This window comes from Clostridia bacterium, assembly GCA_017410375.1.
GTDB lineage: Bacteria > Bacillota > Clostridia > RGIG6154 > RGIG6154 > RGIG6154.
Map to the genome: position 1 here is coordinate 57,672 of JAFQQW010000024.1, position 57,671 is coordinate 115,342.

53 protein-coding genes (2 of these 53 cut by a window edge) are annotated in these 57,671 nt (G+C 41.3%); 14 read left to right on the forward strand and 39 right to left on the reverse strand.

The window, feature by feature from the left end:
- From IJE10_03940 to IJE10_03950, 3 genes are all read right to left on the reverse strand, one after another.
- On the reverse strand, positions 1–756 hold the 5' portion of the coding sequence (locus tag IJE10_03940) for an electron transfer flavoprotein subunit alpha/FixB family protein (GenBank protein MBQ2967258.1). 441 nt of this gene lie to the left of the window's left edge; the window shows 756 of its 1,197 coding nt (coding positions 1–756); its start codon is at positions 754–756; the stop codon falls past the left edge of the window.
- A gap of 12 nt (positions 757–768) precedes the next feature.
- Entirely contained in the window at positions 769–1,557 is a 789-nt protein-coding gene (locus IJE10_03945) for an electron transfer flavoprotein subunit beta/FixA family protein (GenBank protein MBQ2967259.1), read from the reverse strand.
- Between the two features lie 109 nt (positions 1,558–1,666).
- Positions 1,667–4,870, reverse strand: coding sequence for a family 16 glycosylhydrolase (locus tag IJE10_03950; GenBank protein ID MBQ2967260.1), 3,204 nt, complete (start codon positions 4,868–4,870; stop codon positions 1,667–1,669).
- A 188-nt stretch (positions 4,871–5,058) separates the two neighbouring features.
- Between IJE10_03950 and IJE10_03955 the strand changes: the two genes are divergently transcribed.
- The gene (locus IJE10_03955) at positions 5,059–5,919 is read left to right on the forward strand and encodes a helix-turn-helix domain-containing protein (GenBank protein ID MBQ2967261.1); all 861 of its coding nucleotides are present in this window, start codon (positions 5,059–5,061) and stop codon (positions 5,917–5,919) included.
- A gap of 15 nt (positions 5,920–5,934) precedes the next feature.
- Here IJE10_03955 and IJE10_03960 read toward each other — a convergent pair whose 3' ends face one another.
- Positions 5,935–6,741, reverse strand: coding sequence for a sugar phosphate isomerase/epimerase (locus tag IJE10_03960; GenBank protein MBQ2967262.1), 807 nt, complete (start codon positions 6,739–6,741; stop codon positions 5,935–5,937).
- A gap of 309 nt (positions 6,742–7,050) precedes the next feature.
- The gene (locus tag IJE10_03965) at positions 7,051–7,821 is read right to left on the reverse strand and encodes an AraC family transcriptional regulator (GenBank protein MBQ2967263.1); all 771 of its coding nucleotides are present in this window, start codon (positions 7,819–7,821) and stop codon (positions 7,051–7,053) included.
- A 96-nt stretch (positions 7,822–7,917) separates the two neighbouring features.
- On the opposite strand from IJE10_03965, the gene IJE10_03970 reads away from it, so the two are divergent.
- Together IJE10_03970 and IJE10_03975 are read left to right on the forward strand one after the other, a co-directional pair.
- Positions 7,918–8,763, forward strand: coding sequence for a glycyl-radical enzyme activating protein (locus IJE10_03970; protein ID MBQ2967264.1), 846 nt, complete (start codon positions 7,918–7,920; stop codon positions 8,761–8,763).
- A gap of 13 nt (positions 8,764–8,776) precedes the next feature.
- A complete protein-coding gene (locus IJE10_03975) occupies positions 8,777–10,753 on the forward strand; it encodes a pyruvate formate-lyase (protein MBQ2967265.1) in 1,977 nt (658 codons plus the stop codon).
- A 103-nt stretch (positions 10,754–10,856) separates the two neighbouring features.
- Here the strand turns inward: IJE10_03975 and IJE10_03980 are convergent, their stop codons facing one another.
- Positions 10,857–11,711: an AraC family transcriptional regulator gene (locus IJE10_03980; GenBank protein MBQ2967266.1), complete on the reverse strand. Its 855-nt coding sequence runs from the start codon at positions 11,709–11,711 to the stop codon at positions 10,857–10,859.
- Between the two features lie 289 nt (positions 11,712–12,000).
- Here IJE10_03980 and IJE10_03985 point away from each other — a divergent pair, with 289 nt between their 5' ends.
- Positions 12,001–13,803 (forward strand): hypothetical protein, encoded by a 1,803-nt coding sequence (locus IJE10_03985; protein ID MBQ2967267.1) that lies wholly within the window; start codon positions 12,001–12,003, stop codon positions 13,801–13,803.
- Between the two features lie 297 nt (positions 13,804–14,100).
- On the opposite strand, the gene spoVT is transcribed toward IJE10_03985, so the two are convergent.
- The 11 genes from spoVT to IJE10_04040 all read right to left on the reverse strand — a co-directional run bounded on the left by spoVT (position 14,101) and on the right by IJE10_04040 (position 26,203).
- Positions 14,101–14,640, reverse strand: a complete 540-nt coding sequence (gene spoVT, locus IJE10_03990) for a stage V sporulation protein T (GenBank protein ID MBQ2967268.1) — start codon at positions 14,638–14,640, stop codon at positions 14,101–14,103.
- Positions 14,641–14,737: 97 nt separating this feature from the next.
- Positions 14,738–15,679, reverse strand: coding sequence for a nucleoside hydrolase (locus IJE10_03995; protein MBQ2967269.1), 942 nt, complete (start codon positions 15,677–15,679; stop codon positions 14,738–14,740).
- A gap of 10 nt (positions 15,680–15,689) precedes the next feature.
- Positions 15,690–17,423, reverse strand: coding sequence for an ABC transporter ATP-binding protein (locus IJE10_04000; GenBank protein ID MBQ2967270.1), 1,734 nt, complete (start codon positions 17,421–17,423; stop codon positions 15,690–15,692).
- A 20-nt stretch (positions 17,424–17,443) separates the two neighbouring features.
- A complete protein-coding gene (locus IJE10_04005) occupies positions 17,444–18,151 on the reverse strand; it encodes a histidine phosphatase family protein (GenBank protein MBQ2967271.1) in 708 nt (235 codons plus the stop codon).
- Positions 18,148–19,173, reverse strand: coding sequence for a beta-lactamase family protein (locus IJE10_04010; GenBank protein MBQ2967272.1), 1,026 nt, complete (start codon positions 19,171–19,173; stop codon positions 18,148–18,150). Before IJE10_04010 ends, IJE10_04005 begins: the two co-directional genes overlap by 4 nt.
- 47 nt (positions 19,174–19,220) lie before the next feature.
- A complete protein-coding gene (locus IJE10_04015) occupies positions 19,221–20,657 on the reverse strand; it encodes an MBL fold metallo-hydrolase (protein ID MBQ2967273.1) in 1,437 nt (478 codons plus the stop codon).
- A 72-nt stretch (positions 20,658–20,729) separates the two neighbouring features.
- Positions 20,730–22,664 (reverse strand): alginate lyase family protein, encoded by a 1,935-nt coding sequence (locus IJE10_04020; protein ID MBQ2967274.1) that lies wholly within the window; start codon positions 22,662–22,664, stop codon positions 20,730–20,732.
- Positions 22,665–22,795: 131 nt separating this feature from the next.
- The gene (locus IJE10_04025; protein MBQ2967275.1) at positions 22,796–23,209 is read right to left on the reverse strand and encodes a hypothetical protein; all 414 of its coding nucleotides are present in this window, start codon (positions 23,207–23,209) and stop codon (positions 22,796–22,798) included.
- A gap of 212 nt (positions 23,210–23,421) precedes the next feature.
- Complete coding sequence (locus IJE10_04030) at positions 23,422–24,063, reverse strand: histidine phosphatase family protein (GenBank protein MBQ2967276.1); 642 nt, start codon at positions 24,061–24,063, stop codon at positions 23,422–23,424.
- Positions 24,064–24,186: 123 nt separating this feature from the next.
- Complete coding sequence (locus IJE10_04035) at positions 24,187–25,152, reverse strand: bifunctional 4-hydroxy-2-oxoglutarate aldolase/2-dehydro-3-deoxy-phosphogluconate aldolase (protein MBQ2967277.1); 966 nt, start codon at positions 25,150–25,152, stop codon at positions 24,187–24,189.
- A gap of 19 nt (positions 25,153–25,171) precedes the next feature.
- Positions 25,172–26,203 carry a sugar kinase gene (locus IJE10_04040; protein MBQ2967278.1) on the reverse strand — a complete coding sequence of 344 codons (1,032 nt, stop codon included), beginning with the start codon at positions 26,201–26,203 and terminating at the stop codon, positions 25,172–25,174.
- A gap of 136 nt (positions 26,204–26,339) precedes the next feature.
- On the opposite strand from IJE10_04040, the gene IJE10_04045 reads away from it, so the two are divergent.
- Positions 26,340–27,212 carry a helix-turn-helix domain-containing protein gene (locus IJE10_04045; protein MBQ2967279.1) on the forward strand — a complete coding sequence of 291 codons (873 nt, stop codon included), beginning with the start codon at positions 26,340–26,342 and terminating at the stop codon, positions 27,210–27,212.
- Positions 27,213–27,234: 22 nt separating this feature from the next.
- Here the strand turns inward: IJE10_04045 and IJE10_04050 are convergent, their stop codons facing one another.
- Positions 27,235–28,032, reverse strand: coding sequence for a helix-turn-helix transcriptional regulator (locus tag IJE10_04050; GenBank protein MBQ2967280.1), 798 nt, complete (start codon positions 28,030–28,032; stop codon positions 27,235–27,237).
- A gap of 136 nt (positions 28,033–28,168) precedes the next feature.
- On the opposite strand from IJE10_04050, the gene IJE10_04055 reads away from it, so the two are divergent.
- The 6 genes from IJE10_04055 to IJE10_04080 all read left to right on the forward strand — a co-directional run bounded on the left by IJE10_04055 (position 28,169) and on the right by IJE10_04080 (position 33,809).
- Positions 28,169–28,540 carry a hypothetical protein gene (locus IJE10_04055; GenBank protein MBQ2967281.1) on the forward strand — a complete coding sequence of 124 codons (372 nt, stop codon included), beginning with the start codon at positions 28,169–28,171 and terminating at the stop codon, positions 28,538–28,540.
- A 12-nt stretch (positions 28,541–28,552) separates the two neighbouring features.
- Positions 28,553–29,593 carry a phosphotriesterase-related protein gene (locus tag IJE10_04060; protein MBQ2967282.1) on the forward strand — a complete coding sequence of 347 codons (1,041 nt, stop codon included), beginning with the start codon at positions 28,553–28,555 and terminating at the stop codon, positions 29,591–29,593.
- Between the two features lie 3 nt (positions 29,594–29,596).
- Positions 29,597–30,784, forward strand: a complete 1,188-nt coding sequence (locus IJE10_04065; GenBank protein ID MBQ2967283.1) for an aminopeptidase P family protein — start codon at positions 29,597–29,599, stop codon at positions 30,782–30,784.
- Positions 30,785–30,901: 117 nt separating this feature from the next.
- The gene (scfA, locus tag IJE10_04070) at positions 30,902–31,045 is read left to right on the forward strand and encodes a six-cysteine ranthipeptide SCIFF (GenBank protein ID MBQ2967284.1); all 144 of its coding nucleotides are present in this window, start codon (positions 30,902–30,904) and stop codon (positions 31,043–31,045) included.
- Positions 31,046–31,110: 65 nt separating this feature from the next.
- Positions 31,111–32,484 carry a thioether cross-link-forming SCIFF peptide maturase gene (gene scfB, locus IJE10_04075; GenBank protein MBQ2967285.1) on the forward strand — a complete coding sequence of 458 codons (1,374 nt, stop codon included), beginning with the start codon at positions 31,111–31,113 and terminating at the stop codon, positions 32,482–32,484.
- Positions 32,481–33,809, forward strand: coding sequence for an amino acid decarboxylase (locus tag IJE10_04080; GenBank protein MBQ2967286.1), 1,329 nt, complete (start codon positions 32,481–32,483; stop codon positions 33,807–33,809). Before scfB ends, IJE10_04080 begins: the two co-directional genes overlap by 4 nt.
- A 34-nt stretch (positions 33,810–33,843) precedes the next feature.
- Here IJE10_04080 and IJE10_04085 read toward each other — a convergent pair whose 3' ends face one another.
- Both IJE10_04085 and maf read right to left on the reverse strand, forming a co-directional pair.
- Positions 33,844–34,392 carry a hypothetical protein gene (locus IJE10_04085; GenBank protein ID MBQ2967287.1) on the reverse strand — a complete coding sequence of 183 codons (549 nt, stop codon included), beginning with the start codon at positions 34,390–34,392 and terminating at the stop codon, positions 33,844–33,846.
- The gene (gene maf, locus IJE10_04090) at positions 34,389–34,958 is read right to left on the reverse strand and encodes a septum formation protein Maf (protein MBQ2967288.1); all 570 of its coding nucleotides are present in this window, start codon (positions 34,956–34,958) and stop codon (positions 34,389–34,391) included. The genes IJE10_04085 and maf overlap by 4 nt, the downstream gene beginning before the upstream one ends.
- Before the next feature lie 252 nt (positions 34,959–35,210).
- Between maf and IJE10_04095 the strand changes: the two genes are divergently transcribed.
- Positions 35,211–37,805, forward strand: coding sequence for a calcium-translocating P-type ATPase, PMCA-type (locus IJE10_04095; GenBank protein MBQ2967289.1), 2,595 nt, complete (start codon positions 35,211–35,213; stop codon positions 37,803–37,805).
- Between the two features lie 185 nt (positions 37,806–37,990).
- Here the strand turns inward: IJE10_04095 and IJE10_04100 are convergent, their stop codons facing one another.
- The 9 genes from IJE10_04100 to IJE10_04140 are packed head-to-tail and all read right to left on the reverse strand — an operon-like array spanning position 37,991 to position 45,295.
- On the reverse strand, positions 37,991–38,875 hold the full coding sequence (locus IJE10_04100) for a radical SAM protein (protein ID MBQ2967290.1): 885 nt from the start codon (positions 38,873–38,875) through the stop codon (positions 37,991–37,993).
- Positions 38,868–39,647, reverse strand: coding sequence for a glutamate racemase (gene murI, locus IJE10_04105; GenBank protein MBQ2967291.1), 780 nt, complete (start codon positions 39,645–39,647; stop codon positions 38,868–38,870). Before murI ends, IJE10_04100 begins: the two co-directional genes overlap by 8 nt.
- A complete protein-coding gene (locus tag IJE10_04110) occupies positions 39,634–39,852 on the reverse strand; it encodes a DUF3006 domain-containing protein (GenBank protein ID MBQ2967292.1) in 219 nt (72 codons plus the stop codon). The genes murI and IJE10_04110 overlap by 14 nt, the downstream gene beginning before the upstream one ends.
- Position 39,853: 1 nt before the next feature.
- A complete protein-coding gene (locus tag IJE10_04115) occupies positions 39,854–40,705 on the reverse strand; it encodes an MBL fold metallo-hydrolase (GenBank protein ID MBQ2967293.1) in 852 nt (283 codons plus the stop codon).
- A 46-nt stretch (positions 40,706–40,751) separates the two neighbouring features.
- Positions 40,752–41,570, reverse strand: a complete 819-nt coding sequence (locus IJE10_04120; protein ID MBQ2967294.1) for a hypothetical protein — start codon at positions 41,568–41,570, stop codon at positions 40,752–40,754.
- 15 nt (positions 41,571–41,585) lie between these two features.
- The gene (gene alr, locus IJE10_04125) at positions 41,586–42,779 is read right to left on the reverse strand and encodes an alanine racemase (protein MBQ2967295.1); all 1,194 of its coding nucleotides are present in this window, start codon (positions 42,777–42,779) and stop codon (positions 41,586–41,588) included.
- Between the two features lie 20 nt (positions 42,780–42,799).
- A complete protein-coding gene (locus IJE10_04130; GenBank protein MBQ2967296.1) occupies positions 42,800–43,834 on the reverse strand; it encodes a glycosyltransferase in 1,035 nt (344 codons plus the stop codon).
- A complete protein-coding gene (locus IJE10_04135; protein MBQ2967297.1) occupies positions 43,831–44,598 on the reverse strand; it encodes a glycosyltransferase family 2 protein in 768 nt (255 codons plus the stop codon). The genes IJE10_04130 and IJE10_04135 overlap by 4 nt, the downstream gene beginning before the upstream one ends.
- A 1-nt stretch (position 44,599) precedes the next feature.
- Positions 44,600–45,295, reverse strand: a complete 696-nt coding sequence (locus IJE10_04140; GenBank protein MBQ2967298.1) for a sugar transferase — start codon at positions 45,293–45,295, stop codon at positions 44,600–44,602.
- A 201-nt stretch (positions 45,296–45,496) separates the two neighbouring features.
- On the opposite strand from IJE10_04140, the gene IJE10_04145 reads away from it, so the two are divergent.
- Complete coding sequence (locus IJE10_04145; protein ID MBQ2967299.1) at positions 45,497–47,584, forward strand: hypothetical protein; 2,088 nt, start codon at positions 45,497–45,499, stop codon at positions 47,582–47,584.
- Between the two features lie 29 nt (positions 47,585–47,613).
- Here IJE10_04145 and IJE10_04150 read toward each other — a convergent pair whose 3' ends face one another.
- The 6 genes from IJE10_04150 to IJE10_04175 form a co-directional block, all read right to left on the reverse strand.
- On the reverse strand, positions 47,614–47,949 hold the full coding sequence (locus IJE10_04150) for a YolD-like family protein (protein MBQ2967300.1): 336 nt from the start codon (positions 47,947–47,949) through the stop codon (positions 47,614–47,616).
- Between the two features lie 10 nt (positions 47,950–47,959).
- Positions 47,960–49,231: a DNA repair protein gene (locus IJE10_04155; GenBank protein MBQ2967301.1), complete on the reverse strand. Its 1,272-nt coding sequence runs from the start codon at positions 49,229–49,231 to the stop codon at positions 47,960–47,962.
- Positions 49,232–49,284: 53 nt separating this feature from the next.
- The gene (gene rnhA / locus IJE10_04160) at positions 49,285–49,755 is read right to left on the reverse strand and encodes a ribonuclease HI (protein MBQ2967302.1); all 471 of its coding nucleotides are present in this window, start codon (positions 49,753–49,755) and stop codon (positions 49,285–49,287) included.
- A gap of 24 nt (positions 49,756–49,779) precedes the next feature.
- On the reverse strand, positions 49,780–50,445 hold the full coding sequence (locus IJE10_04165; protein MBQ2967303.1) for an HAD family phosphatase: 666 nt from the start codon (positions 50,443–50,445) through the stop codon (positions 49,780–49,782).
- Positions 50,446–50,513: 68 nt separating this feature from the next.
- On the reverse strand, positions 50,514–51,197 hold the full coding sequence (gene sigK, locus IJE10_04170) for an RNA polymerase sporulation sigma factor SigK (GenBank protein ID MBQ2967304.1): 684 nt from the start codon (positions 51,195–51,197) through the stop codon (positions 50,514–50,516).
- Between the two features lie 72 nt (positions 51,198–51,269).
- Positions 51,270–52,535, reverse strand: coding sequence for an FAD-dependent oxidoreductase (locus IJE10_04175; GenBank protein ID MBQ2967305.1), 1,266 nt, complete (start codon positions 52,533–52,535; stop codon positions 51,270–51,272).
- A gap of 122 nt (positions 52,536–52,657) precedes the next feature.
- Between IJE10_04175 and IJE10_04180 the strand changes: the two genes are divergently transcribed.
- Positions 52,658–53,527, forward strand: a complete 870-nt coding sequence (locus IJE10_04180) for a helix-turn-helix transcriptional regulator (GenBank protein ID MBQ2967306.1) — start codon at positions 52,658–52,660, stop codon at positions 53,525–53,527.
- Between the two features lie 12 nt (positions 53,528–53,539).
- Here IJE10_04180 and IJE10_04185 read toward each other — a convergent pair whose 3' ends face one another.
- The 4 genes from IJE10_04185 to IJE10_04200 form a co-directional block, all read right to left on the reverse strand.
- A complete protein-coding gene (locus tag IJE10_04185) occupies positions 53,540–54,805 on the reverse strand; it encodes a D-alanyl-D-alanine carboxypeptidase (protein ID MBQ2967307.1) in 1,266 nt (421 codons plus the stop codon).
- 66 nt (positions 54,806–54,871) lie between these two features.
- Positions 54,872–55,381 carry a YgjV family protein gene (locus tag IJE10_04190; GenBank protein ID MBQ2967308.1) on the reverse strand — a complete coding sequence of 170 codons (510 nt, stop codon included), beginning with the start codon at positions 55,379–55,381 and terminating at the stop codon, positions 54,872–54,874.
- Complete coding sequence (locus IJE10_04195; protein MBQ2967309.1) at positions 55,382–57,247, reverse strand: alpha-galactosidase; 1,866 nt, start codon at positions 57,245–57,247, stop codon at positions 55,382–55,384. It lies immediately after the preceding gene.
- A 141-nt stretch (positions 57,248–57,388) separates the two neighbouring features.
- Positions 57,389–57,671 carry the 3' portion of a hypothetical protein gene (locus tag IJE10_04200; protein MBQ2967310.1) on the reverse strand. 3,179 nt of this gene lie beyond the right edge of the window, so 283 of the gene's 3,462 nt are visible here — the last part of the coding sequence; its start codon lies off the right edge, out of view; it ends in the stop codon at positions 57,389–57,391.

The window sequence follows — 57,671 nt, forward strand, 5'->3', positions numbered from 1 at the left end:
GGATGCAATTTCCATTTTAACAATTTCACCCGTTGCGTTTTGTGACGGTTCAGGCTCGGAAAATACTTTATAACGGGCTGTACAGAACTGCGGTCTTGTGTCAGGCGAAATAATTTGCGCCATGATGTTACCGCCAAACGCCGGGCGGATTTGTACAAGATCGGTATTTTCTTTCATTTCAAGCACGGTGCAGTCGGCAGTAAGACCTGCTCTGCATCTTGCGGCTACTCTTGGCGCTAGCTGTCTGCCTAAATTGGTTGCACCCACAAGCACCGAGGACGGTTTGATTTTTTCAATAAAATCACAAAAAGCCGCAGTGTACGGTTCAATTTTAAAATCTTCAAAAGCCGGGTTGTCATAAACAAACACCTTGTCTACACCGTAGTGTAAAAGCTTTTGAATACTGTTTCCTAAATTGTTGCCGATTACAAGTGCATACACCGGATGCCCCGTAACAGTCGCAAGTTCTTTCGCTTTTCCGCAAAGCTCGTATGTAACGCGGTGAATCTTATCTCCGCAATGGTCTACATAAACCAAAATACCGCGCCATAAGGATTTGTCTACCGAAGCTTTTACTTCTTCAACATATTCAATAACGCCGTTTCCTTTTTTAACACACATTTTGCACATTTTGCATGCAGAGGAAATGTCTAATTTTCCATCTGTATAGGAAATCGCCGAGAAGGGACATAACGCGCAAAGTGCTTGTGCGTTTTCTCCGGTAACCATATTTTGATTGATAATCAGTTTTCCCATTTTTCTCGCCTCCTATATCAGCTTTCGTCCGCGAATCAGTGAAAACAGCGCCTCGGTCTGTTCTTCTGCTGAGCCGGTAAACGCACATTTTTCCGTATTTTTCTCAGGTGGGAAAATACGTTCTACCTGGGTTGCAGAACCAGAAAGTCCGTAGTTGTCCGGATTTTTGTCTTCAAAATCGTCAAAAGAAATAAATCGAACCATATCATCGGTTACGGTTTGCTTTACTTTATAGGACGGCAGGCGCGGCGAATTGATATCGCCGTCAACAGACAGCAGGCAAGGCATTTGAACGGCCATCTGCACATTTTTCTCGTCCAGCGATGCGGATAAGGTGATTTCATTGTTTTCAATTTTTTCAATAGACAACACATTTGCAACATTCGGAATGTGCAAAAATTCAGCTACTTCTGCACCAACCTGTGCGGTATCACCGTCGGTGGTCTGCTTGCCGCAAAGAATCAAATCAAACTTTCCAGCCTTACGGATTCCCTGCGAAATGGTGTATGCTGTAGCAAGTACATCTGCGCCTGCAAATTTGCGGTCGCTCAAAACCGTACCACACTTAGCACCCATGCAAATGGATTCTACAATCACAGTCTTTGCCTGTGGCGGTCCCATGGTAATGGTTTCCACCGTTCCGCCATATTTTTGTGTGAGTGTTAATGCAAGCTCAATTGCATATAAATCATACGGATTCATTTTGCTTTGTACACCGTCTCTTTTCAAAACGCCGGTCACCGGATCAACCTCAACATTCGATGAGCCGGGCACCTGCTTGATGCATACCAGAATATTCATTTTACCCCTCCTGTTTGTTTTGCCTATCTTTCTAATTTACAGTATACCACAACTGAAAAATAAAAACAATACAAAAACGCGACAAAATTGCCGCGTTTTTTTGTATATTTTATTGTCTATCGAACTTTTCGATTTGTTTAAACATTGCTTCATCCGAAGCATAAGCTTTATCACCGATGATTACAAATCTGTCGGGCACCCAGGTTACAACCTTACCCAAGCCCTCGGAAATGGCACGGACAGGTACTAAAGTTCTGTCATTTTCCACATATGCCGGTGCGTCCAATTGTACTTCGTTGCCGTTTACATACATCTTGTCACTGTTGACCTTCAACACCACCTTGTTTCCGCTTAATTCAATCACAATTTCTTCGGTAGCATCAATATAGGAAACCGTTGCACCTAAGGATTCTGCGATAAACCGAACAGGCACCATGGTTCTGTCATTTACGGTTTTGGGGCGTACATCCGGGTTGTTTGCATCCACCGAAAGCTTTTCGCCGAAAGTCCATACATAGCGGTCATTCAGTTCTAAAATGAGCACCTCCTCGATGTTTAACATATCCACAGACGAAATTGCCGCCGCAGAAGCACGAAGCAGACCGCCATACTCTTTGTCAATGGTAACTGTAACCTTGTCGCCTGCTTTCAAAGCTTCTTCGCCTAAAATCATCCAGCCTGCATCTCCGGTTGTTAAATCTATGCCGGTTTCGCCCTTCTTTTCGCCGTTTACACTATAATATACATGGCAGTTTTTGCCGGTATTATCGTGTATCAGTTTAAAGAAGCGGATATGATATGTGCCGTCTGCAGGCACCTCAATTTCAAAGGATGCAGATGCCGGACCGTCTTCCTCATAGGAATAACAGGTTTTACTGTTCAGATAGCCCGCAAGAGAGCTGTTATTCCATTTTCCCTCAGATGTAAAGCCTGCGTCGTGAATGGTCTGCACATACATTTCACCCAAGGATACATTTTTGAATTTGGTGGTATACGGAATATGTTTTTCCACCACTTCGCCACTTGTTGCATAGAAGCTCGGGTTATCCATCAGCATCCACTGTCCTGCTTTTGCGTCCGAAATAATTTCAATTTTTACATGATTGTCTTTTACCACAACGCCGGGCAGTTCAATTTTGGTCATCTTGTCTGTCTGCGGAATAGCCACTTCCATAGTCCTGTCTCCGTCAAAGCCGGAGATTACCACTTTGGATTCGTTCTGATCGCCGGAGGACATTACATATGCCTCAAAGTTATATGTAGCATTGGGAATATGATAAAGTCTCTGATAGGTGGTTACCTTGTAGTCCTCTTCGGAACGATGTGCCAGTACATGGTTGCCGCCTACCGCATATTCGTCATTTCTTTCCAGTAAGCTTGCATCGATACTTCCGGTTTCGCCCCAGGCAAGGGGTGTTTGCAAAGCAACCGGAGTTGTACCGAATTCGGGATTCTGATTGTACTCAAATTCACTTGCGCCAAGCAGGTTAATATCCTTTAAAGGCATTGCATAGTAACGCACATAATCAAAGGAATTCACTTGAGGTAACAATGCTTTGTCCGCCTTTGTATCACCGGTTTCCCAGGCAAGGGATGTAATCCACAGGAACTGCTGCGCATAATGAAGCTGTGCTTCTTCACCGTCTTTACTCCATACCAGTTCGCCATCTACATAAAAATTCAGGCGATTAGGCAACCATTCAAAAGCATAGATATGCTCTACACTTGTATCAAAGCCTTCCATAATCTGATTATAAAAGCCCAGCTTTGCACCGATTGGACAGTAGTAGTTACATGCCACATACGGACGGTCGGAGTTGAATTCAAAATCAATTTCCTGGGTATGAATTTTACGGAAATCCTTTGTGTATTCACTCGCACTTCCACCATGTAACCAGAATGCAGAGTGTACACCGCCGGTCACATTCATCATACTTCCTTTAAATTCATAGTAGCCGTAACCAAACAGTTTATTGGAAATGATACCACCACCGGTTATGGTTTCGGTACCGTTTATATTTTTATATTCAATATCATGATACATTCTGCCGTCATGGGTATAAACGTTTGCCGCTAAATTCTTGCCCCCACTCTTTTCATCCAGACGGTAATGCCAGATGTCCTGGTCAATGGGTGCATCAAATTCGTCTGCAAACAAAAGGGTGTACTTGTCATTGGGTGCACCGGCTATCTGCTTTAAGCTATCCTCCCTTGCACCATCTGCCACATACGGCTTAACAGGTGTTCTCGGGTCTACCGGAACATCCTCAGTTTTCACAACCTCCTGCACCTCGCCTGCAGCTTTCTCGGTAGGTACGATTTTAATGGCGCTACCGCGGACAATACCGACATTATTGGTAAGAATAACCGATTCATTGCCATCACCTTTAAAATCATAAACACCCATCAGACTCCAGCCTGCTTCTGTGTTTGTGCCATATCTCTGCTTTAAGGTTAAAGCATCTGTTTTACCATTGTGTTTTACCGTAAGGTCGATGTTGCTTATATTTTTAGTATGTGCCATTACCCAGAAATACACTTCGTAATTGCCTTCCTTAACAGAAGGTACTTTAAAGGTCATGGTTTTGCCTTCCCCTTCGGAATATATGTGACCATTACCGTCATAACCCGGAACTGCACTGGATTTTTTCCATTCACCGGTAGTTTCGGTATACGGGATAACCGTTTCATTTGCAAAGATTTCTGTTGTAAGACCTTCCGAAAGCGCAGGTTTTGTCTCTTCGATTACAGGGGGTTCGATTTTTTCATCTTCCTTTTCAGGTGCTGCCGGTACATCGCTTACCGCATCATTGGTGGGCACAAGCTTAATGGCACCTGCACGCATAATCCCGCCGGGATGGGTTGTAGATGCCTTTTCAGCGCCGGACCCTGCAAAATCAAACACACCGCAGTCTACCCAGCCGGGTCCTGCCGTTTCACCTTCGGCAAGCTTTGCACTCAATTCTACTGCAGACACTTTTCCGTTGTGACTGATGTCTACCGTGAATTTTTTACACTCTTTCACATGTGGCATAAGCCAGTAGAATACACGATAGTTACCTGCTTTAATATCTTGAATCAAATAAGTCGCGGTATCCCCTTTGTTGCCGGAATAAATATGCTGTCCGCCATCATAATTTTTTACCGCGCCGGATTCCTTCCACTCGCCTGTGGTTTCACTGACCGGAATAATAATTTCTCCCGATACTGTTTCAACAGAATAAGCATATTCTGTTGCAGCCGATGCCGCAAGCACCGAAACACTTCCGCACAGCATGCAAAACACAAGAAGTAAGCATATTGTTTTTTTCATCGTTTTATCCTCCATTTGCTGTTCTTGGTTATATTGTAACACAAACAACCAAAAAACGTATAGGATAATTTATTTTAAAAATTGTAAAATGTGGCACTTTAGCAAATTTGTGCAATAATTATATTGACAGTTTTTTTCAAGCATGCTAAACTTAACTTAAGGAAAACACTTATAAAGGAGCGATAATTTTGGAAAGTATTCAAGCCATTAAAAGCTACTGTGATTATTTAAAAACCAAAGCAAACTTGTCCATTACAGTTCACTTTTTCCACTCGGACAGACAAGCAAAAGCTGTCCTTGCCCCTTTACCTATACCGCAAGTACATTTCAATCCTTATTGTACCTATTTAAAACAAGCCTGTGGTTTACACGCAAAGTGTCTGAAATGTCAGGAAAAAGCCTTAAAAAAATGTGCGGAGCATGGTGCTTTTTCCGGAGTGTGTCACGCAGGCATATTTGAGTATGTGTACCCAATAAAATACAACGGGAAGCATGTTGCAATATTAAGTGTGGGCGAATACAGAGCAATAAATTTCGATACATATCTGAAAAAGATATGTAAAGAAAACAAGCTGAACACAAAAGAGCTTTCCGAGTACAGTACCACTTTAAAAACAGAAATTCCTCCCAAAGAAGAGATTGACACTTTAATCATCCCGTTGCTTTCCATGATCAAACTGGTTACAGCCGTAACCACCGAAAGCATACCAGCCGTAAAGCAGAACTCTTTCGCCTCCGTTTTATCCTACTGCAACCGCTTTTACACAAAAAAAATCACCACAGAAATTTTAAGCAAAAAATATTTTTACAGTCGCTCATATATCGCGCGGACATTTAAAAAAGAAACCGGCATGAGTCTGCCGGAATACATCAATCATCTGCGTATTGAAAATGCCAAACAGCTTTTAAAGTCCACCAAAACGGACATTGCACAAATCGGTGCCTCTGTAGGCTTTTACGACCCTGCTTATTTTACCAGATGCTTTACAAAAGTGGTGGGTATGACACCCAAAGAATGGCGAAAACAAAACAAAAGCAACTCGTTATAAGTTGCTTTTTGTTTTTTATAATGCTTTGGAATATTTTACGCTTTCATCTACAGAACCTAAAATATCTTCTTCAAGACCTTCATATTCTACAGAAAGATAACCGTCATAATTGCTGTCCTTTAAAATCTTTGCAATAGCAGGCAAATCCACCTGACCTTTGCCGATTACGGTACCCTTAAAATGCTTACCTGCAATGGAATCAAACTGCATGTGCTCTGCGACTTCCACAACATCTTTTAAGTGCACCAGACCGATTCTACCTTTTAAATTTCCGATTGCATCCACGGGATTTTCGTCAACCAGGAAGAAATTGCCGGTGTCTGCGTTTGAGAGCATGCACGGGGAATTTACAGCATCCAAGATTGCCTGCACCTGATAGGATTTACCTGCCGCAAGACCGTGATTTTCAAGGCTCATAGCAATGCCGTTTGCTTCCGCATAAGGTGCAAGAGATTTAAAAGCACCGATTGCCTGTGCCATCAGTTCCTCCATGGTGTGATTCGGATTATCATAACCGATAAACACGCGCACTGATTTTGCACCGAAATAATTTGCCGCATCGATGCCGAATTTTACCAGCGCAATTTCATCATCAAGCTGCTCTTTTTCACAGAAGAAGTTGTTGGAAACCGAAAAAGAAGAAACTTTAAGTCCCAATTGCTTCAGCTTGTTTCTGACCTGCGGAAAATTCATACCAAAGCAGTCTAAAAGCTCTACCGCATCCGCTCCCGCTTCCTTTATTTTTTCGATAGCTTCCACAACAGTCATTTTTCCTGCAAACAAATATTTCTGGTATGACCATAAACTTACACTTGTTTTCATCTTTTTTCTCCTTACATAATAATAGAATTTATCTTTATTTTAAACTGATACAACAAAAATGTATATATAAATTCGGACACCATTTCTTTAAATTTGGATAATTTGCTGCATGCTGATTCAGACTGTTTCTTTTTTTGCTTTCCTGTTTAAAGCAAGGGAAATTCCGGGTTCTTTTCCTTGACACTTTTCTTCAGAAATGATAAAATATAATATGTTTTAATTCATATTCATCTGCAAACGGAATCATCTTCGCTATTCCGACTGAAAAAGCCTATAAAATATAAAAAATAAGAGTGTCATAAGACACTCTTATTTTTTTATTTCTCTTCGGTATTCAAGCGGTGTCATACCGCTTAAAGCTTTAAATACGCGGTTAAAATTGCGTACGCTTCCAAATCCGCAAAGACCTGCGATGCATGTTATATCCTCTTTCTCCTCCTGAAGCATACGACACGCCTTTTCGTGCCGGAACAGATGAATAAAATTTTTGAAATGCATGGCAAAATTCCGATGAAACAAAGCAGAAAAATAATGATACTCATAACCAAGCTCTCTTGCCAGCCCTTTTAAGGTGATATCGTGCTCCAAATGTTCAGACACATACGAAACAACCTCTTCCACAAAAGAGCTTTTTATATGCTCTGCGTCCAGATCTGCTCTTTGCACACATTGACTGCACACAAGATTTAAGCACGCAATCAGCGCATATCTTTCAGGCTCGCCTTCAAAAAAAAGAGCCGTTTTAAGAAATTCCTCCACATGCTTCTCGCAGGTAAACTGCAGATAGCGGTTTTGTCCGTTCTTTGCCTTAAAATACTCCACATAATCCTCCGAAAATACACCCACCCAGGTTTTGTTGCCTGTTCTTGTCGTCAATGCATGTACAGTATAGGGCGGAATTAAAATCAGCTCCCCTTTTTGCAACACGGTCCGTCTTTCATTCACCGCAACTTCCGTCTGTCCCTCCAGGGTATAAATCAGCTCGAAATTTCCGTGAAAATGGCTTTCCCAAACAATTGAGTCATATATAAAAGCATTATAATTAAAATTCCCTTGTGAATTATGTGTCTGATGTAACATGCGCGCATCTCCAATCTTAACTTCTGTCTATAATTGTATAATATCTTTCTTGCGTTGTCAATCATTTTTTGATATAAAAAAGATAGGAGGGATGCTATGAACGGCACAGTGTTTTCCATTGAAGAATTCTCGGTCTACGACGGACCGGGCATACGCACTTCTGTTTTTTTGAAAGGTTGTCCGCTTACATGCAGTTGGTGCCACAATCCTGAGGGACAAAAAGCGCAACCCGAAATTGTACGGAGTCCGAACGGCTGCACAGAATGCGGAAACTGCCTTCGCTTTGGGAAAATCGAAAACAATCAAATTGTTTACACAGAAGAAAGCATCCAAAACTGTCCCATGCATCTACTTCGTGTATGCGGAGAGATTTATGACAGCGGCGCGCTTTGTCAAAAGCTTTTAAAAAACGAGCGTATCTTAAAAAATGGCGGAGGCATCACTTTCTCGGGTGGCGAACCCTTTGCACAGAAGGATTTTTTATTTGAATGTCTTTCTCTCTTAAAAGGCAAGCTGCATACTGCAATACAAACTTCCGGCTACTGTAGTACGGATACTTTTCAAAAAGCCCTTTTGCTTGCCGATTACTTTTTGTTTGATTTGAAAATTGCAGACGAAAACGAGCATATTCGCCACACAGGCGTAAGTAACAAAAAAATATTACCAAATTTCAAATTGCTTTGTCAAAGCGGAAAGGATTTTGTAGTACGCATTCCGCTTATTCCAACCGTAACCGACACAGAAGAAAACATCACACGGCTTTGTAAGCTTATGCAAGAAAACGGTGTTTCCTATGCCGAGCTTCTGCCCTATAACAAAATGGCGGGCGGTAAATACAAAATGGTGGGTCGTGACTACCGCCCTACCTTTGACGAAACGGTTGACGTTTCTGTCCGGACCGAAATTTTCGAACAGTATCATATAAAAGTAAAAGTTTTGTAAAGGAGAACTATATATGACACCTAAAATTCAAGCAATGCTTAACGCTTTAAAGAGCGGTGCCTACAAGCAAAATCGCACCATTATAAAAAAAGAACTACCGGAAGAAAAAACAGCGACACAGGCAATAGAAAACCTGCGCTTCGCCGTATCGGTTGAAACCCCATATATAGATGCGATTGATGACTTTGGCTTTAACCGCGGATGTAACCTGTTGATGAACTATGTAGAAGGAAATATCATCGCAGACTACGCACGCATTTTAGAAGGCGGTTTTGATGCAGAAATTGCGCAAATCAAGAAAAGCATGTCTGAAACAAACGACCCCCAAAAAATCGAATTCGGCAATGCAATGCTTGCGTTTACCGACATTGTGTTTTCTGTATGCGAAAAACACAGACTTTTGGCACAAGAAAAAGGCAATGCCCGTCTTGCAGATGCACTGACCCGCATTCCGCGCCAGGGTGCAAAATGCTTTTACGAAGCATTGCTCATGATGAAAATCTCCATTTTCTTCTGGCGTTTAAGTGGTGGAACGCATCAGGCATTGGGACGTTTTGACCAATATATGTTCCCCTATTTCAAAATGGACAAAGAAAAAGGCGTTTCGGACGAAGAGTTGTTTGAACTTTTAGAATCGTTCTTCATTTCCATAAACAAGGACACCGACCTGTATGCCGGTGTACAACAGGGTGACAACGGTCAGAGCATGGTGCTGGGTGGTTTTGATAAAGACGGGAACAGCATGTATAATGCCCTTTCTAGGATGTGTATGCAGGCTTCCTTAGAGTTAAATTTAATTGACCCGAAAATCAATCTGCGTGTTGGTAAAAACACACCTGACGATTTGTATATTTTTGGTACAAAGCTTACAAAGCAAGGCTTAGGATTCCCACAGTATTGCAACGATGACGTGGTAGTACCGGGTCTGATTGCTTTAGGCTATGCCCCCGAGGACGCTTTGAATTACGGTGTTGCGGCTTGCTGGGAATACATTGTTTCGGGCTGTGGTGTAGATCATCCCAATGCAGCAACCATGGATTTTCCGCATATAACCGCAAAAGCAATTACTGAAAATCTTCTATGCTGTGAAACCTTTGAAGCACTGATGGATTGTGTAAAGACCGCCATTGCCAAAGAATGTGACAATATTGTAGAATTCGGCAAAACCATCACCTATCTTTCTTCTCCCGTTATGTCCTTTTTCATGGACGGTCCGGCAAAACACCTGCAAGATATGCGTGTGTGCGGTAAATACCGCAACAAAGGCTGTCACGGTGCAGGCATTTCCAACGCGACAGATGCGCTCTCTGCAATCAAAAAGAATATTTATGATGAAAAAAATATGACTAAGCAGGAGCTTTTGGATGCATTATCTGCAAACTTTGAGGGCTTTGATGCACTTCGGCATTTGCTTCGGGAAAGTCCGAAAATGGGTAACAATGACGATTTTGCAGATGATATTGCCTGTGCACTTATGCAGACGTTTTCCGACAATCTGCACGGTCGCGATAATGAGCACAGCGGTATCTGGAGAGCCGGCACCGGAAGTGCCATGGAATATCTATGGAAAGGTGAAAAATGTCCTGCCACCGCAGACGGCAGAAAGCAAGGCGAGCCTTATTCTTCAAGCTTTTCACCATCTCTTGACATCAAAACCAACGGACTATTGTCGGTTATTCAGTCTTTCACCAAGTACGACATGACAAAAATTATAAACGGCGGACCGTTAACATTAGAAATCCACGACACCGTTTTACGAAATGACATCGGTATTGAAAAAACAGCAATGCTGGTCAAGAACTTTGTTCTGCTTGGCGGACACCAACTACAACTCAATTCTATTAACCGTGAACGCCTTTTAGACGCGCAAAAACACCCCGAAAATTACCCGAATTTAATTGTTCGTGTCTGGGGTTGGAGCGGATATTTCAATGAATTGGACGTAGGATACCAGAATCATATCATCCGCAGAACCGAATACATTTCATAAAGAAGAACCGCCATACGCAGAGTGTTCTTACGGACACTTTAAAACCCGAAACAATTTTTTTGTTTCGGGTTTTGTTGTATAAGGTATCAGGATTAACCTGAATTTACGGAAGATGGTACACATCTTCCTTGCTTGTTACAGTACCGGACAAAATCACAGTGTTTTTTCTTGTGAGCAAACGATATTTTTGCGGAGACACTTTTTCCTTTGAGGAAAAGGCCTTAGAAAATGAAAGAACATCACTATATCCAACGGAATTTGCAATTTCGGTTATCAACATATTTGTTTCAACTAATAATTTTTTAGCACGATTTATCTTATAGCATGTAATATATTCTTTTATCGACATATTGAATTTGTTTTTGAAAATTTTGTATAAGTAAGGTTGACTAACGCCCACTAAATCCAAAAGTTCCTCTACTGTAATTTTCTTATGTATATTTGTTTCGATATAGTCAACACAAAATTCCAAATACGTTTCGCAATTTGTCTTGCATCGTGTTGATATTTTTGTATAGGTATGGCTGTTTAATATATGTAAGTACATTTCCAACATTTTTAATGAGTCTAATATATCACCGTTTTTAGCCATAATTTCATTCGCAATTTTTCTTACTTCCGTAACGGAATCAAAGTCGAATACATAAGCATCATTATCAGTATAGTATCTGTCGAAAATTTCTTTCATTGCATTATCAGAAGATATAACCCATAAAAACTCCCAAGGATCACACGGGTCTGCGTAGTATTCTTCATCTTGTCCCGGATAAATAAAAAAACCTTGACCTTCATTTACAGATACGCCGTTAAAATATCCTTTTCCTTTGGTTACATAGTGTATGATATATAAATTTCTTTTCCCGGGACCAAATTTTGTAACTTCAGCATCTCTGCTGAAGCCTATGGTATTTATTTTAAGCGGAGAAATACTGCTGTCGGAAAAAATCTCATATCGCATACGCAATCCCCTTTCTTATTAGTTATGATTTTACCATATTATGAATTAATTTGTCAATAGACAAATCAGCTTTTTTAGTGTATTATATGGTCTAAGAAAGGGAGATGATATTATGATATCGGATAAATTTAAAAACATTGGAGAGTACGGCGGTGCAGGGATGTACGAAGAACCGTACAGAAGCTTTTTTTACAGAAAATCCCTTGGAATAAGAAGATTTTACGAAAACTGTGAGCTTGCAGTTTACAACGGAGAATTTTTATATCCATCGGGAGTTATTGCAAACAAAATGAGTATATATCCGTCTTATATGGAAGGCATGCGTATAAATCGTAATGCTGTGTGTGAGAAAGACACAGAGCTGGCGGAACTATATTGTTCGGAATTTTGCAAATATCAGTCGTCTGTGCCAAAGGAGCATACTGTTGCAGGAGATATGTGGACACACTCCATGCCAAACTATGAACGCATTTTGAAAGAAGGTTTATTATCTTACATACAAAGAATCAAAAAAATAGAAGATGAAGATATGCGTGAAGGTCTTTTACATATCGTAGAAGGAATAAAAAACTATTTGAACCGTTGCATAAGGTATCTCGATAAAGCAGGAGCAGATAAAAAACTTATAAATGCATTGAGGAAAGTTCCGCTTTATCCTGCGGAAAATATATACGAAGCCATTGTTGCGTGGAATTTTATTCTCTATCTTGATAATTGTGACAATCTTGGCTGTGTAGCATCTGGTCTTTATCCGTATTATAAAGGCGAAGATATTACCGATGTACTAAAAAATCTATATGATAACCTTGACGCAAATTGCGGATATTCAATGGCGCTGGGGGTAGATTATACACCTCTTACAATTCAATGTTTAGAAGCATCAAAAGGCAAAAGACGACCAATGATTGAACTTTTTGTTAATGACGATACGCCTGACGAGGTATGGGAAAAAGCCTTCGAGGTTATCAGAACAAACAATGGTCAGCCTGCTTTTTATAACGAAAAAGCCATAATGGAAGGGCTAAAAGCTAGATTCCCTGTTATCAGCGACGAAGATATAAAGAAATTCTGCGGCGGCGGTTGTACAGAAACAATGATTGCCGGACTTTCAAATGTCGGTTCTCTTGATGCGGGCATAAATTTACTTTTAATTCTAGAAAATACTATATATACAAAGCTTGCAGATTCGAAAAACTTTGAAAATTTCTATAATGACTACATATCAGAAGTAGCATCTGTTGTTAAAACAGTAACCGCAGAAATCAGCAATTCACAAAGAGAACGTGCAAAATATAATCCCGTGCCTATGCGGACATTGCTTGTTGATGATTGTATTGATAACGGTTTGGAGTTTAATACCGGCGGTGCAAGATACAAGTGGAGTATTGTTAACTTTGCCGGCATGATAAATGTAATTGATGCAATGCTCGTAATACGGGATTTTATATTTGAAGAAAAACTATATAATGCGGAAGAATTTGTTGAATTGCTTAAAACAAACAACAAAGAATTCCTGAACCAGGCGAGAAATCACAAAATAAGCTTTGGCAACGATAATGAAGATGCTAATAATTTCACAAATAAGCTTTCTACTGATATATTTTCTATGCTTGATGATAAAAAGCCATATATTGGTGAGGGTTTTCTGCCGTCATCCATTCAGTTTATGTCGCAAGTGTATGCAGGAGCGAAAATAGGAGCAACACCTGACGGGAGAAAAAAAGGAGCTCCGCTTTGTGATTCTTTAGGTGCAATTTTCGGCAAAGATACAGAGGGTCCTACTGCACTTTTGAAAAGTGTTACATCCCTTGACTTAAAAAGAGCTTTAGGAATTCCTGTGCTAAACTTCAATATCAATCCCGAATTTAACAATGCTACATTAAAAGCACTTATTCTGGGATATATGAAACTAGGAGGTATTCAAATGCAAATTACATGTACATCTTTAAAAACATTGATGGAAGCTTATGACAATCCAGATATGCACAAAAATCTGGTTGTGCGTGTCGGCGGATACTCCGAATATTTTCAGAAATTATCCGACGAACTTAAGAAAATGGTTATAAACAGAAATATTCAAAAAATGGTGTAAATGAATGAAAGGTAATATTATAAAAATTTCCAGATTTTGTTCTGATGACGGTCCGGGAATAATGATATGCAGTTTTGCAAAGGCATTGAGGTAATGCCATATCATTCGCTTGGTATGTATAAATATGAGTTGCTCCAAAGGGAATATTTGTGTTCCGATATAAGTGAACCTGATAATGAAACGTTTACTAAATGGAAAAGTTTTTTATGATGTAAAGGAAAAAGCTAAAACCACAAAAATGGATTTAGCTTTTTTACTGTCCTTAAGAACACTCGGCGTATGGCGGTTCTTTTATATTTATTCCATTTGTCTGCCTAAAAATGCCGCGGCGGTCTGGGCAAGCTTTTGCTCGACCTCGCTCATCACCTCTACCCCGTCACCAAAGAAAATAACGGTACCGATGCTGTCCCCGTCCGACAAAATGGGAAACAACACCGAGGCAAAGAATTTATCGCTGTCCTCTAAAATATAGACCGCTTTATCGTTTACATGCTTTTGAATGTGCTGACTTCTCTCCTGAATCAGCATTTCCACTTCGGAAGAAATCTTCTTTTCAAACATTTCTTTTTTACTTGCGCCCGAAACCGCAATTACCATGTCCTTATCGGTTATACAAACGCCTCTTCCGCTGATTTTTGCCAACGTTTCGGCATACTGTGTCGCAAAACCGCTCAGTTCTCCGATGGGTGAATATTTCTTAAAAATCACTTCGCCGTCCCGATTGGTAAAAATTTCCAAAGGGTCACCCTCACGGATTCTCATGGTTCTTCTTATTTCTTTCGGGATAACAACCCTTCCCAAATCATCTATTCTTCTTACAATTCCCGTTGCTTTCATATTCAAACTGCTCCTTTTAATTGGATTTACAGATTTAGTATTTGTCGCAAGGAAAATTTTATGTAAAGAAAAAAATGGGAAAATTTTTAATTTGCTTTTAAAAAGCGCCCAGCATACAATCGTTTAAGATTTCGGTCATTTGTTCATCTGTGCAGGTTATATGCAAGGTTTTGCATGGCGAATTGTGCACTTTCTCAACAAGTGTGACTTTGTTTTCTGTATCGTAACTACACTTACCGAAATCGTGGCATTTAAGGTGCGGTGTGTCGGGATGGATAGCATAAAGCGAGGCAATTAAGTCCCAACTGGCGCGTCCCGTGTTTTCTGCCCCAAGCCAGATAGAATATGCTTGTCGTACCGGGTGGTCGGCTTCTAAAAATTCGCCAAGATGCGCCCCCGTTACAATCGTTTTGCCTTGTGCACTAATATAAATCGGTACGGGACAAAGCTCAAAAAACGTCTTTGTGGATTGAGCATCCATACCCCAGTTAAAATCATTTACCTTTTCGGGATTGCCCATGGTGATCACTTTTTTGACTTTTTTACGGAACAACTCCACACCTGAAAGCGGACTTATATCGTCCGCTTTTGTTTTTAGTGTTTCCGCAATTGCGGTAAGCATACCCACACAAAGCATGGTGACGCTTTCATCCTCAGCTTGTGCTAAAAGCTTACGATAAACGGATACGGCTGAGGGATAATCTTGATCAGTTTTGTCAATCTGCTCAGCAAATACACGGTTATAATCTCTGCTCTCCCTTGCACATTTTGCACTATGCGCGCGATACGCATCAAAACGTTCTGCTTCGGCATAATCTTTAACATAAAGCGTACCCACGGGCACAGAAACGCCATAGCTTTGCGCGATAGCTTCACAGCAAGGTGCGGCATAGGCACACACCGAATCAGAAACCATGCCAATCAGTTCGATTTTATTTTGCAAATGCGCCTCTAAAAGCATAGCAAGCGCACCGGCATCGTCACAATCGGTGTCCATATCCGTGTCAAAAATAATAACAGGCTTTTTTTCGTTATCCATAGCAGATTCCTCACTCAAAAATATCGTTATCACGGAATTGCAGCGCATAGAGGTTTTTATAAGTGCCATCTAAAGCCATCAATTCCTCATGTGTACCGCGCTCGGTGATGCGACCATCCATAACAACCGCAATCTCGTCCGCATTACGGATGGTGGAAAGGCGGTGTGCCACTACCAAAGTGGTTCTGCCCTCACAAAGCTCATCTAAAGCCTGCTGAATCAGCACTTCGGTAGTGTTATCCAGTGCCGAGGTCGCTTCATCCAAAATTAAAATTGCAGGGTCTTTCAAGAATACACGCGCAATGCTGAGGCGTTGCTTCTGACCGCCCGAGAGCTTTACGCCCCGCTCCCCGATTTCTGCATCATAGCCGTCCGGGAGCGTTTGAATGTAGTCGTGAATGTTTGCGCGCTTTGCCGCCTCAATCATCTCTTCTTCGGTGGCATCGGGTCTGCCGTACATAATATTTTCGCGAATGGTACCCACAAACAAAAATACGTCCTGCTGTACAATACCGATATTTTTACGCACCGAATCCAATGTAAGCTTTTTAATGTCCTGACCGTCAATTTTTATGGTACCTGAGCCGTCTTTTAATTTATAAAAGTTCGGCAACAAATGACAGAGGGTTGTCTTACCGCCACCCGAAGGTCCGACTAAGGCGAGCTTTCTTCCCTTTTCCAGTTTTAAGTTTACATCATGCAAAACCTCTTTCGTTTTATCATACGAATAGGTTACGTGTTCAAATTCGATTTCTCCACGGATATCGGTAAGCTCTTTTGCATCAGGTGCATCCGATTCGGGTTCTTCCTCTAAAACCTCTACAAAGCGCTTAAATCCGCTGATACCGTTCTGGAACTGCTCCATGAAGCCGATTAAAGTATTCACGGGCTGAATAAAAATGTTCACAGACACAATAAAGGTAGAATAATCACCAAAAGAAATACGTCCTGCGTACAAAAACAGACCGCCTGCGATTAAAATCAATACATTAAACACGTCTGTAATAAAGGTTGTCGAAGAATGAAATTTCGCCATAGCATTATAAGCGCGTCTGGAGGCATCCACAAACTGAACATCCCCCTTTTCAAACTTTTCCACCTCTGTTTTTGCATTGGTGTATGCTTTGGTTACACGAATACCCGTTATACTGCTTTCCACCGACGCATTGATGATTGCGTTGCTTGTCCGTCTGTCCTGAAACGCCTGCTTCATAGCTCTGCGGAGCTTCATGGCAACCACCACTAAAATAGGTACGCAAGTAAAAATAATGAGGGTTAAAATCCGGTCGATGGTAAACAGATAGGAAAAAGACAGCACAATCATAATTGTACTGATTAAAATGTTTTCCGGGCCGTGGTGCGCAAGCTCGCAAACCTCAAACAAGTCACTGGTTATACGGGTCATGATGCGACCTGTTTCATTATTGTCGTAATACTTAAACGGCAGTTTTTGTAAATGCGCAAACAAATCCTTTCGCATTTGCGACTGCATTTTAACCCCAATCATGTGTCCGTAAAACTGCACAAAATAATTCAACAGCATTCGTGCCGTATATAGTGCCAACACAACAATACCTGATATTACAATCGCTGAATACATTTTGTCAGGTATAAACTCATTCAGCATTTTGTTGGTCACAATGGGATAAACCATACCAATCAGCGAAATTAATAATGCCGCAAGCATATCTAATGCAAACATTTTTTTGTGCGGCTTGTAATAGCTGATAAACCGTTTTAACATACCTTGTTCTCCTTTTCACATTACAGATACATACTGTTGTTATACTTTGTAGGTAAGCCTTCTTTATACAAATGCGAATCGTTTGAAAGCATCAGCATTTTTGGCACAGCTATGCCGTCTTTTTCGGCAAATTCAATGACCGTAACATCGGAATGGCTCATATCCATATGCATTGCCACAAGCGGATACGGAATATCTAAAACCGCACTTAAAAACGCAATACCAAAACCCTGATGTGCAAACATTGCAACGCGCTCATTATTAGATGCAAGCACTTTATACGTACCCGTGTTCTGTATGTGTTCATATCCTAAAGCCTTAAAAAATCCGTTCACTTCATTTTGAACACGCTTTATACCTTTTTCATAGGGTGCAAGCTCGGGATGCGTAAACCAGTCAAATCCAAGGGATAGAACAGACGGGTCCGAAAAAAGCTTTCGGATTTGGTCGTCCCCGAAAATCCAGGTTTTCTTGCCGTTTCTTTCTACCGTAAGCTCTGCCCAGGCTAAGTTTTCGTTAGCAAATTCTAAGGTTGTAATCTCCTTTTTTAACATTTCCGCTGTTGGCGTGGCAGTTAAAATTGCACGATTTGAAGTGGATGCAAAAATCTTGTCCAGCCCGTGCTGAGAAAGTCTCCTGCCTACCGCTTCTGCCTGCCTGTGCCCAAGTGGCGTTAAGGAATCCGGATTATAAATCGGATCTCCGTGTCGTACATAGTAAAAAATCATCTTTTTCCCTCCAAATCTGTTTTAATTGCATTGTGTATGTCCTGACGCATCTGCATTACAATATTATACTTTTCAGTACCGTATTTTTCGGAAATCGAAATGGTTGCGTCCGACAAAATGATAACATACAAACCGCTTTTAACGTCTAAAAATACCGATTGCCCGGTATGTCCGCAATGCCCTATGCTCCCTTTCGGAAAAAGAGAGCCTGTCTGGCTGTACTTTTCATCTACATATAAAAAACCCAGGGCTCTTGAATCTGCACAAGCTTCTGTATAGTTTTTTGTTGCCTTTAAAAACAGCTCTTCGGAAAAAAGCGGTGCACCTTTACGCAGTAACATTTCAACGAATTTAGTTGCATCTTCCACACAGGAAAAGAGACCCGCATTTCCTGCAACACCGCCCAAGAATTTGCAGTTGTAATCGTTCACAATTCCTCTTTCCGCTTCGCTTACGTTGCTGTTTACCACATTGTCTTTTTGAGTTGGCAGGAAAGATGAAAATTGCAGTTTGAGTGGGTTTGCAATATACTTTGTAAATAAAGTATCCAGCCTTTCGCCGAAAACCTGTTCTAGGATTTTTCCAAGTAATATGTATCCGGGACAGCTGTATAACGTATCGCTCCCGATTTTAACGTCTGACGGAATTTTTAGTATAAATTCAGCAATATTTTCGTAGGTGTTCCCGTCTACCACAAGATTTTTGTGTCCGATGCCCATGGTATGGGTCAGCAAATGCAAAACAGACATCTCTTTTTTATCTTCGGGAACGGGGTAAAACTGCGACACCTTATCCGTAAGCTTCAAGAGCCCTTTATCCAAAGCAATATAACAAAGCACTGTGGTTGCCATAACCTTTGTAACCGATGCCATATCAAAAAGTGTATGACAGTTAAGCTCCGTTTCGGAGGATTTGTATATTTCGGCAAAGGTTTTGCCGTTTTTCCCAACCTTCACCGCAATGTTTCTTAAATGCCCCTGCTCCATGTATTTTGCAATGCAGTCCTTTGTATGTTTCATCATAATAACACTTTCCTTATTGTTTCATAAGCACATTTACAGCAATAAAACTATACATTAACCGAATAGTCCTTTTTAAATCCATGCGCACCGTAAATTTGCCATTTTCCTACACCAAGTCTTTGCAGAACCGCTTTTCTTTCTTCTGCACAAAGCGTAGGGTTGGTATCCACAGATGTCATAAGGATAGGCGCATATTGATTATATTCTGCCTGCTCTCGTGTTAATCCGTGGACGTTAATATAAATATCACCGGTAAATGCAATGTGATTCCGATAGTCAATCAGAACGATTTCACCGGGAAGGTGTCCGCCCTGCCCCTCATATACCTCAAAATGGAGTTCTCCGAACTCAAAAAAGCCAATTTGCGTGAGCGGTTCCGCGAGATTCTCCACATTATTCCACAATGCCGTAACCTTATCGGGATTAACCGTTTTATAAGAAGTAAGTAATTTACAAATATTGATATATGGTTTGTGTAGGGAATTTTCCTCTCGATATCCGTTTTTTCCGTTATATTCTTTCCTTAGGCACATTGCTGTTTTATGGCTGGCAAGAATCTCATCAAACACAGGCAACAGTCCGCAATGGTCAACATCCGCATGTGTTATAAGTATTGTTTTTTTAATATCGTTAAATTCAGGTATAATATCTTTAAATATGCTTAGCATTTCTTCTGTATAACAAGCATACCCACTGTCTATAAACAAATATTTTCCGTCACTGTTTATAATGATTGTGTTACTTCCGCAAGGCGGTTCTATCAATATTATTTCGGTTTTTTCAGTGATTTTGTGTTTCGTTATACGCGGAGAAAAATTTGTTCCTTTTGATGCCCCGAGTAATTCTGCAAATTTGCTGATACTGTCAAAGGTACGATATGGAGACAACCCCTGCTCGTCCAACGTCTGCATGGCAAGATTTACATGTACTAAAAGTTCTTTGCTTATATCAGTGTCTAACCCCATAGTCTGCGCCAGACCCATAACATAGGTATTGTAAAAAATACTGTTATCATAAACCTTTTCTGAACTGTTGTAGTCTATCATTCGAACTTTACATATTTTTTCGACTTCTTTCAAAAATTCAGATATTTTTTGCGAATCATCCACATACAAGCCCATCTTAAAATACTGATAATTTGTTCCATTCTCCTGTGAACTTATATAAGATATGTTAAAATTAAACCTGTCAATAAGCGTCAAAACATCGGTAACGCTTCCGGGAACATCTTTAAGACAGAACTCCAATAAAACAATGCTTGTTTTGGCGTTGTTATTTTGAAGATAACCAATCTTTTCAAGTTCTCTGTCTGCTTTTTTAAGCTGTTCCTCAGTTCCTTCTGCATCTATAAATAACGTATGCGAATCTACTGCCTTGTTATAGCTTACACGCGTAATATTAATTCCCAATGCCGAGAAGCACTTGCTCGCTTTCAAAAACGCACCAATACGGTTTGGCATGGATGTTATATATGTTTTTTTCATGCATTTTCCTCCCTTTCGCCAAAATTCGACAATCTTTATATAAAGACAGTATAATCTAGATGCCAATGTTTATTATATCTGTGGCTCAACAAACTTGTATACGGAACCATCCGAAAAACAAATCTCTACTTCTCTGTTATTTAAATCATCCGATGCTTTTATGCAGACAATTTCACATTCTTTACCGCCATCAGGATAGATAAGTGTTACAAACCTTGCTTTATCACATTTTTTCAAATAACTCAAATTATATATCGGTCTGTAATCCCCCTGAACTGTGCTGTCAGCAATCCATCCCTGCATCTTTTCTGATACTTTTCCTCTTGAAATTTCCATCTGCGTTTCGCTATTGTTATTAACAAAAATATGGAGTGTGTTCGCCTTTACATCTGTATCTTTTACATCTATGGAATCAGCATCAAGATGCCACATAATCTCATATGAATGTTCACTACTTCCTTCAAACCTATCGCACACTATCAAAAAAGGATTTAAATTCTTATGCTTTTTCACATAGTATACATTTCTTCTGTGTGTAGCAATCTTATCGGCGTTCTCGCCGTACCCCTCATCATATACGGCACTCAACGCATCAAGCTCATCTGTAAGGTGGAATTTCAAATTGCTTTTTTCTGTGATTGCACCATCCCACTTATAATCTTTTCTTCTGTTTTGTCCCATTCCGTCCACACATCCGGTATTGTGTGCGAAGGTTGATTTAACATATTTTCGCATCGGAGAATCATCATATGCATAACTATTTCCCTCACACAGGGTCTGATACCCATCCGCAAAAAATGTTAATGAAAGTTTATCCTCATGCTGATGTCCGGCTCCAAATACGCCACCGTCAAAGAACACAAAACTGTCATCGCTCCCATATCCGCTTCTCAGGGTTGCCAATCCGGGATATTCAAACACATAGGATTTTTCCTTCGGCTCATCAGCTTCTTTCCCCAAAACCCACTTAAAATACGCATTATTCTCAAAAAGTCCTTCCGATAGTTTAATTACCTTTTTTACATCCATAAAAGAGCCGTCATTTATACATGGAGATTTTCGGTCAGGACGCATAAATCTTACATAAAACATAAGCATTTTTTCAACAGCATCAAGCATTTTTTGCGGAACACTTTTCCCGTACCCATTGCAAAGTTTTATCGGTTTTATGTAGTTTAATATCGTAACATACTGATAATCTGTCGTGAGTTCAAACTGCGCTCCGTCGGGATAGATTTGCAAATCAATACATCTCATAAAACTGTCCATACAAAAATCAAACCACTTCTGTGAATCTTTAAAGAACGGATATATAATGCTTATATGCATTAATCCGTTCAGTTCCATCAAAAACCAGTTGCTCATCTTATGTTGACCTGTATTATCATTATACAATCTGTTTGCGTGTTCCCACACAGATTTCGTCCAATCTACCAAGACATTGTCAGGTAGAGCATCATAAAAACTATGAATAATTTCCGGCCATTTTAATCCCTGACGAATACCACATTCTATAGTTCTCCAACAGACAGTTTCCCATCCCGATGTTCCAACAGGAGGTGCTATTGCCTGTTCAAGCCAGCTCTCAAACAATTCAACAAACGCATCCACATATTTTTTATCCTTTGTAATACGGTATGCTCTTGCTAAATTCAACCATTCTTCGTGACGGTTTAATTGCCATGGCCACTCACGGTAATCATTATCTGTAGGATTAAACTCCCAGTCAACTTTTTCACCTTTAAAATCATAACCTTTTCCACATGACACCATATAATGACGACAAGCGTTCTCTGCTTTATCAATCACTTTTTCCGGGTCAAAGGTTTCACCCTTTATGACATCAAAAAAAATCTCAGGCTTTATTATTTTACGAAAATAATCAGCAAAAATTTCTCTGCATTTCAAAAAATCTTCCTGTTGGATATATTTTTCACAATCAACTATTTTGTTGATTGTTGACATATCTATTAATTCACAAAAAAATTTTCTATCACTTATTTTCATTTCAGTGTACCTCAATTTTTCTTCATATTTATTTTTATAAATGATTTATTCCAAGTCAACAATCTCTTAATTATTTCAAACTATTTCGACAGTCTTTATATAAAGACTGTATAAACTAGATGCCGATGTTTTTATGCTCTCAACATAAAAAATACCAAAATTATCATTGCAACAAAAGCAGGAATTGGCAAAAATTGAATAACAAAACTAAATCTGCTCTTTCCTCTTTTTCTTGCTACTACCGATGTAAAAATGCTGGCAATTGATATAATTGGAATAGAAAGACCTATATATACAACTATATTTAAAAGCAATTTTTTTAAATCTGAATAATTTGTCGTAGGAGCATCTGCAAAAAATACTGTGAACATTCCTATCAATGACAATGGTATGTATATAACTGACAATATTATATTCAAAGTTACACCTTTTTTATCAATAGAATTATATTCATATCCGTTTTTCTTTGGCATTAATAAAGCTATTAACAACACGATTACTGCCAATATTTTCAAAATATCAATTATACTAATGTTTAATTCCATTTATACCACTTCCTTTCAAAGGCTTCTCCTTGAGGAGAGGCTCCGCCGTAGGCGGTGGTGAGGTGTAGATTGCGAAAGCAATCGTTATTCCTTTCCACCTCATCCGAGTTGCTCTGCAACCCACCTTCCCCTCAAGGGGAAGGCTTTTTTGATTTCGACATCTTTCAACACTCTTACTAGATTCAAGCCAAGTTAAAACTGAAAACTCGAGTTCAGACATTCGACGGGAGTTCGGTTTTAAGCTCTGCTAAGTGTGCGTCCTGGCTTACTGCGACTATTTTCCAGGTGTTATTGTTAAATGCAAAAACCGTTACTGATGCATTGGACACCCACGGAATGTTTTCCATTTCTTCAACCGACCCACTTTGGATTATACTTTGCGCTGCACGGATAGGGGTTGCATGGGTTGCAATGGCCACAGTTTTTCCGTCATTTTCTTCGGCGATTTTGGTAAGTGTCTGCATAATTCTGTCGCCAAGCTGTTTTACCGTTTCGCCGCCGTCACAGCCGGCTTTACCTATATGATTCATCCACACAGCATACGACTCAGGAAATTCTATGCATAACTCGCTGAATTTCTCGCCTTCCCACTTTCCGGCAAAAATTTCGCGAAGATTTTTATCTTTTTCAACCGTCAGACCGGTTTCTTCTGCCAGGCACAAAGCCGTTTTATAAGCGCGCTGTAAGTCGCTGGAATAGATTTTTTCCACCTTATAATTTTCCGCAATAAACTTTGCGGTTGCCTGTGCCTGTTTTACACCTTTATTCTGCAAATCCGGGTCAATCTGACCTGCAAATATGCCTTGTCGGTTTGCTTCACTTTCACCGTGTCGGATTAAAATCAATGTTGTCACTTTTTATCGCTCGCTTTCTGTTTTCTCAATTATTTAACTAACTATATATTTTATCATAAAATACGTATTTTTTCAACAATAAAAACAAAAAAAGGCAAGCTTTGCTTGCCTTTTTAAGGTTCATTATTTTTTCTGCATCAGATGTATGCCAAAACCGCCGAATTCTTCTGCCAGATAGATAAACTTTCTGGTGCCGTCATCGTTAAATGTAGCACTTTCTTCGTTGAATTTCACACCGCGGAGACCTAAGTGATAAATTGCACGTTCTACATTGTTGGTAAGGATTGCAATGTGTCCGCATTTGCCGGGGCCTTTGGACTTCATCACTTCAAACTGAGAGGTTACAAATACGCTCTTTGCGGTATCCTTTTCGAGGGGCTTACCCAAAAGCATTGCAAACATTTCTGCTGTTTTCTTCGCTTCTGCATCGTTATCACTGTTGATACCGATGTGTGCAATTTCAAGACCGAGCATGGTGTCTACCGACTGCTTGGTGAGCTTTACGATTTCATCCCAGTTTTCTTCGTCGATATAGCTTTCTTTTACCATGAAGCTACCGCCACAAGCCAAGATTTTCTTGTTTGCGAGGTATTCGTTCACGTTATCCAAAGAAACACCGCCGGTGGGCATGAATTTTACGTTGCCGTAAGGTGCGGACATTGCCTTGATTTTAGCCAGACCGCCACTCTGCTCTGCCGGGAAAAATTTTACTACATCCAGACCCAATTCCAGAGCACCTTCAATTTCAGAAGGTGTGGTGCAGCCCGGAAGGGGTGTTACACCGTTATCCAGGCACCATTTAACCACTTTGGGGTTAAAGCCGGGGCTTACGATAAATTTTGCACCTGCGTTTAAGGCACGCTGTGCCTGTTCAATGGTAAGTACTGTACCTGCACCAACCAACATATCGGGATATGCGGTGGAAATGGCACGGATAGCATCTTCAGCCGCATCGGTTCTGAAAGTAACCTCAGCTGCCGCAAGACCGCCTTCGATTAAAGCTTTAGCCAGCGGTACCGCTTTGCTTGCGTCATTGATTTTAATAACCGGAATAATACCGATATTATAAACTTCCTGTAAAATGTTCATTGATTTATCCTCCCAACAATTATCTCTGCACACGACCGCTGCCGTCGCCGCCAACCAGATTGTCAACCTCTGCACGGGTTACAATGTTCATATCTCCGGGGATGGTGTGCTTTAATGCAGATGCCGCAACACCAAATTCTAATGCAGATTTGAAATCTTTACCGTCCAGCATACCGCAGATTACGCCTGCCGCAAAGCTGTCACCGCCACCTACACGGTCAACGATAGGTGTGATTCTGTATTCTCTGGAATGATAGAATTCTTTTGTATCTCTGGAATAAATGCAAGCGGACCAGCCGTTATCAGATGCAGAATGAGATACACGCAAAGAAGAAATTACATATTCAAAGTTAAACTTTTCAACCATCTGTTCAAAAATGCTCTTGTAGCCTGCAAGCTCCAATTCACCGCTGGTTACATCGGTTTCACCGGGTTTGAAGCCTAATACTTTTTCCGCATCTTCTTCGTTACCGATGCAGACATCTACATACTGCATGAGGTTGGTCATGATTCTCTGTGCCTTTTCGCTGGACCAGAGTTTCTTTCTGAAGTTTAAGTCGCAAGAAACTTTAACACCCTTTGCCTTAGCCGCTTTTAATGCAATTTCGGTCAGTTCTGCAGCCGCATCGGATACAGCGGGAGTAATGCCTGTGAAATGGAACCAGTCACAGCCGTCAAAAATCTTATCAAATTCAAAGTCTGCCGCAACAGCGGTAGAGATAGAAGAATGTGCTCTGTCATAAACTACGTTGGATGCACGCATTGCCGCACCGGTTTCTAAGAAATAGATACCAAGTCTTTCACCACCGCGTGCGATGTTTTCGGTCTTAACATTCATCTTGCGAAGTGCTGCAACCGCACATTCGCCAATGGGGTTCTGCGGAACCTTGGTTACGAATTCTGCGTCATGACCGTAATTTGCCAAGGATACTGCCACATTGGCTTCACCGCCGCCGTAGCAAGCATCAAATTCGTCTGCCTGCAAAAATCTTTCGTTGTTAGGTGTGGATAAGCGAAGCATAATTTCGCCCATTGTTACTACCTTTGCCATTTTTATTTTCCCCTTTCAATCACAATATGTTTGACATATTATTTTCTTTATTATATAATAACATTAAAGATCGCATGATTTCAACCACTATATTAAGGAAAATGTCAAAAATATTATGATTTTAAAGGAGAGTATCATGCAAAAGAATCAGAGCGAAATCACCCGTAAAACACTTTTTAGTGCAGATAAATCACGCCTTACCGTATTTCACTCGTTTGTACCTGCGGAGGAAAGTGCATTTTACGAGCATCATCACACTGCGTTTGAAATCACCATGGTAAAAAGCGGAAGCGGAATTTATGCCACCAACGCCTCGGAGTTTGCTTTTAAAGAAAACGATGTTTTCTTTTTCAGCACCGACGAAATTCACTGGCTGAAAAAATTAGACTGCCCCACTACCTTTATTAACATTCATTTTGAACCACGTTTTATCTGGTCTTCAAAGATGGGAATTTCCAACACAGAGCTTTTAAAAATTTTCTTTAAGCCCAAAAACAAAGCCATAAACAAAATGCATGAGGAGGGCGGTTTTGCCGAAGCAGTAAGGGAACTGATTTTAAAAATCGAGTCAGAATCCATATCCAAAAAGCCCGAATACGAAACTCTTTTAAAGGTGCATCTGATGAATATTTTGGTAGAAATGATACGGGCATATGACGGCGAGCTTTCTGATACGGATATCCTCTACACCTCGCACACCCTGCGGTATATGGAAAAGGTGCTAAACTATATTGATTCGCATTTTGAGGCCGACCTTTCTTTAGATGAACTTTCAGACGTCGCCCACATGAGTAAAACCTATTTTTGCCGACAGTTTAAAGAGTTAAACGGCATCTCCCCCTGGGACTACATCACCATTAAACGCATTGAACAGGCCATTTCTTACATAGAAACCACAAATCTTACCAAGCTCGAGATTGCCGCAAAGTGCGGATACAACAACACCTCAAATTTCTATCATGCCTTTAAAAAGGTAACCGGTAAAAATCCGTCTGATTACAAAAAATAAGCGATGCGCTATGCGCATCGTTTTAAATATACATTGTTTTTCTGAATTCTCTGGGCGACATGCCAAACTTTGCTTTAAAGCATCTGGAAAAGTAAAACTGGTCGGAAAAACCAAACTTTTCACTGACCGCAAGCACAGTCATATCGGTTGACCTTAAAAGCTGAACCGCCTGAAACATAACGGTATCATGAATGTATTGATTCACCGACATGGAAAGCTCCTTCTGAAACCGTTTTGTTAAGGTGCTTTTGGACACAAATATTCCCTCAGCAATATTTGAAATTGTAAGTTGCATAGAAAGATTCTGCTTGATATACTGAAGCGCCTTGAATATACACGGTGAGTAATCTTCACTTTCTACTAAAATTCCATGTGCATCAAGCATTTTAAGCAACACTGCATCTACTGACTGTCTTACTTTAAGCCAGTCGTTTATCTTATTGCTTCCTATGTTCCGGCAAATGGATTCATCCACTTCCATCTCGAGCCAAATGGGTTGTGTCACATTCCTGAGCAAATCCACCTCGTCATAATCAAACAATTTAATATGAAAGAAAATATGCGAAAAACTCTTCTCGCAGTCAAAATCAAAAGTCACCCCTGCAGGAAGCAGATACCAGTTTCCGGGCATAAGGTGAATTTTTTGCTTGTCTGTGCCAATAATCGCTTCTCCGTCCTTTGCATAATACAACCGCGAATAAACCGGATTTCTGACCGTTCCGGTCCATTCTTTGCCCACCGTTGCGTATCCGCAATGCAGGACGGTCAACCGTATACGGTTGACATATTTACAAAGATTAGGGTTTGTTAAAATCTTCATACGCAAATCTCCATATTTTTTACGCAAAATTCCCTTGTATTAAAGGATTTTTAATTTAAGATGTAATTAGAATACATATATTGTATCATTCACCGCAACAAAATGCAAGGTGTTTTTTAAAAAAGGAGGGATTCTTTTGGACGGCAAAACAAAATGGTATATTGTAGACGGCTATCGCCCGTCACCAAAGCCTGACCCAAGTGCAGTATACGAGGGACACGAAAGCATCATGATTTTAAATACAAACGACCAGGATGCGCACATTTTAATCAGTATATATTTTGAAGACAGAGATCCTGTTGAAAACATCCCGTTTACCGTACCTGCAAAACGAATCCGATGCTTCAAATCGGACGACAAAGAGGTGTTGCAGGGCTTGGAAATCGGAATCGGGGTGCAGTATTCCATGGCAATTAAAAGCGATGTAGGCGTTGTAGTGCAGTATGGCAGACTGGATGTTCAGCAACCAAACATGGCATACATGGCGCTGATGGCACAAAATGAATAAAGGAGGATAAATATGGATATTCAAAGTGTATGCGGTGCAGTAAAGCGGGAAGAACTCGGAACGGTTACCACCCACGAGCATGTTTTACTGGATTTAACCGCCTTTTATCAGGAATTACCCGTACCGGGAATTGATGATCCCGCAACACAAAAGGTAGAAATGTGGAATTTAGGCATTCTAAGCCGTGACTGCTACGCTTTAAAGGATAATTTGCTTTTAGATAACGAGCAGACAGCCATTGACGAACTGAATTTCTTTAAAAACGCAGGTGGCAATACGGTTGTGGATGCTTCCCTGCCCGGCATCGGCAGAGACCCAAAGGCTTTAAAACGCATTTCCGAGGCAACCGGTCTTAACATTGTTATGGGTACAGGCTTTTATGTAGGTGAAACGCACCCGAAAGCTTTAGATTCCATGACCGACGAACAAATCGGTGAACTGATGGTTAAAGAACTTAATGAAGGCATTGACGGCATCCGCGCCGGCTACATCGGTGAAATCGGCATCAGCGAAATCTTTGATGATAAGGAACGCCGAGTGCTTCGTGCAGCGGCAATCGCCCAGAAAAAGACAGGTGTTGCTATCAATGTACATATTAACCCCTGGACAGAAAATGGTATCGAAGCCGCTGACATTCTGCTTGATGCAGGGGTTGATCCGAAAAAAATCTGCATCAGCCATATTGATGTGGAAAATCGAAAGGACTACATATATAAATTGCTCGAAAAAGGTGTGTATGTGGAATTTGACAATTTCGGTAAAGAATATTACATCCGCCGTGAAGTCAGAAATTCCGGCTACGGACTTTTTGTGCATGACACCGACCGCGTAACCCTTTTAAAGCAGATGATTGATGACGGATACCTGCGTCAGATTCTGCTGTCCTGCGATTTGTGCCTGAAAAACTTAATGCACAAATACGGCGGTTGGGGCTATGACCATGTACTCACAAACATCGTACCCATGATGGAAGATGAGGGCATCACAAATGAACAGATTCAAATATTATTAAAAGAAAATCCCGCAGATTGGTTATGCGGAAAGGAGAAATAAATTATGATAAACATTCCAAGCATCCCCCTCGAAGAATTTAAAGAGAGAGTAACAAAGGTTCAGGAAACTATGAAAAAAGAAGGATATGATTTAATCCTTTCTTACGGCAACGAAGCTGAGCCTCAGTATGTGCGTTATTTTTCCAACTATTGGCCGTCCTTTGAAACGGCAGGCGTATTAATTCCGCAGGAAGGCGCCCCCTTGCTCTTAATCGGTCCCGAAAGCTTAACGTACGCTTCAGACCGTTCCAAAATCCCGGACATTTGCAAACTTAAAGCTTTCCGTGAATCCTCCGAGCCTGAATATCCCGGTGCAAAGCTTGATACCTTTAACACAGTATTTACCAGACTTTTAGGTGACAAGCCCGTTAAACGCTTTGGTGTTGCAGGTCTGCCCCTTATGACCATTGGTTTATACGAAGCCCTTTCCGATGCGTTAAAGGTTTATGGCGATGTAAAAATCGAAAAAGCTGATTATGTAGTCAACAACATTCGTATGCACAAAACCGAAAACGAATTAAAATGTATGCGTGCCGCGGCGCAGATTACAAAAGAAACCTTTGATTATGTGCTTGAAAATATAAAGGTTGGCATGACTGAACAGCAGGTGGCAGGCTTAGCTTTAGGCAAAATGCACGAGCTTGGCGCTGAGCGTGAATCCTATCCCGTTTGGGTGCTTACAGGAAAAGGCTCCAACCAGGCAATCAGCCGTCCCCGAAACAAGAAAATTGAAAAAGGTGATATGACCTTTATTCAGATTGGTGCCCGTGTAGACGGGTATGCTTCCAGCATCGGACGTCCTGTTGTATTCGGCAAAGCAACACCCGAGCAGAGAGAACTCATTGAAGTGGGTTATAAAGCACAGGAAGCGGTTATTTCTATGTTAAAAGCAGGAGTGCCTGCCTGTGATGTTGCAAAAAAACACATTGAAAACGTAACCAATATGGGCTATGGTGACTGGTTACTTTACGGACCCTGCCACGGCAACGGCACCATGGAAGGCGAAGCACCCTGGATTGAAACGGATGCAGATTATCTTTTAGAAGAAAATATGGCGTTTTGCGTAGACATTTTCTTAGGCTCTGCCAAAACCGAAACAGGACTTCGTATGGAAGATGTGGTTTGCGTTAAAAAAGACGGTGTAGAAAACTTAACCGACTACCCCAGAGAATTATTTGAAATTGAGTGCTGAAATGAAAACTGTTGCCATATGGCAACAGTTTTTTGTTTTTTAGCATTGACATTTTTTAAAGTTAATGCTATAATATATTTAATTATAAAAACAACTAAAAATTGGAGGGTTACTTAAATGAGCAGAATTCAGACTATCGAAACCAAAAATATGGAAAAAACCGTTAAAAACGGTGGTTGCGGCGAATGCCAGACTTCTTGCCAGTCTGCTTGCAAAACTTCTTGCGGTGTTGCAAATCAGCAGTGCGAAAACAAGAAATAAGAAAAACCAACAAACCGCTGTCATCCGGCAGCGGTTTCAATTTGTAAATTTTTAAGGAGCAATTCATGGTTCATCAGTATAAATTAAACGGCTATAACATCGTATTAGACACCGCAAGCGGCTCTGTACACTTGGTTGACGAGGTGGCATATGATATTATTGCTATGTACAAAGAGAAAACAACAGAAGAAATTGTAAAAGAAATTTTAAGCAAGTACTCTCACCTGCCCGATGTGAATGAGACAGAGGTTTTAGAATGCTTAGAAGATGTAAAAGCATTGGAGGAACAAAGAAAGCTTTTCTCCTCCGACCCCTATGAACAGCTTGCCAAAGAATACAAGCAAAATTCCAATGTAATAAAAGCAATGTGCCTGCACATCGCACACACCTGTAACTTAAACTGCTCTTACTGCTTTGCAAGCCAAGGCAAATATCAGGGTGAGCGCGGACTTATGTCTTTTGAAGTGGGCAAACGTGCATTTGACTTTTTAATTGAAAATTCCGGCACCCGTAAAAACTTAGAGGTAGACTTTTTCGGTGGCGAACCGCTTATGAATTGGGATGTTGTAGTAAAGCTTGTGGAATATGCCCGAAGCATTGAAAAACAGCACAACAAAAATTTCCGTTTCACACTTACCACCAACGGTGTGCTTTTAGACGATGATAAAATCGACTTTTTAAACAAGGAAATGGACAATGTGGTGTTAAGCTTAGACGGCAGACCCGAGGTGCACGACCGCTTCCGCAAAGACTATCAGGGCAACGGAAGCTATGACCTGATTTTGCCGAAATTTAAAAACTTTGTGGAAAAACGCGGTAACAAGAGCTATTACATTCGTGGCACCTTTACACATCACAACACCGATTTTACAAACGACATTCTGCACATGGCAGACTTAGGGTTTACTGAGCTTAGTATGGAACCGGTTGTTTGTCCGCCCGATGACCCGTGTGCATTAACAAAAGAAGATTTACCTGTATTGTTTGAGCAGTATGAAATCCTTGCCAAAGAAATGATTAAACGTAAAAAAGAAGGCAGACCCTTTACTTTCTATCACTATATGCTGGATTTAAAGAACGGTCCATGCATTTATAAGCGTATCACCGGCTGTGGCTCGGGCACCGAATATGTGGCAGTTACACCTTGGGGCGAATTGTTCCCGTGCCACCAGTTTGTTGGGGATGAAAAATACAGCTTGGGCAATATTTACGATGGCATCAAAAACACCGCTGTGCAGGATGAATTCAGAAAATGTAATGCCTACGCACGTCCCGAATGCAACGAGTGTTGGGCAAAGCTTTACTGCTCAGGCGGTTGTGCCGCAAATTCCTATCATGCAACCGGAAGCATTTCCGGTGTATATGAATACGGCTGTGAACTGTTTAAAAAGCGAATTGAATGTGCCATTATGATGCAGGTGGCAGAGGAAGCCAAATGAACACCCCCATTTATGATTTCGTAAAAACATATGCAAATAAAAACAAATCCCGTTTTCACATGCCGGGACACAAAGGTTCTTCCCTACTTGGACCTGAATGTCTGGATATCACCGAAATTGACGGTGCAGATGTTTTAAGTGAAGCAAAAGGCATTATTGGCGAAAGCGAAAAAAACGCCACTTCTATTTTCGGCTCGGCACACACATTTTATACAACACAAGGTTCTACCACTGCGATCTGTGCGATGCTGGCACTTGTGGAAAGTGAAAAACCGCGACCTTTAATCTGGGCAGCGCGAAACGTACACAAAGCCTTTGTACATGCCGTGGCACTTCTGGATTTTGATGTAGAATTTATCATGCCGGAAGATTTCGCAAGCATTATCAAATGCGAAATTTCACCTCCGCAATTGTATAAAAAACTGGAAAATGCGAACAAAATGCCGGATGCAATATACATCACTTCGCCCGATTATTTAGGCAACATGCAGGATATAAAGGGCATTGCCGAAGTTTGCAAAAGCTTTAATATTCCGCTTCTTGTGGACAACGCACATGGGGCATATTTAAAATTCCTGCCCGAAAGCCTGCATCCTTTAGACGAAGGTGCGACAGTCTGCTGTGATTCGGCACACAAAACACTACCCGTTTTAACCGGAGGGGCTTATTTACATATCGCCAAAAACGCACCGCAAAGCTATGTAGATAACGCTCGCCAAAAACTGGCACTGTTTTCGTCCACAAGCCCGTCCTATCTGACATTACAATCTCTCGACTTATGTAACGCATATTTGTCAGACAATTTCAAAACAGAACTTTTAGATTGCATAAAAAAAATAACCCTGATAAAAAAGGAACTTACGGAAAAAGGGTTTGTTCTTTCGGGTGATGAACCGCTGAAAATTGTGATTCACGCCTCTAAATCCGGCTATACAGGCAAGGAACTTGCTGCTGCCTTAAAAGAACACGAAATTGAAATAGAGTTCTGTGACAACGACTTTTTAGCACTTATGTGCACTCCGCAAAACAGCAAAGCAGATTTTGAACGTCTGCAAAAAGCTTTTTCCGGCATTTCAGCCAAAGCTCCGCTTGAACAACGAACGCTTTCAATGTCAGAGCCTGAAAGAATCTGTTCTGTACGGAAAGCTGTGTTTGCAAAGCAGGAATCGGTTGCGATAAAGAAGGCAAAGGGAAGAATATGTGCTTCTCTTACCGTATCCTGTCCCCCTGCTGTACCCATTGCAATTTGTGGAGAACGGATTACAACAGAACACATCGAATTGTTTGAACATTATGGAATAGAAACTGTTGAAGTTACAAAATAAAGAAGGATATGCAATGCATTGCATATCCTTCTTTTTATTTTCTGTGGAACAAATATTTAAACATTATCGCCTTCAGCAAAAATCCGATGCTTTGGATGAACAGAATAGACGCAATAACCTCGTGAATACCCACCAGGTCGTCAAAAGGTTTAATGAGCGATGTAGCACCCGAAATCAGTTCGATAAAACCGATAATCGCAAAACCCTTCCAGCAATGAATGTGTGCTTCTTTAAGCTCTATCGTGTCTAAAATTTTCAAAATGCCCGAAAACAGCTCCCATACACAGAAAAAGAAAGGTACCATATTTGGCACAACCATTTCATTAAACAGCGGAAAGATAGAAAGCATGACCGCACTTAAGCCGTCTGCCATCAGCCAATGCGAGCCATGAATATGGTGGCTTTTTTTATAGGAAACCAAGAGATTCAGCATACCTGCCACAAACATAATCAGCCCTAAAATCTGCGATTCGTCCACAAGCCGGTGATCACGGTTCATCAAAGCAATTACACCGCCCAGACTTAAAATCAAGGCGATAAAAATCCAACATACCTGTACCCAGGAAAATCTTTTGTTTTTCATAATGCGACCCCCATTTCTTTTGACATGGTATAAAGCAAATGCACAGGCAAACCAACTACATTGTAATAACAGCCCTCTATGCCCTTTATCCATTTTGACGCCTTTCCCTGAATCGCATACGCCCCTGCCTTATCCCGGCATTCGCCCGTTGCAATATAAGCATCTATCTCTTTTTCCGAAACGTTCGAAAAATGCACAAAGGTCTGCTCGTGGGAAGTTAAAACATCTCCGTTAAAAATAAGGGTTAATCCGCTGATGACACTGTGCTTATCCCCACTAAGCTTTAAAAGCATGCGTTTGGCATCCGTTTCATCCTTTGGCTTTCCGAAAATTTCATTTCCCGACACCACCACCGAATCACAGCCAATCACCAATGTATCTTCAGGCTTGCCAAGACTTTGATAGACACTCTCTGCTTTACGCTTAGACAACGCCTCCACAAGCATGGCAGGATTTGTTATGTCCGAGCTTTCGTCCGCATCACTAACCACAATTTCAAACTGCAGATCCAAATTTTCCAATATTTCACGTCGTCGGGGCGACGCAGAAGCTAAAATAATATGCATATCTTTTTGTCCTTTGCTCTTTTTTATTATTGTAACAGATTTTTTTGAAATTTTCAATAAAAATATTGACATTCGCATATTTTAATGATATAATACGAAATCATAAAAGGGAGTAGCTTCCGTTTTCCAAGCGGATTCCGATGTCGTCATTACGATTGCTATAACAGCAATCCGTATCGGTTTTGAAAAAGCGAGACTTTTATTGCATTTCGCAATAAAAGTCTCTTTTTTTATTACAGAAAGGAGTTTTTTATGGATTTTTACACTTTAACCAAGCAAGAAACCGTTAAGCAAACACAATCTTCTTTAACAGGGCTTACGGAGCACGAGGCACAAAAGCGGTTGCAGAAAAACGGTAAAAACGAACTGAAGGACACCGAGCAAAAAGGCCTGATTGCTGTTTTTCTAAGTCAATTTAAAGATTTTTTGGTTATTATCCTGATTATCGCGGCAGTTATTTCCATGTTTTTAGGCGATATAGAAAGCTCCGTCGTTATTCTGGCAGTTATCACCGTCAATGCAATTTTAGGCACGGTTCAGGAGCTTAAAGCGCAAGCCTCCTTAAACAGCTTAAAAGCAATGTCCTCCCCTTCTGCAAAGGTATATCGTGACGGTCAGCTTCGGGTAATTGACAAAAGTGATTTGGTTGTGGGTGATGTGGTGCTTGTTGAAGCCGGTGACTACATTGCCGCAGACGGCAGAATTTTAGACAATGCCAGCTTAAAATCAGACGAAAGCTCTTTAACGGGCGAAAGTGTTCCGGTAGAGAAAGAGGATACCGATATACACGAAGAAAAACCCTTAGGAGACCGCAAAAACATGCTGTATTCCGGAAGCTTTGCCACCTACGGCAGAGCCACCATTCTGGTAACGGCGATAGGCATGCAGACCGAAATCGGTAAAATTGCAACTCTGCTCCAAAACACAAAAGAAAAGAAAACTCCGCTTCAGGCTTCGCTTGACAACTTTGGCAAAGTGTTATCCATCGGTATTCTCTTCATTTGCGCTTTGGTATTTATGCTTTCCGTTTTTCGCGGTGAACCGATGCAGGATGCATTTATTTTTGCTGTTGCGTTAGCGGTTGCCGCAATTCCTGAGGCGTTAAGTTCTATCGTTACCATCGTACTCAGTGGCGGTACACAAAAGCTTGCCAGAGAAAATGCAATTATCCGTAAGCTTCAAGCCGTAGAGGGTTTAGGTAGTGTTTCTGTTATCTGCTCGGACAAAACAGGTACGCTTACCCAGAACAAAATGTCTGTTCAGAAGCTGTTTTTTGATGGAGAAATCGTAGACAAGGATGCCACTCTTACAGAGCGACAGGCACAGCTTGTTATAGACGGTGCTCTTTGTAACGATGCAAAGGATAAGGACGGTCAGGAAATTGGCGACCCCACAGAGGTTGCACTTATTCAATTTTCAAATAAGCATAATCTTCATTATGAAGAAGTACAGACAAAGTATCCCAGACTTGCGGAAATTCCTTTTGACTCCCACCGTAAGCTGATGAGTACCGTACACAAAATTGGCCCCAATTACAAAATGTTGACCAAAGGTGCGACCGACGTATTGCTGCCCCGCATCTTAGAAATGAAAACCGCTGACGGTAAAAAAACTTTTACAGCCGAGGATGCCGAAAAGGTAATGCAAGCAAATCTTACCTTTTCCGAAAACGGACTTCGCGTACTTTGTGTTTGCGAAAAAGATGTTCCTGATTTAAACATAACCGTAGAGGATGAAAACGGATACATTCTGTTAGGTCTGATTGCCATGCAGGACCCGCCGCGTGCCGAATCAAAGGATGCGGTTGCGAAATGTAAATCGGCAGGAATCACGCCGGTTATGATTACAGGCGACCATCTGATTACCGCCTGTGCCATTGCAAAAGAAATCGGTATTTTAACCGATGATAAGCGCGGTGTTGAGGGCAAAGAAATTGAAAAAATGACCGACGAAGAACTGAAAGATTTTGTAAAGGATGTTGCTGTGTATGCCAGAGTTTCACCCGAACACAAAATCCGTATTGTCAATGCATGGCAGTCCTCAGGTTATATCGTTTCCATGACCGGAGACGGCGTTAACGATGCGCCCGCTTTAAAGCAGGCAGATGTTGGTGTTGCCATGGGTATTACCGGCAGTGAAGTGGCAAAGGATGCCGCATCTATGGTGCTGACTGACGATAACTTCGCAACCATCGTAAAAGCTATTGAAAATGGCAGAAACATTTATAATAACATTCAAAAAACCATTCAATTCTTGCTTTCGGGCAACCTTGCCGCAATTATCACCGTTCTTTTTGCATCTCTTTGCGCGCTTCCGGTTCCGTTCATGGCAGTTCATTTACTGTTTATCAATCTTTTAACCGACAGCCTGCCGGCTATTGCCCTGGGCGTGGAGCCACATAACGATGCGGTAATGCTCGAAAAACCGCGTCCGAAAAAGCAATCTATTCTTACGAAAAAAATCCTTGCAAGCATAGGTCTTGAGGGCTTTGTTATTTCTGTTGCTACAATTGTCGCTTATTTGTTCGGTCTGCAAAGCAGTCCTGAAACAGCAAGTACCATGGCTTTTGCCACGCTTTGTTTATCCCGTCTTTTCCACGGCTTTAACTGTAAGCAAGACATGCCTTTGTGGTTCAGCAAAAAACTATTGAACAATAAAAGCTTACTTTATGCTTTCGGAATCGGCTTACTCTGCCTGAATGCCGTATTGTTCATTCCGTTCCTGCACGGTATATTTGAGGTATCTACATTAAAAACTGTTGAAGTCCTTTGTATTTACGGATTTGCTTTCGGCACATTCCTTGTCATTCAGCTTTTAAAATCAGTACGAAAAATTTTAAAGAAATAACATAAAAGGGAATGTAAAAAAAGTCCGAATCGCAAAAACGCGAGTATAAAGGCGAACAAAGTTTGTGCAAACGCACGAGAAAGACACGAAATGAAGAAAACACGCAAAATTTCGCGTGTTTTCTTTTGATAAATGCGTTTTTGCTATTCCCTAAAAAAGGGCTGTAATAAATTTACAGCCCCTTTTTATACGCCTTCATATGTGAATGGCGGAATAAAACTTTCTTTTGCTGCCTCTTTTCCCTGAACAAACGCATTTTCTATGCCGATACGCAATGCATACCGTATCACACTAGCATATTCGGCATCCGTGACCGTTCTGTTCAGCTCTGCAAATTCTGCAGGGATTTTATAAGGCGTAAACTGTCGCATAATGCTCAGCAAAATTTTATCATCATAGGTTTGGTGTAAATATTTAAGTATGGCTTTGGAATCTATCACACAGCCCGGTAAGATCAGGTGGCGAACAATGACACCTTTTTTCAGCATGCCGTTTTCAAAAACAGGACGAGGTTGATGTAAAACCATTTTATGTACTGCTTTTTTAGCAATCTCTGCATAATTTGAAGCTTTAGAATATTGTTCAGACAGCCGCGCAGACATATACTTAAAATCGGTCAGATAGACATCCACAATTCCGCTGAGGCTTTCTATCGTTTCCTCTGTTTCGTAACCGCTTGTGTTATAAACAATCGGCAATAAAAGGCCTTTTTCTCTTGCCAGCTTAACCGCATATATAATCTGCGGTACAAAATGCGTTGGGGTCACCAGATTGATGTTTTCTGCACCCTTTCCCTGCAATTCGATAAAAATGTCCGCAAGACGCTGATTGGATACCGCTTTGCCCGCATCGCCCATGGAGATTTCCCGATTCTGACAGTATACACAACGCATGGAGCAACCCGAAAAAAACACGGTCCCCGAGCCTTTTTTGCCTGAAATACAAGGCTCCTCCCAAAAATGAAGTGCCGCCCGGGACAGTCTTACGGTTTCCGTTTCACCGCAAACACCTTTCTGTCCGTTAGAGCGATCCGCACCGCAATTTCGAGGACAGAGCGTACAGCTATGCATCATACAAAAACCTCTCTGCAATGCGGATTTTTTCTTCATGTCCGTCACAATTTAAAAATGTCACACTTCCCTGTTGTTCTTCAGGTGCCTGCAACATAAGTAATTCGATCCGTCGTTTTGCTTCTTTTGCGGTGCCCAATCCACCGTCGTACACCTTAACATTTCCGCCAAGCGCTTTAACAATCGCTTCTTTTGCGTGCGGATAATGGGTACAGCCCAGCACGACCGAATCAATTTTATCTTTCGGGATATCCTTAAATAAATTTTGCAGGTAGCTATCAATTTCTTCGCCCGAAACATGACCTTCATCAATAATTTCCATTAAGCCCGGACACGGCAGACAGATTATTTCAGCATTATCGGTTGCTACCCTTGATAAAAGTGCTTCAAACTTTTCCTGCTTCAGGGTAAGGGGCGTTGCTAAAATCAAAACGGTCGGGTCAGCTTTTTCTGTTACAGCGGGTTTTACCGCAGGTTCAATGCCAACCAGCGGAAAATCGGGATACATTTCACGCAATGCGCGCACCGCTGCACCGGTTGCTGTGTTGCATGCAACTACCAATGCTTTTACACCCATTTCCATCAGCATTCTTGTATTCTTTATCGTAATTTCGCGCACCTCCTGCATGGTTTTCGTACCGTAAGGTGCATTGTCAAAATCCCCGAAATATATGAATTTCTCATTAGGCATCAGCTTTACCAGTTCCTTTAATACGCTGATACCGCCGATTCCAGAATCTAAAACCGCAATCGGTTGGTTAGCTTTCGTCATCTTTCTGTCCTTTCTGAAACAAGCTGTGAAGCTTTGCTTTCATAGTGTCTTTTGTCGCATGGGTTTCGGCAGAATCTACCGTTACCGACAGCACATCTCCTTCTTCTAAAAAGTTAAAGAGTGCTTTATCCACCTGCCCCGAGACACCATTATCATTCTGTAAAACTACAAACTTTTCAGTTATGCGATCCACTGTATAACGCATTTTATTTCCTCCAGTACACACCATCCGTTTTCAAAAGCAAATTTCCATGCAAATCGGTACGGTAAACCTTTGCACCATTTTTTTCGAGACTCTTTACAACCTCTTCGTCCGGATTTTCATACTTTCCTTCCGGTCCGTCCGCTGAAATCAAAGCAATTTCAGGCGAAACCGCCTGCAAAAATTTCTCAGAGCTTGAAGACTCCGAGCCATGATGACACACCTTGAGTACATCCGCTTTTAATTTTTTCCCGTAACGCTTTAACATTTCTTTTTCTGAGAGCTTTTCCGCATCGCCAGTAAACAAAAACGTTTTTTCTTTGTACTTTAACTGTAAAACCGCACTATAATTGTTCAGCGAGCTGTATTCATCAGAGCAGGGTGCTAAAAAAACACCGCTATATTCTTTATCATACAACACAACATCCGCTTTTGCCTGCTTAACCGTAACATTTTCTGTTTCCAGCAAATCCAGAAGCTGTTCATAGGTTTTTGTGGTATGCACCACATCCGGCAAGTACATCTGTCCCACATCAAATGAAGCTATAATTTGCGGAAGTCCGCCAATATGGTCGCTGTGCGGATGTGTAGCAATTACGGTATCTATACGTTCATATCCAAGATTTCTGATATAAGCAACAATATCTTCTCCATTCCAGGACTCTCCGCCGTCAATCAACAAGGTCTCTCCGTCCGGAAGTTCTACAAACAAGGATTCCGCATCATCCACATCAATCATGTGCACCGCCAAAATTCCTTCTGTAGACACAGCATCCCTGACACTTGTCTGCGCACAACCGCATAAACAAAGAATCACACACAGTAAGATTACAGCACAAGCACGGTTAAACTTCATAATAAACGCCCCCTTCATGCACTTATCTTGCCGTGAAAAACAAGGTTTATGCATCAGTTTCATCCGATTCCACAGTAGGGATAAACTGTTTGGCAAATTTCCCCTTGCCACGCGTTTTAACATAAAAGAACCCAATAACGCTGAAAACAACTGCTCCGATAAAGTTTACAATCAGATCCTTCATAGTATCGTAAATTCCTACGTCCAGATAGCCGTTTAACGGAAGAACACTGCCATTTACGGTTGTTTGTGTGATATTTTCAATAACCACCGGCTGATTTAAATTATCGGGATTGAGCATAACCGAAGAAATGTATGTAAACACATGGTCTTTTTGCATATCGGTATGCAAAAGCATATCTGCACCGAATTCAAAGAATTCCCAAAGTACACCTATCGTCATAGAAAAGCAAAAAGCAACAATTGCCAGAAAGAACGGGGACAACTGCATTTTGATGTTGCTGTCCCGGTTCAAGATATCCAAAAGTGCAAAACCGATGGCGGCACACAAAAAGCCGTTTACGGTATGGAGCATTGTATCCCAGAACGGGATTTTGGTATAAAAGCTTCCGATTTCGCCCAGAATTTCTGCACAGAAAATAAACACCAGAATAATGCTTTCCAGTACAGACGGCAAAGAAACCTGTAATTTATGCTTTATAATTGCAGGTGCAAACATTAAAAGCATTGTCATCAGGCATACAAATACATTTTCGTACCTGCCACGGATAAATGCAACCACTGCCACCAGAACAATAAAAATACGAAGAATAATAAAGATTGCATATGTGGCTTTGTTTTTCCGCATCTTTTGCCGGATTTCAAGAGCCTCCTGCTTTCTCTGTTCCTTTTTAGATTCTCCCATATAATGCTTCCTTTCTTACTCGGTAATCAGCCCTGCACTTACAATGCTGTCTTTTACTGCAACAATTTCCTGACCTTTTTTATATATACGCGGGACACGCTCACCCACCGCACAAAGGATTTCATAGCCAATTGTATGATTCAGGCGTGCTAATGCTTCCGCATCGATTTTTTCCACACCCTCTGTGCCCATAACCGTTACAACATCACCTACCCTGATTGTTTCAATTTCGCTCACATCCACCATAAGCTGATCCATACACACGCGTCCTACGATGGGTGCTCTATGACCGTTAACCAGAAGATATGCGCCGTTTTTGCTGTTTGATCTCCAATAACCGTCTGCATATCCTGCCGGCACTGTTGCAATTTTCATATCCCGGTCAGCGGTAAAGGTACAACCGTAGCTTACAGAATCACCTTTTTTCAAAATTTTAATCTGCGAAATAACCGCTTTAAGGCAAAGTGTTTCTTTTAAATCCAGAGGATTTTGCACCTCTTCGGAGGGTTGCAAGCCATAAAGCACAATCCCTGCACGCACCATGTCCAGCTGATATTCCGGAAAGTCTGCAATGGTTGCACTATTTGCACAATGTCTTATGGCAAACTTAACCCCTGCACGCTCCAGCTCATTTACTGTCCGCATAAAGTTATCATACTGCATTCCGGTGTACGAAACACCGCCTTTACCACCGTCCGCCAAAGCAAAATGGGTAAAAATACCTTCCGGGTCAAATACCGGCTTTTGACATATTTTCAAAATAGCTTCGGAGCAGGAATCGTGCTTGGCGTCAAATCCGATTCTGCCCATACCGGTATCCAGTTTAATATGTATTTTGATTTTAACCTTTTTTTCTTCTGCACAAAACGCCAGTTTCTCTGCGTACTCGTCAGAAAATACCGACTGCGAAATATTATGCTTGGCTAACAAATCCACGCAATCAGCAGGCGTATAACCTAAAATAAGAATTGGCTTGCGAATTCCGTTTTCACGAAGCTGTAACGCCTCTTCAATATTGGAAACCGCAAAAAAATCTGCACCTAAGTTTTCATAGAGCGGTGCAAGACAAACTGCTCCGTGGCCATAAGCATTTGCTTTTACCACACAGCAAATCTTTGTATCTTTATTGACTTTGGCTTTAACCTGCTCAAAATTATGACAAATTGCATCTAAGTCAACCTCTGCCCAGTAGCGCTTTCTTTGTGTCAGCATTGATTTCACTCCCAATATTATTCTAAATTCTCCAAAATAACTGCACTTGCTCGCTCCACACCGTACATGTCCGCAAGCTTTAAGCTTTCTTCACGGAAAACGGCAACATCTCTTTTTTCAAACAACTCCTGTATAGCTTTCCCGATTGCCTCCGCATCCTTTGGCGGAACTAAAAGTCCGTTTTTTTCGTGAAAAACAAAATTGTTGTTGTACTTAAAATCAGTAGCAATGACAGGTAACCCTGCATAAAAGGCATCAATCAATGTGCCTGCAAAGCCTTCTCCCTCGTAGTAAGTCGGAAACAAAAGTGCGTCAAACATTTTCAGTGTTTTTACACTTTGGTCAAACGGCACCTCTCCACCATAGCACACCACATTCTTATACTGTGTCAGCAGATTATGAAACTCCGTTTCGTAATCTGCTTCGATTGTACCATACACCGTAAGCCTGTAGTTAAGGTTTCCGTGTTCATTGGCATACTGTACACCCTGTATTGCCTCCAAAATGCCTTTTTCCTGCGTCACACGGGAAAACGTACAAAGCATAACCGGATCGGAGACCATTTTTTTAACAGCGTTCACCTTATTTTCAAAAGGCTTGAAGTTTGGCATAAGATATACATTCTCAAAGCCCATATTCCGAAGTTTTTGTACCATATCTTCGGTTTCAGGGTATATTCCTGAAAACGTTTTCATTATGCCGGCAAGCACTTTTCTTTTACTCAGAAACGCAGGCAACCAACCGCCAATAACTACAAAATGCATGTCTTTGCCCGAAAAGCCGTTTAAAGCATACAGTATCGGCAAAAGGAGCCTTAAACCGTTTTGTGCAAGCAAAACAACCTTTTTGTTACATTGCTTCTGCAAAACACAAGCATCTTTCATTATGCGAAGCAAGCTTTTGAAACCGCCGTCAGTATCTTTTTTAAGTACATTTTCGCTGCCGAAGTTCTGCTCTAAAACATATGCCACCGACAAAGTTTTCACCGTTTGTCCGTTCAGCTTTGTTTTCCCGAACCCGAAGTGTCCGAAAATTCCGACTTTCTTTTTCATCTCTTACTCCCTGCAGTTCTTTTTGCATACCACAATTTCTTATATACTCCACATATCATATTTAATCCTGTTAATAGGATGCTTTGAAATTTTCCTCTGTTATCACACAGCCGATATAACAGATAATGATAACGGATTAAAACCGAAAGTTTTTGCCCTGATACCGAGTCTGTTCTTTTTCTGTATACCGCTAAACATTCGTCCAGTAAATGTAAATCGGCTTTTTTTATCAACTTTAGCCACATGGCATAGTCGTTATTTCTTTCAATGGGATATATTTCCAGATCCCCAAGCTGAGCTTTGTCATACATAACCGTAAGGCATCCGGGCCAGCAATACGCATACATGCCGCGTTCAGAAACTGTTTCGGGTCCCGAAACACGCTTGCCCGACCGATTGCCCGTTTCATCCATTTCTTCATAGGCAGTATACGAAAAAGCATACCCTTTTTGTTCCATAAATGCAATCTGATTCTCGAGTTTTTCAGGTAGCCATAAATCATCACTGTCTAAAAAAGCAACATATTTGCCTTTTGCATTCCGCAAAGCAAAATTACGGCAAATTGCCGCACCCATTCGACTGTTATTTTTAAAATAGCGGATTCTTGAATCATTAAACATTCGTATAATTTCTTCGGTGTTGTCTGTAGACGCATCGTCCACAATCAAAAGCTCGAAATTCTCATACGTCTGATTCAGCACAGAGGTAACAGCATCTTGAATATATGCTCCGCTGTTATATGCCGGCATAATAACCGATACCATTTTATGCCCCCTTTTTAAATTCCGCAACCATTTCTCTGCCCTTTTGCATCAAAGCATCGTATTCTGCGCGGGTTACTTTTCCCTGCTCCAGTAAATGGTCGCCGTAATCTTTAGCTGTTGCAAGGCCTTCACTATTAATACCGTCCTGCTGAATAAATGCTGTAATAAATGTTTTTAAGAATATTTTCAAATCACCCCAAAAGGTAATTTTTTGAATATACTCTAAATCGAGCTTTATTTTTTCTTCCCAGGAAATGGAATTTCTGCCATTAACCTGTGCAAGACCTGTAAGTCCCGGCAAAACCGATTGACGCTGCATTTCTTCCGGGGTGAAAAACACCATATCCCTTACCAACTGCGGACGAGGTCCTATAAAGCTCATATCTCCTTTCAAAATGTTAAAAAGTTCGGGCAACTCATCCAATGAGCTTTTGCGCAAAAACTTACCGAATTTTGTAAGTCGCATCTCATCCGGCAAAAGCTCACCGTTTGCATCCAGATCATCCAACATAGTTCTGAACTTTAAAATGTAAAATATCTTGCCGTCTTTTCCGGGGCGGGGTTGTTTAAAGAAAACAGGACTTCCGAGCTTTATGCGCACAACAACCGCTACTGCCACATACAGCCAGCAAAGCAACACAATCAAAAGTAGCGAAAGCATACTATCCAAAAGCCGTTTTCCGAACTTTAAATACATAAATTTAACTCCTTAAATTTTGTTTTACAAAACATTATGATACACCTTTTTAAGTATAGCACAAATTCTTAAGAAATGCAAATAAAAACGTCCTGTTTTTTACTATTTTTTCAAAAATAAAAGTTACCCATTGACGGAATGTCAACTTTGGATTATAATGAATTCAGCAAAATCATTCTATAGTAACCCGGAGGAACTCAAATGAGCAAATGGATTGAAATTCAGGAAAAAATCAACGGCAACGGATTATACAGATTTCAAAAGCGCTTTTCACACCAGGGAAAGCTTTCTTTGCGTCTTAGTGCTTCTACCCGCTATAAGCTTTACATAAACGGAAAATATATGTGTGAGGGACCTTGTCAAGGTACCCGTTTTGAGCATTTTTATGAAACAGTAGAATTTACGGCAGAAGGCGATACCCAAATTTGCGTAGATGTTATGCACATTACAGGCGACCATTTCACCACCGCCTTCACCTCCCTAAAACCCATGCTCTGGGCAGAAATTTTTGAAGGAGAAACACTTCTTTTCGGCACAGATAAAAGCTGGTCTGTTGCTCTGGTGGAAGGGGTAGACTTTTTTGAAGGAGACCTGGTTATGTTTTCCACGGGACCTATGGAAAAACACACCATACCCTACAAAGAAATTCCTTTAACTGCATCGGAAATCAAGGAAGCTTATGCAGACAGCAATTCCGCTGACCAGGTAGGACTGTTTAATCTGTTTCGCTTATCTCCACGTCCCATTCCCAAAATGCGAACGCATGCATCGGTACAGCCAAAGCTTGTAAAGAAAATCGAATATGGCGCACATTATGATGCAGGAAAATATGTAACCGCGAAAGTAAAAGTTACCGTTCAGGGACAAAAGGGAGACACTTTAAAGCTGGTCTACGGTGAATGTTATTTGAAAAGTGCCGAGGGCTGGACCTTTGAAAAAGGACAGCGGGATGACAGCACAGGCTTTTTAACCGGCCCTGCTGACTACATTGTTTTAAACGGCGAAATGCAGGAAGTAGAATTCTGGTGGTACAGAGCGTTCCGCTTTATCGAAACCACCTGTGCACATCCTGATGCTATAAACCTTAAAATCGAATTCATGCCCTATTTTTATCCCTTTGACATCAAGGGTACGTTTAAGTGCTCTGATGAAAATTACAATAAAATGTGGGAGACCAGTTTAAATACACTCCTTTGCTGCAGCCATGAAATCGTAGTAGACTGCCCGTATTTTGAGCAACAGCAATACGATATGGACAGTTTTTTGGAAGCAACGTATATTCTGCAGATTTCGGACGATACACGCATTGTGAAAAAAATGATTTCCGACCTTGCACAGTCTCAGCAGCCGAGCGGTTTACTGCTTGCCAACTACCCTTCTCGTTTTTACCAGATTATTCCTACTTTTTCTATTTATTGGATTATGTTACTGCACGCATATTATCAGTACAGCAATGACATTTCGTTTGTAAAGCCGTATATGGGAACGATTGACAAAATTCTTTGCTATTTCGACAACAACTTAGAAAACGGTTTAGTGAAATCCACCTACTGGCCTTACTTAGACTGGGCAGGCGACTGGGACAACGGTGTGCCGAACAAAGGCGTTAAAGAACCCATTTGCGTGTATTCCATGCAGTATTCCATGGGTTTAAAATGTGCCGAGGCGCTTGCAACAGCCACCGGCAGAACAGGACTTTCGGAAGAATACGCTTCCCGAAGAACCGCATTAAATCAAAACATAAAAAACGCCTTTTGGAACGAAGAAAAACAGTATTATAATGACACTTTAACCAACCCCGAGAACAGTCAGCACACCGCCTTGTGGGCAATCTTAACCGAAATAGACACAGGTGATACCGCAAAGAAGCTGGTTGAAAAAATGATGGCACCCGAAACCACCGCCTGCAGCTTTTCCATGGGCTTTTTCCTGTTCCGTGCGTTGGAAAAAACAGGACTTTACAATCAGGCTTTTCCGCTTTTTAACGCTTTTCAGACCATGCTGGACGAAGGCTGTACCGCCTGGTGCGAAAACCCGGATAAGCCCCGAAGTGAATGTCACGGTTGGAGTGCTACCCCACTTTACGAATTCCATCACAGCATTTTAGGTGTTAAACAAAAAAATATTGGTTTTACCGAGGTAGAAATCAAGCCCAACTTAGGACATCTTTCCTTTGCAGAGGGTACTGTACCCACACCGCACGGTGAAATTTTTGTTTCGGTTAAAAAGAACAACGATAAAATGGATATTCAATACACAGCACCCGCAAACATCAAAATAATATTATAACCAAAGACCGCCATTCGGCGGTCTTTGGTTTAAAAAGGAATATCATATTCTTCAATTTGTTCTCCGCTTATGTCATAAATATCTGAAAACGGAATTTCTGTTTTTACCACAGTCAGCACTTTATAAACAGTATCAAAGCCGGTTACTCTGCCCTCTACCGACACATACTCGCCATCTGAGTAATAAATCACATTTAAGGTCATACCACGCTCAACCTGATTCAGCTTATACGAAAGTGCCTCTCCGGTTTCTTCCGACAGTTCAATACGATCTACTACAATTCGCTCCTTTTCTTTCAGCGCTTCATCCAATCCTTTTAGCGCTGCAAAAGGCGAAAACTGCTTTGCGCGTTCTTCTCTCGGCATTTTTCCTCTGCTACTCGCCACTTTTATGCCCTCCGATCTGACGGTTACGTTCTAACGTTGTTGCGCTTTCAGTCAAATTCATACCCTTAAAAATTGCATTTTTCCCAAACTGATTTTTTATTTTCAGCACCGCCTGCTGAATTTTTTTATTTTTTTCGGTATCCTTTGGCTCTTCAAACAGCGAAAGCTGTGTAAAGGTTTCGCATTCATCTGTTAACCCGTTACATGTAATGTTCATGCGCCGAATCGGAATTTCCGGATTCACAATCCGCTCATACAGCGCCACAATTTCCGGAATCAGCACCACATCTGCGCTGGTCGGTATGTCCAAAAGAAAACTCCCGTGTGCAGGCGCGACCTTTTCTGTATTGGAATACCCCACATGCAAGGTCACCGACTTGGTCATCACTTTTTTATCCACCATGTCCAGACACATCAAATCCATCATTTCTTTTACAATCAGCTTACCTTCATCAAAGCCATAATCGCGCATCAAAACCTGCCCAGATGCCATACAAGTGGTTTTGGGCTTATAATTTTTTATATCCTCCATGGTGGTCGGCTCTCTGCCCCAGGCATGGTCAATCAGAAGCTCTGCATCAATGCCGAAGATCTTGTAAAGAGAGGCTTCATCCGCTTTGGCAATGCCCTCCATAGTATAAATACCCATTTTTTCCAACCGCTTGGCAACGCCTCTGCCCACCCTCCAGAAATCGGTAATGGGCGTATGCCGCCATAAGGTTTTGCGGTAGCTTTCTTCGGTCAGTTCGCCAATAAAATCAGGCGCGTGCTTTGCCGTAATATCCAGTGCAATTTTGGCAAGATATAAGTTTGTACCGATACCGCAGGTGGCACGGATGCCCAGTTTTTTATACACCGCTTCCATCATGGCTTTTCCAAGCTCCTTTGCGGTGGTATGATACAAAAACAGATAGTCGGTAACATCCACAAACACTTCATCAATGGAATACACATGAATGTCGTCCTTTGACACAAAGCTTAAGTAAATGGCATAAATTTCAGCCGCATATTCAATATACCGCTTCATGCGCGGAGGTGCAGTAATATACTGAACATTATCGGGAATTTCAAACACCCGACAGCGGTTATGAATGCCTAATTTTTTCATAGGTGGCGTGATGGCTAAACAGATGGTTTTATCACTCCGCTCCGGGTCTGCTACAACTAAATTTGTGGTCATGGGATCTAATCCCCGGTCGGCACACTCTACCGATGCATAAAAGCTTTTTAAGTCTATGCAAAGATACTGTCTGTCTTTCATCTTACCACCTCCTTTTGTTTAAAAAGGGACATCCCTGATGTCCCTATTATTGCTTAATTGTTTTCTTCATATTCTTCGTCAATTTCAAGGCTTGTCCCCTGCGATGCCGCAACCGCAAGACGGTCACAGCGTTCGTTTTCGGGATGTCCCGCATGCCCCTCTACCCAACGGAACGTAACGGCATGCCCTTCAATCAGGAAAAGCAGTTCTTCCCACAAGTCCACATTCAAAACGGGCTTTCTGTCCGATTTAATCCAACCTTTTTCTTCCCAGGTATATACCCATTCTTTTAAAATGGCATCCACCACATATTTCGAGTCGCTGATAACTTCTACTTCACAAGGTTCCTTAAGGGCGGAAAGACCCGCAATCACTGCCATCAGTTCCATTCGGTTATTGGTTGTTTTCCGATACCCTTTCGAAAGTTCCTTTTGTCTGCCGTTATACTCCAAAATAACGCCATATCCGCCCTTACCGGGATTGCCCGAGCAAGCGCCGTCGGTATAAATCTTTACTTTTTTCATTGGTCTTTCCCTCCGAATATCTTTTTAATTTATCAGTTTTTTCAGGGATTCGCCATCACCTATGTACACTGTAGCCATCTTTTGGATTTTGTCCTGCCCGTAATTGTACTTGTCGTAAATACCAACCGTTTGAACGCCCAGTTTGTCTGCTGTTTCAATTGCCACATGCGAATCTTCAAATATGCATGTTTCATTCGGCTTGGTACCAAGGCATTCTAACGCTTTAAGGTATATATCCGGCTCATCTTTACCCTTGCCAATTTCAGCACAAGAAAGAATCGCTACAAAATACTTGCCGATGTTACAGTGCTTTACAGCGTGTCGGATAAGTTGCATCTCGGATGCAGAGGCAATACACATTTTTATTCCGTGCTCGTAGCAATACTCCAAAAACTCCAGGACGCCCTCTTTGAGCTGTACTTCCTCCATATAGAACTTTGTAATGAGTTCATTTGTTGTTTTCAGTAATTCGTCTCCGCTTGCTCCGATGCCGTACTTTTCATGTACTTCTTGCATAATATCCTTTAAAATCATTGTCCGAAATCTTTTATCATCGACTTCTGACGGCTGAAATGTCCTGCCGTCACAATAAATATCACCAAAATTTTGCCAGATTACATCCCACAATATTAAAGAGTCAATCAGTGTTCCATCCATGTCAAATATAGCACCTTTAATATTTTTTATCATTTTGTCAGTTCCTCCTTTTTAGCTATACCTTTATTGTAACACATTTTAGAAAAAGTTGCAACACAGATTTACTCTTCTTTTAAAAATTCTGCGAGCTTTAAAATGGCTTTTTTCTCAATACGGGATACATAGGAACGGGAAATATTTAAGGTTTTTGCCACTTCTCTTTGAGGCTTCGGTACAGCATTATATAAGCCGTACCGATGAATGATTACCTGCTTTTCACGATTTGAAAGCGCCTCTTCCACCGCTTCATACAAGCGAGCTACCTTAAGATTCATCTCCACCGCTTCTTCTACATTGTCAGAAGCACAGATTACATCCATTAAATTAATTTCGTTTCCTTCTTTATCCATCCCGATTGGCTCTTCCATAGACACATCATTTTTATTTTTCTTACTGCTTCGAAGCACCATTAAAATTTCGTTTTCCACACAGCGCGCGGCATAGGTTGCAAGACGGATTCCTTTATCGGGCGAAAAGGTGTTTACTGCCTTAATCAATCCGATTGTCCCGACAGAAACTAAATCATCGGCATCAAACCCTACTGTTTGATATTTCTTTGCAATATGCACCACCAATCTTAAATTTTTCTCAATCAGCTGTTCCCTGGCTTTCATATCTCCCTCTGCCATTTTCCGAAGGGCAGTCTGCTCTTCCTTTGCTGTCATAGGCTTTGGAAACGCGTCTTTAGACGAAATATAGGATAACACAAAAAAGATTCGGCTGATTGCCGAAAGCAATAATAACATACAACAACCTCCCTAAAAGCATTGTATGTAAAAAAAGAACGGGAAATGCTCCCGTTCTTCTGATTTTATATATTAGAAAAATGCGTCGTATTCTTTCAGCTTTGCACGAAGGGTTGTGGTGTCCACATCCTTAACATTTGCGCTGTTTTTAACCGCAAGACCGATGGCAACACCTGCTGCTTCACCTAAAGTACAGCAAACCGGCATAATGCGGTAGGATGCCTGTGCTTCGTGGGTGGAAGAAATACATCTGCCTGCGGTGAGCAGGTTTTTAGAATTTTTCGGAATTAAGCAACGGTACGGAATGGTATAGTATGTACCATCCGGGAAATACCAGTGGCTGGTACCCGAGCCGTCGGGGCTATGAATATCAATGTCATAGTTGCATGCCGCAATACCGTCTTCAAACTTGGTAAAGCTTGTTAAATCCTCTACCGTCAGGGTATATTCACCATCAATCATACGGCTTTCTCTGACACCGATTGCAGGTGCAGAACTGAGCAGTACACTGTTCTCAAAGCCACGGATGTTATCTTTTAAGAAATTATACATTTCATACATCTGTTTTCTTGCAATTTTTTCTGCCTTGCTGACATCCCACATATCGGTCGGATTGTGCTTAACCACACGAGTGGTATTAAAATGCAATACGCCCGGAAGTGCATGCTTAAAAATAAGAATATTTTCTCTGGGATTGGTGATTTTTCCTGCCGCCTGATATTCTTTATACAGCGCCTGCGCTCTTTGTCTTTCTTCTCCGCTGAATGCTTCTGTATCAATGTTACCGATTCTGAAGCAAAGTGTCATAGGCTGACACAAACCGTCTTCTCTGCCCAAATGGAACGGGAAGCCTGCAAACGCACTTAAATCCGCATCGCCGGTGGCATCCACAAAGTATTTTGCTTCTAAAGTCAGCTTACCGGATTTACCTGCAACAGTAACAGAGTTTACTTTCCCGTCCACACACGCTACATCCACAAGCTTTGCGTGGAACAAAACTTCTACGCCATACTCATCGGTCAGTTCATCCATAATAATTTTTAAAATTTCTTCGTTAAAAACAGGAGACCAATGATCATACGGAACACCGTTTTTTTCACGAAGTCTGGTTAAAACCTCTTTAAACATCCCCTTAGAGAGCCAGTCTCTGTCTTTTATTTTGTTTTCACCCACAACAAGCTGGTACGGCATAAAGGGATTAACATAGTTCATGCCGGGAGCGCCACCTAAAAAACCGCTCTGTTCAATCAGAAGAACCTTTTCAACGCCCTCGCGCTTTGCAGCAGCAGCGGCCGCTACGCCGGTCAAACCACCGCCTACTACAATCAAATCATACATACTTTTCATCTCCTTTACATTAATTATAGTAATTTCTTCTCCTTTTTTCTACACATAAACGAAAGAAAAACTTGCACAAAAGATACTTTTGTGTTATGATACTTTTTAGAGGAGGTGCACACATGAATTTAGAAGAATTTATTTCATCCATTGCGCCCGAGAACAATGTATTTGTCTGCGTAAAAGATATCTCGGACATTACACAAAAAACGCCCTTTCAGATAGAACATGCCAGAAGAATTCTTTCAGGCAGTTTCTGCACAGCAGCAAAAAATGTTCCCGGCGGACTGATTACCTGTATTGAAGAAGCAGATTACAAAACCACCCGGGCAACCAAAACCAAGAAAACTTTTGTCCGCAAATGCCCGTTCGGTGTAACTTCTGTTGTGCATCCGGTGATTGTAAATGACAAAGTTATATGTGTCCTTTATATAACTTCTCTAGTTACCGACAGCACGGTTTCGTCCTCTGACATCAAAATCACATGTGCCAGACTAAAAGGAAATCCCAACCGTATTTTAAACCAGCTCCCCTCTCTGCAGCACACCAAATCCTTGGACGAATATTTTCGTCTTGCCGAGGCAATTGATGCTTATATTCAGTTGATGATTAAAGAAACCGGTGCTTTTGCGCCACATCATCAGTATCACACCGCTGTGCAGGAGGCCATTTCCGAAATGAAGCTGAGTTATCATAAAGATATTTCCCTGCAGTCCTGTGCAAAATCCCTTGGCATGAATCCCAAATATTTAGGAAGACTTTTCCAGCAACAGACCGGCATAAACTTTCACAATTATTTAAACTCTGTCCGCATCACCCATGCAAAGGATTTACTGTTTGCAACCTCTGCTCCCATTATTGAAATCGCGCTTTCCTGCGGATATAATACCGTAACCTATTTCAACCGCATTTTCAAACAAAGTGTTGGCATGTCACCGTCTGCATTCCGAAAAAAACATAATCCGCCTAAAAAGAAAAAATCTGCTCAGTGAGCAGATTTTTTGTTAGAATTCAGTTTGGATGTAAACCGCTCTGTCTGCCGTATTCCATTGGAAATTGTAGAAATACTGTAACGTGTCTACAGAGAAATAGGTATACGAATCTGTACGGTATGCCTCGGTAATTGCAAAGCTGTTTTCGCCGTCCTGAATAATAACGGTGCACTGCTTGCTGTCGTCAACACCCATTACACGCAAACCGTTCATGCCGTGATAATACTGCATGGGAATGGGATTTTTTTCCTTGCTTTCATTACGGGTTGCATAAAAGGTCATGTTTTCTTCGTCAAAATATGTGTCGTAGCCGTAATCCTTTAAATCCTCTGCGATAATAAGCGACTGGTTTTTGCCCTTGTAATAGAACATCGGAATTTCATCCCCGTTCACAAAGGTACGCATATCTGTAAAATAGATGCTGTCGAGTACATATTTTGCCTGATCGAATCCGTAATCCAGCATATTTCTTACATCCACAAACCGTTGATTGCCCGAACTTGCCTTCATGGCAACAGCAATCAGGCGTCTGCCGTTTCTTAATGCCGTTCCGCAGAAGCAGTACCCTGCCGCGTTGGTTGTTCCGGTTTTCAAGCCGTCTGCACCTTCATAGTAATAGGTGCCTAACAGCTTGTTTGTGTTATAGCAGGTTTCACCGCGGAACTGTACAGTTTTAAGGGATGTTCTATCCAAAACCTCGGGATAATACAAAATCAGATATCTGGAAAGCTTTACCATATCCACAGGTGTGATTGTGTTGTAATTGGATAATCCACTGCAATCATAAAACACCGCGTTCAAACCAAGCTCTTTGGCTTTCTGATTCATTTTATTTACAAATTCCTGCTCGCTACCGCACAAAAGCTCTGCCAGTGCCACCGCTGCAGCGTTTGCAGAGCACACAATTGTAACATCCAACATTTCTGCCACGGTATAGTTTGCATCATAATAGAGTCTTACACCTGAATACTCGGGATTTCTGGACATGTCGTACGCATTTTTGCTGACAGGTACAATCGTGTCTAATGTAATTTCCCCATTTTTTAATGCTTCATATATCAGATACAAAGTCATGACCTTTGTCATACTTGCGGGCACACGCGGTGTGTATCCATAATATTCGTATACCACTTCACCCGTCTCATAATCCATTACACAGGCACCTGCCGCAGATACATATTTATCCCCTGCATAAGCTGCCTGTACCGTTGAACAGATATTGCAAAGCATAAGTACTGTTACTAAAACCAATGCCAAAGCACGCGGTGTTTTTTTCATTTTGTCCTCTCCTTTATAACAGCAATATGTATAAAAAGTTTAACATATTCCTTTCCGTTTGTCAAATCAAGATGTTTTCCGGTCATAACGGTACATGGATATACCGATAGAGACCATGGACAGAACATCTCCGACACATGAAGGGTATGCACCGCTTAAAAAATTGTAGGCAAGCCAGAATGGTGAACCCAAAAAGGATACGATACGAATTTTCTTTTCATCGGTCAGCCAGAATGCACCGGTATGCAATAAAACACCTGCAATAGGTAAAAGACTGTATATATTTTCATACACCATAAGCCCTGCAAGTACAATAAATGCATTTACAAGCAAAATAAAAATCCGGATATGTTTTTTGATAACGGGAACATTTTTCTTTTGTGCCAAAAGCGAGGAAACCGTCCCTGCCACATCCAGTACAGCGCCCTCAAAAGCTCCCAGCAAAACATACTGTACAATATAAAGAATTCGTGAGGTTACATTGAATAATATGATGTTGCTTCTTTTCTTTTGAAGATACCCCAAAAGATAAAAGCACACCGCCACAACGCCTACGACAAATGCCATTTGTTTCATTTATTTTCCTGCCTTCTCAAATGTTTCAAAATATGCTGTAAAATTCCTGTCTTTTGTATCGTAATTCAGACCGCTTTGCATAAGCTCCGCACCTGTCCTCATTGACCCGTCTGACAGTCTGTATGTACAAGTTTTATCCAAAACAGGATAAACACAAAGATTTTTCTGTATCACCTTGTGGGTATAGACAACAATTTCGGCTTCGGACAAATCTTTGTTAAAATATTCAAGCACTAAAACCGTCTCGGTATCTGCTAAAATGCGACACGCACAATTTTGCCAAAAATCGCGATTTTTCTTGAAATTTTCAATAAAATTTCTTAAATCCAAGAAGGCTTTTTCACTAAGTGCTGATAAATCACAGCTTAAACCGACTGGTCCTCCCTTTAAAAACGCTTCCATATAGCTTTGACGAACACCGAATACCAAATCCCAGGTAGCATCACTGCAGGAAAGCAGTTTGTCCGCTCCATCGTCCGAGCCGTAAACGGGTTTAAATTTTTCAAGCGAGCGATAGGTTGCCCATGCTTCAATCCACTGCGGCGGCAAACGCTTGATGCTGTCTTTGAACATTCGTGTGCCAAAATACGGACTCTGGTTATCACTCTGCCAATAACTTTCATACAGCTTACCGTCACGGATTGCCATACGCATGCCCCCCGACGCACAGTTTGAAATATACAAATCAGGATACCGTTCTTTTATGCGTTCAATAAAACGTTTGTGTCCCTGATAATAACGGATAAACGCAGTCCGGTCTTTATCATAGGCACACGCCACATTAAAGTCAAATTTTACAAATTCCGCACCAAAGCGGTCAATCAGCTCGCAAGCCTTGTTAAAAATGTGTTCAGCTGCTTCTTCGTTGGCAAAATCCAAAAGCATACCGCCAAAGCCTTTAAAGTACCAATCGGGATGCTTTGCGACAATTTCCGCCAGGTCGGATGCGCTCTCAGGCTCTAACCAAAAACCGAATTTCATACCAAGGCTTCTGACATAGTCTGCCATTTCCGTCATTCTGCCTTTAAAGCCAAACGAAAGATTTTCCTGCCAGTCGCCCCGGTCTAAGTGCCATTTGGTGCCTTTACCAAACCAGCCGGCATCAATCACAAAATACTCTACACCAAGCTCTTTTGCCCTGTCCGCCTGCGCTTTGATATCATCAAAGGTAAAGCGGTCAAATTTGTACATCCAGGAATTGTAAATCACCGGTACGGTTTTGCGGGGATACGCCTCATTCAGATAACCGTGCAGTTTCCAGCAATCCAGATCGACTTTGTTAAATACTGTATAAAATATCACTTCAGGAAGCTCGATTTCTTCATTCGGGGCAAGCTTTAAACAAAAATCTTCGGCTAAAACGCCCATATTCGCTGTCACAACTGCACCGTCGCAACCGCCTGCATATTTCCGGTTGATTTGCATTTCCCAGGCAGAATATGTGTTTAAATGAAATGCGGTACCCCTTTGGGTTTGATTGCTCCAAAGCACCATAAAGGGTGTAGCACTGTCAGTATTCCGAATATTATCGCATAGAGCCGAAACAGAGGTTACCAAAGGTTGCCATGCGCCTAAACTCTCATTCTGCCAGCCGTTGTACTGGCTGTACACCTCATATTCCCCGCCGTCAAAGCAAAATTTTAAGGAAAGTGCGGTAATATCAACAGCCTCGTTTGCAATGTTTTTTACAGTTCCTGTGCGCACAAATACACCATTTTCATATTCTTTGACTTCTGTTTTCACCAAAACACTGTCGTTTTGAGCGGTAAAAAGGTCTCCGTCTCTTTGAACGGGTGCATCAAACAGCCCGAACGAGCCTTTTATATTCCAGAATTCTTCTGCACTTTCAAAGCACATCCGTTTCATTTTTCCATTCTCCTTATCCCGTTTCTTTGCATTCTATTTTATATGAACCCGTTACAAAAGTCAATCCCGAAAAGATTAAATGTCGGATTCAACACAAAAAATACCGCAAACAGAATCGTGTTTGCGGTTTTTTGATAATCGTCATCCTTTGGTACAAAGCTCTATAAATACCGACTCATGCTCCTTGATGTTGAATCTGAGTTCCTTAACCACACCGTCTTTTTTGCCGACAAACATTTCTCGGTCGGATTTCACATTTGTCACGTTCTGCATGTTAAGTCTGATTACCGCTTCTTTAGTTGAACGGTCTATGTTGTCATAAGGTGTGTAATCCATTGCCAAAAGCATTTGTCTATGGTCCTGCGTTTCAAAAAGGGTTACACCCACGTTTTCACCAAGCGCAAGCGGGTTTGAAAGCCCGCGC

Coding starts and splice junctions, on each gene's coding strand:
- IJE10_03945 (MBQ2967259.1), bottom strand. CDS start 1,557: ATGAATATTCTGGTATGCATCAAGCAGGTGCCCGGCTCATCGAATGTT.
- IJE10_03950 (MBQ2967260.1), bottom strand. CDS start 4,870: ATGAAAAAAACAATATGCTTACTTCTTGTGTTTTGCATGCTGTGCGGA.
- IJE10_03960 (MBQ2967262.1), bottom strand. CDS start 6,741: ATGAAAACAAGTGTAAGTTTATGGTCATACCAGAAATATTTGTTTGCA.
- IJE10_03965 (MBQ2967263.1), bottom strand. CDS start 7,821: ATGTTACATCAGACACATAATTCACAAGGGAATTTTAATTATAATGCT.
- IJE10_03970 (MBQ2967264.1), top strand. CDS start 7,918: ATGAACGGCACAGTGTTTTCCATTGAAGAATTCTCGGTCTACGACGGA.
- IJE10_03975 (MBQ2967265.1), top strand. CDS start 8,777: ATGACACCTAAAATTCAAGCAATGCTTAACGCTTTAAAGAGCGGTGCC.
- IJE10_03980 (MBQ2967266.1), bottom strand. CDS start 11,711: ATGCGATATGAGATTTTTTCCGACAGCAGTATTTCTCCGCTTAAAATA.
- IJE10_03985 (MBQ2967267.1), top strand. CDS start 12,001: ATGAGTATATATCCGTCTTATATGGAAGGCATGCGTATAAATCGTAAT.
- spoVT (MBQ2967268.1), bottom strand. CDS start 14,640: ATGAAAGCAACGGGAATTGTAAGAAGAATAGATGATTTGGGAAGGGTT.
- IJE10_03995 (MBQ2967269.1), bottom strand. CDS start 15,679: ATGGATAACGAAAAAAAGCCTGTTATTATTTTTGACACGGATATGGAC.
- IJE10_04000 (MBQ2967270.1), bottom strand. CDS start 17,423: ATGTTAAAACGGTTTATCAGCTATTACAAGCCGCACAAAAAAATGTTT.
- IJE10_04005 (MBQ2967271.1), bottom strand. CDS start 18,151: ATGATTTTTTACTATGTACGACACGGAGATCCGATTTATAATCCGGAT.
- IJE10_04010 (MBQ2967272.1), bottom strand. CDS start 19,173: ATGATGAAACATACAAAGGACTGCATTGCAAAATACATGGAGCAGGGG.
- IJE10_04015 (MBQ2967273.1), bottom strand. CDS start 20,657: ATGAAAAAAACATATATAACATCCATGCCAAACCGTATTGGTGCGTTT.
- IJE10_04020 (MBQ2967274.1), bottom strand. CDS start 22,664: ATGAAAATAAGTGATAGAAAATTTTTTTGTGAATTAATAGATATGTCA.
- IJE10_04025 (MBQ2967275.1), bottom strand. CDS start 23,209: ATGGAATTAAACATTAGTATAATTGATATTTTGAAAATATTGGCAGTA.
- IJE10_04035 (MBQ2967277.1), bottom strand. CDS start 25,152: ATGAACATTTTACAGGAAGTTTATAATATCGGTATTATTCCGGTTATT.
- IJE10_04040 (MBQ2967278.1), bottom strand. CDS start 26,203: ATGGCAAAGGTAGTAACAATGGGCGAAATTATGCTTCGCTTATCCACA.
- IJE10_04045 (MBQ2967279.1), top strand. CDS start 26,340: ATGCAAAAGAATCAGAGCGAAATCACCCGTAAAACACTTTTTAGTGCA.
- IJE10_04050 (MBQ2967280.1), bottom strand. CDS start 28,032: ATGAAGATTTTAACAAACCCTAATCTTTGTAAATATGTCAACCGTATA.
- IJE10_04060 (MBQ2967282.1), top strand. CDS start 28,553: ATGGATATTCAAAGTGTATGCGGTGCAGTAAAGCGGGAAGAACTCGGA.
- IJE10_04065 (MBQ2967283.1), top strand. CDS start 29,597: ATGATAAACATTCCAAGCATCCCCCTCGAAGAATTTAAAGAGAGAGTA.
- scfA (MBQ2967284.1), top strand. CDS start 30,902: ATGAGCAGAATTCAGACTATCGAAACCAAAAATATGGAAAAAACCGTT.
- scfB (MBQ2967285.1), top strand. CDS start 31,111: ATGGTTCATCAGTATAAATTAAACGGCTATAACATCGTATTAGACACC.
- IJE10_04080 (MBQ2967286.1), top strand. CDS start 32,481: ATGAACACCCCCATTTATGATTTCGTAAAAACATATGCAAATAAAAAC.
- IJE10_04085 (MBQ2967287.1), bottom strand. CDS start 34,392: ATGAAAAACAAAAGATTTTCCTGGGTACAGGTATGTTGGATTTTTATC.
- maf (MBQ2967288.1), bottom strand. CDS start 34,958: ATGCATATTATTTTAGCTTCTGCGTCGCCCCGACGACGTGAAATATTG.
- IJE10_04095 (MBQ2967289.1), top strand. CDS start 35,211: ATGGATTTTTACACTTTAACCAAGCAAGAAACCGTTAAGCAAACACAA.
- IJE10_04100 (MBQ2967290.1), bottom strand. CDS start 38,875: ATGCATAGCTGTACGCTCTGTCCTCGAAATTGCGGTGCGGATCGCTCT.
- murI (MBQ2967291.1), bottom strand. CDS start 39,647: ATGACGAAAGCTAACCAACCGATTGCGGTTTTAGATTCTGGAATCGGC.
- IJE10_04110 (MBQ2967292.1), bottom strand. CDS start 39,852: ATGCGTTATACAGTGGATCGCATAACTGAAAAGTTTGTAGTTTTACAG.
- IJE10_04115 (MBQ2967293.1), bottom strand. CDS start 40,705: ATGAAGTTTAACCGTGCTTGTGCTGTAATCTTACTGTGTGTGATTCTT.
- IJE10_04120 (MBQ2967294.1), bottom strand. CDS start 41,570: ATGGGAGAATCTAAAAAGGAACAGAGAAAGCAGGAGGCTCTTGAAATC.
- IJE10_04130 (MBQ2967296.1), bottom strand. CDS start 43,834: ATGAAAAAGAAAGTCGGAATTTTCGGACACTTCGGGTTCGGGAAAACA.
- IJE10_04135 (MBQ2967297.1), bottom strand. CDS start 44,598: ATGGTATCGGTTATTATGCCGGCATATAACAGCGGAGCATATATTCAA.
- IJE10_04140 (MBQ2967298.1), bottom strand. CDS start 45,295: ATGTATTTAAAGTTCGGAAAACGGCTTTTGGATAGTATGCTTTCGCTA.
- IJE10_04145 (MBQ2967299.1), top strand. CDS start 45,497: ATGAGCAAATGGATTGAAATTCAGGAAAAAATCAACGGCAACGGATTA.
- IJE10_04150 (MBQ2967300.1), bottom strand. CDS start 47,949: ATGCCGAGAGAAGAACGCGCAAAGCAGTTTTCGCCTTTTGCAGCGCTA.
- IJE10_04155 (MBQ2967301.1), bottom strand. CDS start 49,231: ATGAAAGACAGACAGTATCTTTGCATAGACTTAAAAAGCTTTTATGCA.
- rnhA (MBQ2967302.1), bottom strand. CDS start 49,755: ATGAAAAAAGTAAAGATTTATACCGACGGCGCTTGCTCGGGCAATCCC.
- IJE10_04165 (MBQ2967303.1), bottom strand. CDS start 50,445: ATGATAAAAAATATTAAAGGTGCTATATTTGACATGGATGGAACACTG.
- sigK (MBQ2967304.1), bottom strand. CDS start 51,197: ATGTTATTATTGCTTTCGGCAATCAGCCGAATCTTTTTTGTGTTATCC.
- IJE10_04175 (MBQ2967305.1), bottom strand. CDS start 52,535: ATGTATGATTTGATTGTAGTAGGCGGTGGTTTGACCGGCGTAGCGGCC.
- IJE10_04180 (MBQ2967306.1), top strand. CDS start 52,658: ATGAATTTAGAAGAATTTATTTCATCCATTGCGCCCGAGAACAATGTA.
- IJE10_04185 (MBQ2967307.1), bottom strand. CDS start 54,805: ATGAAAAAAACACCGCGTGCTTTGGCATTGGTTTTAGTAACAGTACTT.
- IJE10_04190 (MBQ2967308.1), bottom strand. CDS start 55,381: ATGAAACAAATGGCATTTGTCGTAGGCGTTGTGGCGGTGTGCTTTTAT.
- IJE10_04195 (MBQ2967309.1), bottom strand. CDS start 57,247: ATGAAACGGATGTGCTTTGAAAGTGCAGAAGAATTCTGGAATATAAAA.